49 protein-coding genes, 8 tRNA genes, 3 rRNA genes and 2 pseudogenes (2 of these 62 only partly in view) are annotated in these 57671 nt (G+C 36.9%); 12 read left to right on the forward strand and 50 right to left on the reverse strand.

Annotated features, from left to right (window positions below):
- The 5 genes from ruvA to QJV49_RS06970 form a co-directional block, all read right to left on the reverse strand.
- On the reverse strand, positions 1-532 hold the 5' portion of the coding sequence (gene ruvA, locus QJV49_RS06950; RefSeq protein WP_003131995.1) for a Holliday junction branch migration protein RuvA. The gene continues 62 nt to the left of window position 1, outside the view; 532 of the gene's 594 nt are visible here — the first part of the coding sequence; the start codon lies at positions 530-532; the stop codon falls past the left edge of the window.
- Positions 533-645: 113 nt separating this feature from the next.
- Positions 646-2616, reverse strand: coding sequence for a DNA mismatch repair endonuclease MutL (mutL, locus tag QJV49_RS06955; protein ID WP_225512956.1), 1971 nt, complete (start codon positions 2614-2616; stop codon positions 646-648).
- 128 nt (positions 2617-2744) lie between these two features.
- The gene (locus QJV49_RS06960) at positions 2745-3440 is read right to left on the reverse strand and encodes a hypothetical protein (RefSeq protein WP_225512955.1); all 696 of its coding nucleotides are present in this window, start codon (positions 3438-3440) and stop codon (positions 2745-2747) included.
- 113 nt (positions 3441-3553) lie between these two features.
- Entirely contained in the window at positions 3554-6076 is a 2523-nt protein-coding gene (gene mutS, locus QJV49_RS06965; protein WP_225512954.1) for a DNA mismatch repair protein MutS, read from the reverse strand.
- A 194-nt stretch (positions 6077-6270) separates the two neighbouring features.
- Positions 6271-6618 carry a RicAFT regulatory complex protein RicA family protein gene (locus QJV49_RS06970; RefSeq protein ID WP_225512953.1) on the reverse strand — a complete coding sequence of 116 codons (348 nt, stop codon included), beginning with the start codon at positions 6616-6618 and terminating at the stop codon, positions 6271-6273.
- A 246-nt stretch (positions 6619-6864) separates the two neighbouring features.
- Here QJV49_RS06970 and QJV49_RS06975 point away from each other — a divergent pair, with 246 nt between their 5' ends.
- Positions 6865-7311, forward strand: coding sequence for an Hsp20/alpha crystallin family protein (locus tag QJV49_RS06975; RefSeq protein WP_225512952.1), 447 nt, complete (start codon positions 6865-6867; stop codon positions 7309-7311).
- Between the two features lie 54 nt (positions 7312-7365).
- Here QJV49_RS06975 and QJV49_RS06980 read toward each other — a convergent pair whose 3' ends face one another.
- The 5 genes from QJV49_RS06980 to QJV49_RS07000 all read right to left on the reverse strand — a co-directional run bounded on the left by QJV49_RS06980 (position 7366) and on the right by QJV49_RS07000 (position 10015).
- Complete coding sequence (locus QJV49_RS06980; RefSeq protein WP_225512951.1) at positions 7366-8247, reverse strand: NAD(P)-dependent oxidoreductase; 882 nt, start codon at positions 8245-8247, stop codon at positions 7366-7368.
- A 41-nt stretch (positions 8248-8288) separates the two neighbouring features.
- Positions 8289-8495, reverse strand: a complete 207-nt coding sequence (locus tag QJV49_RS06985) for a hypothetical protein (RefSeq protein WP_003132002.1) — start codon at positions 8493-8495, stop codon at positions 8289-8291.
- Positions 8496-8564: 69 nt separating this feature from the next.
- Positions 8565-8647, reverse strand: a tRNA-Leu gene (locus tag QJV49_RS06990).
- A gap of 139 nt (positions 8648-8786) precedes the next feature.
- A complete protein-coding gene (locus tag QJV49_RS06995) occupies positions 8787-9164 on the reverse strand; it encodes a DUF1634 domain-containing protein (RefSeq protein ID WP_225512950.1) in 378 nt (125 codons plus the stop codon).
- Positions 9164-10015 (reverse strand): sulfite exporter TauE/SafE family protein, encoded by an 852-nt coding sequence (locus QJV49_RS07000; RefSeq protein ID WP_225512949.1) that lies wholly within the window; start codon positions 10013-10015, stop codon positions 9164-9166. Before QJV49_RS07000 ends, QJV49_RS06995 begins: the two co-directional genes overlap by 1 nt.
- Before the next feature lie 185 nt (positions 10016-10200).
- Here QJV49_RS07000 and QJV49_RS07005 point away from each other — a divergent pair, with 185 nt between their 5' ends.
- Both QJV49_RS07005 and zwf read left to right on the forward strand, forming a co-directional pair.
- Positions 10201-10380: a hypothetical protein gene (locus tag QJV49_RS07005; RefSeq protein ID WP_225512948.1), complete on the forward strand. Its 180-nt coding sequence runs from the start codon at positions 10201-10203 to the stop codon at positions 10378-10380.
- Between the two features lie 70 nt (positions 10381-10450).
- Positions 10451-11962: a glucose-6-phosphate dehydrogenase gene (gene zwf / locus QJV49_RS07010; RefSeq protein WP_225512947.1), complete on the forward strand. Its 1512-nt coding sequence runs from the start codon at positions 10451-10453 to the stop codon at positions 11960-11962.
- A 192-nt stretch (positions 11963-12154) separates the two neighbouring features.
- Here the strand turns inward: zwf and QJV49_RS07015 are convergent, their stop codons facing one another.
- The 9 genes from QJV49_RS07015 to mreC form a co-directional block, all read right to left on the reverse strand.
- On the reverse strand, positions 12155-12682 hold the full coding sequence (locus tag QJV49_RS07015) for a YqeG family HAD IIIA-type phosphatase (protein ID WP_003132009.1): 528 nt from the start codon (positions 12680-12682) through the stop codon (positions 12155-12157).
- Positions 12683-12819: 137 nt separating this feature from the next.
- The gene (gene dnaJ, locus QJV49_RS07020; protein WP_010906396.1) at positions 12820-13959 is read right to left on the reverse strand and encodes a molecular chaperone DnaJ; all 1140 of its coding nucleotides are present in this window, start codon (positions 13957-13959) and stop codon (positions 12820-12822) included.
- Positions 13960-14072: 113 nt separating this feature from the next.
- Complete coding sequence (locus QJV49_RS07025) at positions 14073-14759, reverse strand: C39 family peptidase (RefSeq protein ID WP_281449121.1); 687 nt, start codon at positions 14757-14759, stop codon at positions 14073-14075.
- A gap of 46 nt (positions 14760-14805) precedes the next feature.
- Complete coding sequence (locus QJV49_RS07030; protein ID WP_103055190.1) at positions 14806-15528, reverse strand: aspartate/glutamate racemase family protein; 723 nt, start codon at positions 15526-15528, stop codon at positions 14806-14808.
- A gap of 31 nt (positions 15529-15559) precedes the next feature.
- A complete protein-coding gene (locus QJV49_RS07035) occupies positions 15560-16786 on the reverse strand; it encodes a carboxylate--amine ligase (RefSeq protein ID WP_033899272.1) in 1227 nt (408 codons plus the stop codon).
- Between the two features lie 11 nt (positions 16787-16797).
- Complete coding sequence (gene asnB / locus QJV49_RS07040; protein WP_225512945.1) at positions 16798-18675, reverse strand: asparagine synthase (glutamine-hydrolyzing); 1878 nt, start codon at positions 18673-18675, stop codon at positions 16798-16800.
- 122 nt (positions 18676-18797) lie between these two features.
- Positions 18798-20162 (reverse strand): CHAP domain-containing protein, encoded by a 1365-nt coding sequence (locus tag QJV49_RS07045; RefSeq protein ID WP_225512944.1) that lies wholly within the window; start codon positions 20160-20162, stop codon positions 18798-18800.
- A gap of 103 nt (positions 20163-20265) precedes the next feature.
- Positions 20266-20793 carry a rod shape-determining protein MreD gene (gene mreD, locus QJV49_RS07050; protein ID WP_225512943.1) on the reverse strand — a complete coding sequence of 176 codons (528 nt, stop codon included), beginning with the start codon at positions 20791-20793 and terminating at the stop codon, positions 20266-20268.
- 91 nt (positions 20794-20884) lie between these two features.
- A complete protein-coding gene (mreC, locus tag QJV49_RS07055) occupies positions 20885-21760 on the reverse strand; it encodes a rod shape-determining protein MreC (protein ID WP_225512942.1) in 876 nt (291 codons plus the stop codon).
- A 293-nt stretch (positions 21761-22053) separates the two neighbouring features.
- Between mreC and QJV49_RS07060 the strand changes: the two genes are divergently transcribed.
- The gene (locus tag QJV49_RS07060) at positions 22054-22494 is read left to right on the forward strand and encodes an NUDIX hydrolase (RefSeq protein WP_225512941.1); all 441 of its coding nucleotides are present in this window, start codon (positions 22054-22056) and stop codon (positions 22492-22494) included.
- A 28-nt stretch (positions 22495-22522) separates the two neighbouring features.
- Here QJV49_RS07060 and rpiA read toward each other — a convergent pair whose 3' ends face one another.
- From rpiA to QJV49_RS07090, 6 genes are all read right to left on the reverse strand, one after another.
- The gene (rpiA, locus tag QJV49_RS07065) at positions 22523-23197 is read right to left on the reverse strand and encodes a ribose-5-phosphate isomerase RpiA (RefSeq protein WP_225512940.1); all 675 of its coding nucleotides are present in this window, start codon (positions 23195-23197) and stop codon (positions 22523-22525) included.
- An 83-nt stretch (positions 23198-23280) separates the two neighbouring features.
- Positions 23281-23967, reverse strand: coding sequence for a Crp/Fnr family transcriptional regulator (locus QJV49_RS07070; RefSeq protein ID WP_225512939.1), 687 nt, complete (start codon positions 23965-23967; stop codon positions 23281-23283).
- 85 nt (positions 23968-24052) lie between these two features.
- Complete coding sequence (locus QJV49_RS07075) at positions 24053-25273, reverse strand: MFS transporter (protein WP_225512938.1); 1221 nt, start codon at positions 25271-25273, stop codon at positions 24053-24055.
- A 59-nt stretch (positions 25274-25332) separates the two neighbouring features.
- Positions 25333-25770, reverse strand: a complete 438-nt coding sequence (locus QJV49_RS07080; protein ID WP_225512937.1) for a universal stress protein — start codon at positions 25768-25770, stop codon at positions 25333-25335.
- Positions 25771-25789: 19 nt separating this feature from the next.
- The gene (locus QJV49_RS07085; RefSeq protein WP_225512936.1) at positions 25790-25993 is read right to left on the reverse strand and encodes a hypothetical protein; all 204 of its coding nucleotides are present in this window, start codon (positions 25991-25993) and stop codon (positions 25790-25792) included.
- A gap of 222 nt (positions 25994-26215) precedes the next feature.
- Positions 26216-30517 (reverse strand): 2-hydroxyacyl-CoA dehydratase, encoded by a 4302-nt coding sequence (locus QJV49_RS07090; protein WP_225512959.1) that lies wholly within the window; start codon positions 30515-30517, stop codon positions 26216-26218.
- Between the two features lie 419 nt (positions 30518-30936).
- On the opposite strand from QJV49_RS07090, the gene QJV49_RS07095 reads away from it, so the two are divergent.
- Positions 30937-31551: a TetR/AcrR family transcriptional regulator gene (locus QJV49_RS07095; protein WP_225512935.1), complete on the forward strand. Its 615-nt coding sequence runs from the start codon at positions 30937-30939 to the stop codon at positions 31549-31551.
- 87 nt (positions 31552-31638) lie between these two features.
- On the opposite strand, the gene QJV49_RS07100 is transcribed toward QJV49_RS07095, so the two are convergent.
- Both QJV49_RS07100 and QJV49_RS07105 read right to left on the reverse strand, forming a co-directional pair.
- Positions 31639-32367 (reverse strand): pseudouridine synthase, encoded by a 729-nt coding sequence (locus QJV49_RS07100; RefSeq protein ID WP_025017062.1) that lies wholly within the window; start codon positions 32365-32367, stop codon positions 31639-31641.
- 95 nt (positions 32368-32462) lie between these two features.
- On the reverse strand, positions 32463-33098 hold the full coding sequence (locus QJV49_RS07105; protein ID WP_003132036.1) for a hypothetical protein: 636 nt from the start codon (positions 33096-33098) through the stop codon (positions 32463-32465).
- A gap of 211 nt (positions 33099-33309) precedes the next feature.
- Between QJV49_RS07105 and mnmE the strand changes: the two genes are divergently transcribed.
- Entirely contained in the window at positions 33310-34677 is a 1368-nt protein-coding gene (mnmE, locus tag QJV49_RS07110) for a tRNA uridine-5-carboxymethylaminomethyl(34) synthesis GTPase MnmE (RefSeq protein WP_003131240.1), read from the forward strand.
- Positions 34678-34725: 48 nt separating this feature from the next.
- Here mnmE and QJV49_RS07115 read toward each other — a convergent pair whose 3' ends face one another.
- The 6 genes from QJV49_RS07115 to QJV49_RS07140 all read right to left on the reverse strand — a co-directional run bounded on the left by QJV49_RS07115 (position 34726) and on the right by QJV49_RS07140 (position 39826).
- Complete coding sequence (locus QJV49_RS07115; protein WP_225513066.1) at positions 34726-35472, reverse strand: hypothetical protein; 747 nt, start codon at positions 35470-35472, stop codon at positions 34726-34728.
- Positions 35472-37472 carry an ATP-dependent DNA helicase RecG gene (recG, locus tag QJV49_RS07120; protein WP_225513065.1) on the reverse strand — a complete coding sequence of 667 codons (2001 nt, stop codon included), beginning with the start codon at positions 37470-37472 and terminating at the stop codon, positions 35472-35474. Before recG ends, QJV49_RS07115 begins: the two co-directional genes overlap by 1 nt.
- A gap of 137 nt (positions 37473-37609) precedes the next feature.
- Positions 37610-37954 carry a zinc ribbon domain-containing protein YjdM gene (locus tag QJV49_RS07125; protein WP_010906411.1) on the reverse strand — a complete coding sequence of 115 codons (345 nt, stop codon included), beginning with the start codon at positions 37952-37954 and terminating at the stop codon, positions 37610-37612.
- A gap of 69 nt (positions 37955-38023) precedes the next feature.
- Complete coding sequence (gap, locus tag QJV49_RS07130; protein WP_003131244.1) at positions 38024-39034, reverse strand: type I glyceraldehyde-3-phosphate dehydrogenase; 1011 nt, start codon at positions 39032-39034, stop codon at positions 38024-38026.
- Between the two features lie 75 nt (positions 39035-39109).
- Positions 39110-39256, reverse strand: coding sequence for a hypothetical protein (locus tag QJV49_RS07135; RefSeq protein WP_240336595.1), 147 nt, complete (start codon positions 39254-39256; stop codon positions 39110-39112).
- Positions 39257-39313: 57 nt separating this feature from the next.
- Positions 39314-39826 (reverse strand): DUF536 domain-containing protein, encoded by a 513-nt coding sequence (locus tag QJV49_RS07140; protein WP_255597872.1) that lies wholly within the window; start codon positions 39824-39826, stop codon positions 39314-39316.
- Positions 39827-39962: 136 nt separating this feature from the next.
- On the opposite strand from QJV49_RS07140, the gene QJV49_RS07145 reads away from it, so the two are divergent.
- Entirely contained in the window at positions 39963-42656 is a 2694-nt protein-coding gene (locus QJV49_RS07145) for a cation-translocating P-type ATPase (protein WP_225513064.1), read from the forward strand.
- Between the two features lie 363 nt (positions 42657-43019).
- On the opposite strand, the gene QJV49_RS07150 is transcribed toward QJV49_RS07145, so the two are convergent.
- The 5 genes and pseudogenes from QJV49_RS07150 to QJV49_RS07170 all read right to left on the reverse strand — a co-directional run bounded on the left by QJV49_RS07150 (position 43020) and on the right by QJV49_RS07170 (position 47593).
- Positions 43020-43688 carry a CPBP family intramembrane glutamic endopeptidase gene (locus QJV49_RS07150; RefSeq protein WP_225513063.1) on the reverse strand — a complete coding sequence of 223 codons (669 nt, stop codon included), beginning with the start codon at positions 43686-43688 and terminating at the stop codon, positions 43020-43022.
- 83 nt (positions 43689-43771) lie between these two features.
- Positions 43772-43909: a lactococcin family bacteriocin gene (locus tag QJV49_RS07155; protein WP_225513062.1), complete on the reverse strand. Its 138-nt coding sequence runs from the start codon at positions 43907-43909 to the stop codon at positions 43772-43774.
- A 101-nt stretch (positions 43910-44010) separates the two neighbouring features.
- Positions 44011-45000, reverse strand: a pseudogene (locus QJV49_RS07160) (bacteriocin secretion accessory protein); the annotation flags it as partial.
- A complete protein-coding gene (locus QJV49_RS07165; protein WP_225513061.1) occupies positions 44982-45431 on the reverse strand; it encodes a hypothetical protein in 450 nt (149 codons plus the stop codon). The pseudogene QJV49_RS07160 and the gene QJV49_RS07165, both read right to left, overlap by 19 nt.
- 14 nt (positions 45432-45445) lie before the next feature.
- Positions 45446-47593 (reverse strand): annotated as a pseudogene (locus QJV49_RS07170) (peptide cleavage/export ABC transporter).
- Between the two features lie 222 nt (positions 47594-47815).
- Here QJV49_RS07170 and QJV49_RS07175 point away from each other — a divergent pair.
- From QJV49_RS07175 to QJV49_RS07185, 3 genes are read left to right on the forward strand one after another with little or no spacing between them, the layout of a single operon-like run.
- The gene (locus tag QJV49_RS07175) at positions 47816-47968 is read left to right on the forward strand and encodes a ComC/BlpC family leader-containing pheromone/bacteriocin (protein ID WP_225513060.1); all 153 of its coding nucleotides are present in this window, start codon (positions 47816-47818) and stop codon (positions 47966-47968) included.
- Positions 47969-48025: 57 nt separating this feature from the next.
- On the forward strand, positions 48026-48730 hold the full coding sequence (locus tag QJV49_RS07180; protein WP_225513059.1) for a CPBP family intramembrane glutamic endopeptidase: 705 nt from the start codon (positions 48026-48028) through the stop codon (positions 48728-48730).
- 22 nt (positions 48731-48752) lie between these two features.
- Complete coding sequence (locus tag QJV49_RS07185) at positions 48753-49208, forward strand: transporter (protein WP_225513058.1); 456 nt, start codon at positions 48753-48755, stop codon at positions 49206-49208.
- Positions 49209-49338: 130 nt separating this feature from the next.
- Here the strand turns inward: QJV49_RS07185 and QJV49_RS07190 are convergent.
- The 12 genes from QJV49_RS07190 to rplM form a co-directional block, all read right to left on the reverse strand.
- Positions 49339-49422 (reverse strand) — tRNA-Leu (locus QJV49_RS07190).
- Between the two features lie 12 nt (positions 49423-49434).
- A tRNA-Gln gene (locus tag QJV49_RS07195) sits at positions 49435-49506 on the reverse strand.
- Positions 49507-49513: 7 nt separating this feature from the next.
- Positions 49514-49586: transfer RNA gene (locus QJV49_RS07200), tRNA-His, on the reverse strand.
- A 10-nt stretch (positions 49587-49596) separates the two neighbouring features.
- Positions 49597-49667 (reverse strand) — tRNA-Trp (locus QJV49_RS07205).
- 6 nt (positions 49668-49673) lie between these two features.
- Positions 49674-49754: transfer RNA gene (locus tag QJV49_RS07210), tRNA-Tyr, on the reverse strand.
- 35 nt (positions 49755-49789) lie between these two features.
- Positions 49790-49862, reverse strand: a tRNA-Val gene (locus QJV49_RS07215).
- Positions 49863-49865: 3 nt separating this feature from the next.
- Positions 49866-49981 (reverse strand): 5S ribosomal RNA (gene rrf / locus QJV49_RS07220).
- An 83-nt stretch (positions 49982-50064) separates the two neighbouring features.
- A 23S ribosomal RNA gene (locus QJV49_RS07225) occupies positions 50065-52965 on the reverse strand.
- A 138-nt stretch (positions 52966-53103) separates the two neighbouring features.
- Positions 53104-53176, reverse strand: a tRNA-Ala gene (locus QJV49_RS07230).
- Positions 53177-53269: 93 nt separating this feature from the next.
- Positions 53270-54816 (reverse strand): 16S ribosomal RNA (locus tag QJV49_RS07235).
- Together the 16S, 23S and 5S rRNA genes with 7 tRNA genes alongside form the textbook arrangement of a ribosomal RNA operon.
- 380 nt (positions 54817-55196) lie before the next feature.
- Positions 55197-55589 (reverse strand): 30S ribosomal protein S9, encoded by a 393-nt coding sequence (rpsI, locus tag QJV49_RS07240; protein WP_004254378.1) that lies wholly within the window; start codon positions 55587-55589, stop codon positions 55197-55199.
- Positions 55590-55608: 19 nt separating this feature from the next.
- Entirely contained in the window at positions 55609-56055 is a 447-nt protein-coding gene (gene rplM, locus QJV49_RS07245) for a 50S ribosomal protein L13 (protein WP_010906417.1), read from the reverse strand.
- Positions 56056-56441: 386 nt separating this feature from the next.
- Here rplM and QJV49_RS07250 point away from each other — a divergent pair, with 386 nt between their 5' ends.
- On the forward strand, positions 56442-57512 hold the full coding sequence (locus tag QJV49_RS07250; protein ID WP_225513087.1) for an ABC transporter permease: 1071 nt from the start codon (positions 56442-56444) through the stop codon (positions 57510-57512).
- A gap of 8 nt (positions 57513-57520) precedes the next feature.
- Positions 57521-57671, forward strand: partial view of an ABC transporter ATP-binding protein gene (locus QJV49_RS07255; RefSeq protein WP_225513086.1) — the start only. The gene runs 521 nt beyond the window's last position; the window shows 151 of its 672 coding nt (coding positions 1-151); the start codon lies at positions 57521-57523; its stop codon lies off the right edge, out of view.

Raw genomic sequence — 57671 nt, forward strand, 5'->3', positions numbered from 1 at the left:
GAGCTAATTTTTTCTCAATTTTCTTCAATTCTGTTGCTTTATAACCCAAAGCTTGCAACGCTTCAATCGCTTCTTCCAAAGCGAGATTTCCAGCAGGTCCAGCATCAAGAAGAGAAATACCTACAGTTCCTGTCGCATCAAATTTCCCAGCCAAATCAAGCACCATCTGCATGGCTGTTTTTTTACCAACTCCTGGGAATTTAGTTAAATACTTGATATCACTATTGTCAATAGCAGTGATTAAACCTTCGTTATCAGCCGCCGCAATGATGGCCAGAGCTGATTTTGGACCAATCCCAGAAACGCTGATCAGACGCAAGAATAAAGCTTTTTCGGCTTCATTAACAAAACCATAGAGACTGTGGGCATCTTCACGAATGACTTGATGAACATAAATTTTTACTTCTGTGTTCATCAAAGCAGACCAAGCGTAAGGATTAGCTACACTGATAAGATAACCAATTCCTGCTACATCAATTACAATATTTGTTGGGGAAATTTTTACTAATTTTCCATTAAGATATTCAAACATTTTTTACTTTTCTAATTTTTTTTGATTGACAAACTCCCTTATTTCAAGTCTGTCAGTAGTTTTTATCTGTTTTTTTACTGACCAACTTCATCATTACTCTGTTTAGTCACTTTTTACTCAAAATCTTTCCAAGAAGCTGCTTTTGAACGATGCGTTTCTTGGATTCTCCGGAACATCTTTTGAATGTCATCCCCTGAGAAATGAACAATCGTTGGCCGTCCGTGCGCACAACTATAAGGATTTTTACAAGTTGCTAATTCTGCGAGTAAAGCTCTAGCTGACTCGGCATCAAGGGGATGATTAGCTTTAATTGAACTTTTACAAGCAACCATTGCAGCTAAATCATGACGATATTTTTTGAGTGAAAATTCTTTTGATGAGAGAATAATATCAATCATTTCATTAATTGATTTTTCTATCTCGGTTTCTTTTAACCAGATCGGATGTTCTCTTAAAATGAATTGATTTTCTCCGTATTCTTCTAAGAAAACACCGGCTTCATGTAACAAATCTTTCTTCTCGGCTAAAACAATAAAATCATTTTTGGGTAAAGTGAACAAATATGGCGCAAGTAAAATTTGTTGCTCCATACTGACCTCACCAATTTTATCTTTCCAATACTCATATTTGATTCGCTCTTGAGCCGCATGTTGATCAACCAAGTAAAGTCCTTCTTTGGACTGACAAAGTAAATAAGTCGCATGCAATTGTGCCAAGTATTCCAGCTGCGGAAAAGTCGATGACTGACTCATCTTTGCTTCATTATCAAAATCAATGACAAAGTTGCTGACAGTATTTTCTAGACTGCTGTCAGTATTTTCAGTTGTACTTTCAACAGTTCTGTCAGTCATTTTTTCACTGACAGCATCTGTATTGAGTTGATTTGCTGTAAAATTATCAAAAGTTTGTTCAGACGAAGCATTTGAAGGCTGATTTTTATTGATTTTAAAAGTTGCCTCTTCTCTGACATAAAAATCTTGACGAACATTATCATAATATAAAGGATTATTTTGCAAAGGAAGTTCTGTTTGAACAGAAAGAATCTCCTTTTCTTTAGCTCTTCCTTGCAAATTTTCCAAAGCTTCCGGAATCAAAAAACCTTCTGATAAAGCCTCATCAATTGCTTTAGAAATTAAAGCCATCAATTCACGTTCTTTAGACAAACGCACTTCTTGTTTTGTCGGATGAACATTAACATCAGCAAGTGTTGGGTCAATTTTAATCGATAAAATAGCAAACGGGAACCGTCCCACCATCAATCGATTGCCATACCCTTCTAAAATTGCCCGATTCAATAAAAAGTTTTTGATAAATCGACCATTTATTAAAATCGTAATATAGTTACGATTAGCCCTCGTCAGCTCTGGTAAGCTGACATAACCTGTCAGTTCAAAATCTAAGTCTGAGCCTTTGATTTGACGCATTTTTTTCGCTGTCCCTATACCATAAATTGCAGCAATAACCTGGCGTAAATCACCATTTCCAGCCGTTTTCAAAAATTCTTTACCCTCATTAACTAGAGTAAAGGAAATCTCTGGATGAGCCAGGCTCAATCGGTTGATGATATCCGTGATATGAGAAAGTTCAGCCTGCAAGGATTTGATATATTTGAGTCTTGCTGGTGTATTATAAAAAAGATTAGCAACAGAAATTTTCGTCCCCACTCGCTTAGCAAGTGGTTCTAAAGTTTCGATATTTCCACCTTTAGCAATTAGTTTTGTTCCTGATTCTTCCTCAGCCGTACTTGTCTCAATGGTCATCTGGCTGACAGAAGCAATTGATGGCAGAGCCTCGCCCCGAAAACCGAGTGTTCTAATCCGAAATAAATCTGTTGAATCCTTAATTTTACTTGTTGCATGACGACGTAAAGCCAAAGCCACATCTTCTTTTTCCAAGCCTAAACCATTATCAATGACTTCAATTAATCGCAAACCTGCTTCTTCAACATTGACAATAATTTTACTGCTTCCAGCATCAATTGAGTTTTCGACTAATTCTTTAACAACACTAGCAGGCCGCTCAACCACCTCTCCAGCAGCAATTTGATTGGCGAGCGCTTCATTTAGTTCAATAATTTTTCCCACAATAATCTCGCTCTCTTGTCTTTTTAAATTAATTCTAATTATAACACAAAAAGCAAGGGCTCGCTTTTCATTTTTTACTGACAAAAAATGATAGACACGATAAAAATTGTCTATCATTTTTACATTAATTAGTAGTTTCCAAAATTTCGGTAACCATTATCAAAATTATTATAGCTGTTAAAAGCAAAGACTAGTACGAAAATAAGAATCAAAATTGCAATCACAAATAATACAATTCCAATAATGAAGGCAACGAAACCTGCTCGATTCCAACCGTCCATAACCTTACGGAACTCTTCCTCATCACGATATTTATTATCTCGATTTTCAAGTGCCCATTTTTCACCATGAAAACCAAAAACAATCATCCATACAATTCCAAAAATCCAACCTATCCATGGGATTAATCCAATCAAAATCAAGAGCCCCAAATAAGCGCGGTTGGCAATCCCAAACCACATCGGAAAAGAGAAAGCGCCCCAGTTCCATTTAGTTTTAATTTCCCCTTGATTTTCTAGTGAAGGATTCTGAGGAATATCTGCGTAAGCCGATTGTTCACTCGTTTTTTCTTCTATTTTTGGTTGAAGAGGTTCACTAGCAGCAATTACTGGTTCTGTAATCACTGGTTCACTTACAAAACCTTCTGAAACCTCCGCTTTAGCAACCACTGGCTCATCAAGTGCGGGCTCTGCGGCATCCCATTCACTAATATCACTCTTAGTTGTTTCTTCTTGCGAAGCAAGATTCTCAGAATTTAATTCTTCAGTCGGTTCCACTTGAGTCTCAGGGATTTCTTGCCCTTTAAGTTCTTTTTCATTTTCCATGTTTAGCTCCTTTTTATGTTAGCTTCTACTTAATTCATTTTTTAATGAATCTCTTTTAAGTAATTATAGCCTTTTTTCTTAGCTTATTTACAGAATAAGCTTCGCCATCAAGTTTAAAGTGAATCTTTAAGTTCCCACAAGAAATTTAAGGCCTCTCTTGCAGTCATATTATCAACATTTTTTCTTTTTATCTTTTCAATAATTTCTGAAGAATTTTCGGCAAAATCAAATAAACTGAGTTGTTCTTGTTCATCAGGAACTTTTTTAGCAGGCAAAGGTTTATTTTCTAACTTCTGCAAAATCAAATCTGCTCGCTCTAATAAAGGCTGTGGTAAACCTGCAATTTTCGCCACATGAATCCCATAGGATTTATCAGCTGGTCCCTCTGTTATTTTATGCAAAAATGTCACATTCCCATTTTGCTCCAAAGTTGCAACATGAACATTATCCAAATGGTCAAGTTCTTTTTCTAAATCAGTCAATTCATGGTAATGCGTAGCAAACAAGGTTTTTGCCCCAATATGGTCATGAACATATTCAATAATTGCTTGAGCTAGAGCCATCCCATCATAAGTTGCCGTTCCTCGCCCTAATTCATCAAAAATAATCAGGCTGCGACTGCTTGCCTTTTGAATGGCATGGTTGGCTTCAGACATTTCGACCATAAAGGTAGATTCCCCTGAAATCAAGTTATCACTGGCACCAATCCGTGTAAAGATGGCATCAAAAATTGGTAAATTGGCTGTTTCGGCTGGAACAAAAGATCCAATTTGAGCCATAATAACCGTCAAAGCAAATTGACGCATATAGGTTGATTTACCTGACATATTAGGTCCTGTGATGAGTTGAATATCTGTTTGTTCAGGCAGTTCAATGTCATTTGGCACGTATTCTTGAGCACCCATGACTGCTTCAACTACCGCATGACGACCGCCTTTAATTTCAACAATTCTTGAACCGTCTGTAAGCGTCGGACGGATATATCCTTGTTTTTCCGCAACGACAGATAGACTTTGTAAACAGTCAATTTCAGCAATTGTTTTGGCTAAAGCTTGTAGTCTGCCAATATATTGCTCAGTTTCAGTCCGAAGGCCCATGAATAAATCATATTCTAGAGAAGATGATTTTTCACGCGCTTCCAACATAATTTCTTCAATTTCAGTTAATTCCTGAGAACCAAAGCGTTCAGAATTTTTCAAAGTTGCCTTTCGATAAAAATGTTCAGGAACACTATTCAACTGACTTTGGGTGATATGAAAATAATAACCATCCTTACGATTATAATCAATTCGCAGTGTGGAAATTCCTGTCTTGGCTTTTTCATCTGCTTCCAATTTTGCAATCCAAGAAGTTCCATTTTCAAGAGCCTCCCGATATTTATCTAATTGAGCATTGTAGCCTTTTTTAATAATGCCCCCTTCAGTAATCGTTCTTGAAGCATTCTCGCTAATGGCTGAATTAATTAAACCAGATAATTCCGGAATTTCGTCTAATTGGCTCTCTAACTCTTTTAAAGGAGCTTCATTAAGCATTCCCAAAATATTTTTGATAGCAGGAACATTTGATAAAGAATTAGCTAACTGCAAAAAATCAACTGGAACAGCCTTACCAAAAGAAACACGTGAAGCTAAACGTTCTAAATCATAGACCCCTTTTAAGGCTTCTATCAAATCAGAACGCTCAAAGAAATGGTCTAAGAAAATTTGAACAATTTCCATTCGTTTTTGAATGGCTGAATTTGAAACCAAAGGACGGTCAATCCACGACCGTAGCATTCTGGTTCCCATCGCTGTTTTCGTCTCATCAAGCAACCAATAAAGTGTGCCATGTTTTTTATTTTCTCTTTTATTTGCCGTCAGCTCTAAAGATGATTTTGTCGCAAAGTCCATTTGCAAAAAGTCTTTAATTTCATAATGTTCAACTTCTTGTAAGTGACTCAAATCACGCATTTGTGTTTCTTTAACATAAGCCAACAATTTTGAAGCGACTTGATTCTCTAAGGCGGTCAATCCTGATAAATCCATCAGTAAATTTTCAGGAATTTCAATTTGTTCTGAAATCAAAAGATTCATTTGTCTTTCAAAAACTTTTGACTGACTTTCATCTAAAGTAAAACCAGCTACAATTTCCCGCGCCTTGAGCGAAGCAATTTCTCCTACCACCGCTGAAAATTCGCTGAGCTCTGTCACCTTGAATTCCCCAGTTGATAAGTCCATGTATGAAAGAGCATAATGTTTATCTTTGAAGTCAATTGCTACCAAGAAATTGTTATCAACTGAGTTTGAAGCATCGATTGTTGTCCCAGGTGTAATCACCTGCGTCACTGCACGTTTGACGATTCCGACTGCTTTTTTCGGGTCTTCCATTTGTTCAGCAACAGCCACTTTGTAGCCTAAATCAACCAACTTATCAATATATTCACTTGCTGCATGGTGAGGAACGCCAGCCATTGGAATTGGATTTTCTGAATTTTTATTTCTTGAAGTCAGGGTTAGTTCTAATATTTGGGCAGCATTCACCGCATCATCATAGAAGAGCTCATAAAAATCGCCCATCCTAAAGAGCAAGAAAGCATCAGGATAATCTTGTTTGATGTCTAAATATTGTTGCATTCCTGGTGAAATTTTTTCAGCCATTTTTTTCTTCCTATCCCATCTAAATTTTACTGACGAAAATCTTAACATATCCGCAAGCAAACTTAACACTAAATATCCTAAAACAGAAATTCTATCAGTATTTTTTTATTATATTTTTACTGACAAAAATTATAGAATCACCATAAGTAAGCTTACAAGGTCTATCCTATGCCAGAATTTCTTGTCAGTACTTTTTATTCACCAGTTTCCAACAAAAGATTTACTTTTTCTTCTAATTCACCAGTGATATATTGGACTAAATCATTGACATCCTCTAATTTCGTAGCATAATCTTCGACCAAAGGATGATGCTTAATCCTTTTTTCAATGACTTGAGCCGCCTGTGATGTTTTTTTGTAAGCCTGCATTTTATCAATTTTTTGATATAAAACAGCTTCTTTTTGCAGAGCCTTCATTTCTTCTTGAGCTTTAAAAAGTTCTTGATTAGCCATTAGTGCTGTTTCTGCTTGCTGAAAATCTTTAACATAATCAAGATTTCTAATTTTTTCAACAAGCATGTCCACTAACTCGTCGTAGTGCATCTCAAGTCCTCCTTAAATTTTGTTTAATGACTAATTATTTCTTTCATTAAAAACGCTTAGACTTTATAGAATAATTATAACATTTTTTTTAAGTAATTCGTAAGTAGCTTCTACCTCCCTCTATTAGCAGTCTTTTAAAAAGGCTGCTAATTCCGAGTTGAAATTTTTGACAGTCTGACCAATACTGACTATAATTATAAGTGTAGGGTAAAAAGATAATGAAACCCAATAGAGGAGGTAATTACAATGTCAAACGATTTGATGCACAGTCAAAACAATTGGATGGATTTTGGAGATGATTTCTTTAATCATTTTGGTCGGAATTTCTTCAAAGATGGCTTTGGTTTTCCTGCTTCTCCCCGTCAAATGACAATGAAAACAGATGTTTCCGAATCTGACACGGCTTATAGCTTGAAAATTGAATTGCCAGGAGTAAAAAAAGAAAATATCACTATTGATTATAATGATAATATCTTAACTGTCTCCGCCAAACAAGAACATTCCGATGATGAAAAAAATGATAAAGGTGAAGTGATTCACAGTGAACGTTATTACGGTACTTACAAGCGCTCATATCATTTGCCAAATATTGAAGCCAGCCAAGCAACTGCAAAATATGATGGCGGTCTTTTGAGTTTGGATTTACCAAAATTAAAAACAAATGAAAATAATCACCCTATTGAAATCCAATAAAAATTTAATGAAGATGAAAATCCCTAGCCAAATGGCTGGGGATTTTTTTCAGCTCTATTTCGGACGATGTCCATTTGGCCACCACAACTTAATTAAAGCCTGGGTTCCATCATTTTCAAAACCTTTATCAGCCAATTGCTCATAAAGCTCTTTTGCTCCCTTAGTGGCAGGAAGTTCAAGATTCATTTTTTCTGCCTCAGAAAGTGCAATCCCTAAGTCCTTGATAAAATGCTTAACAAAAAATCCTGCACTATAATCTTCACGAAGGATACGGGGGCCATAATTAGCTAAAGACCAAGTCGCACCTGAACCTCCCCCAACAGTGTTTAAAACTTTATCCAAATCTAGACCAGCCTTTTGAGCATAAGCTAAAAGCTCAGTCATTCCAGTCATTGTACCAGCAATACAAATTTGGTTAGCCATTTTGGTGTGTTGTCCACTTCCAGCTGCCCCTTGATGAGTAATAGTTTTTCCCATTTGTTCAAATAAAGGCAAAGCTTTCTCATAAGTTTCTGAATCTCCCCCAACCATAATGGTCAGCGTCGCATTTTTTGCACCCAAGTCTCCTCCAGAAACAGGGGCATCAAGTGCGAAAGCACCGACTTTTTTAGCTTCTTGATAAATTTCTTGTGCTAAAGTTGGCTCAGTCGTCGTCATATCAATAAGAACTTTTCCTGAACAATCATTTTTGAAAATTCCTTCTGCACCAAAATAAACTTCGCGGACGTCCTTAGGATAACCAACAATTGTAATCACAAACTCAGCTTGAGCCGCAGCCTTTTGTGGATTTTCAGCATAAGTTGCACCACGTGCCACAAGACCGTCCGTTTTTGATTTCGTCCGATTATAAACAATTAAATCATGACCAGCGTCCATAAGATGACCAGCCATTGCGGCTCCCATCACACCTGTACCAATAAATGCTATTTTTGACATTTTTTCTCCTTTATCTAGTTGATCTATAAAATCTGTTTTATCTAATTTTGGTAATCACGACGCTTACGGGCTTTATCTCCCCGCAACCGTTTGATTTTTCGGTTACGATATTCATCCAATTGATAAGTTTTCAGCCATTTTTCAATAGCTACTCGTGAATTTCCTGTTTCTTCGCCAATGCTTGATAAAGAGCGTAAAGGATTTTCATCAATAATTTTCTCTAGTTCTTCTCTTGTTAATCTAGTCATACTTCTCCCTCTCAAAAAGCTCAAAAGAGCAAAAAACGGCCAGCTTCCAGCCAACCGTCCACTTAATCATGGGGAAGAAGGGATTTGAACCCTCACGCGATTTCTCGCACATGCACCTGAAGCATGCGTGTCTGCCATTCCACCACTTCCCCGGGTGGTCATAACGTTGTCCTTTTCCTAAGCTGCTAAAAGCAGCTAGCGCAAAGGCACTTCCCAGCAGGTCATAACACTTTTCTATAATATCAGTTTAATAGAAAAAATGCAAGTTGAAAATCCGCTATGACGCCCTATTTAAGCACCTCCGTGCCCTACAAACATTGCAACAATTAATATAATCAAAACCAAAGTTGTAATTGCCACATAGAGTTTATCTCCTTCTTTTGCGAAGGCTACAATTGAAGCAACTACTCGTAAAACAGGAGTCAAAATTAAGAGGAATAAACCAGTCATCAACCAAGCCAATGCTTTAAATTCAACTAAACCACTTAAAATTTCATTAAATTTATCTGGCCAAACCCCTTCGGCATAGCCTGAATGCCCGCTTAGGAGAAACATCAAAATTCCAATAATAATGACTGTAGCACTAACAAAGACACCAGCACGAAGAATTTTTCCGATGTTTCGCTCTATTTTGAGTAACTCTTCTTTTGTCAATTCTTTACTTCCCATTAGAATGATACCCCCAATCCTTTAAGTAACATTTGCAATGCCATAATTAAAATAACTGGAATGAAAATCAATCGAATTGTTTTCGCTGGTAACTTAGGCATAATTTTTGAGCCCAAAGCTGCACCGCCAACAATCCCAATAGCAAGGGGCCCTGCTAAACTTGGATTAACATAGCCATTGAAAAAATAAACCGTTGCAGAAGCCGCTGCTGTTACTCCAATCATCAAATTTGAAGTCGCTGTTGAAGCTTTTAAAGGCATTTTCATCATTGAGTCCATTGCCATGACCTTAAAGACCCCAGAACCAATTCCCAAAAGACCTGACGCAACACCAGCACCAAGCATTACAGCAGCACCACCTGGAACCTTTTCTACTTGATAAGGAATTTCCTTACCAAGCTGCTTATCATAATAACTAGAATTTAATTTTAATTTCTCAGCTATCTTATCTGACTCAACTTTTTGAATCACTTCTTCACCTTTATGCATTTTCCGCCACATATTGTAGCCTTGGAAAATCAATAGGCAACCAAATAGAATATTTAAAATCGTCGCATCAAAAAATCCTGCTAAAATTGCACCAACTAAACCACCAATTGTGGTAAATATTTCCAAAAACATAGCAGTACGAACATTAATCATATCATCTTTCAAATAAGAAATGGCCGCACCAGAACTTGTAGCAATAACGGCAACAATACTTGCCCCAATGGCATATTTAATATCAACACCAAAAAATGTCGTAATAATGGGCGTGATAATAATTCCACCCCCAAGACCCAAAATTGAGCCAAATACCCCTGCGACGAAACCAAGAAGTAACATCAACAGAGTAAATACTAATAAAGACATGTGTTTCTCCAATCTAATAACCCTATTCTACCAAAAACTTTTTAAAGCTGCTTGTTCCTTTGATTAAGTTACTTTATCATGAACATTTAAATACTATTCTATTTTTTAGAACCCTAATTTATGATATAATTCTTATAAGATTAATGCTTCACAAGAGTTTTTGAGGCAACTTATTGGAGGTTAAAATGAATAGACAAGAACTTGAGACACGACTTCGTCAAGAGCTAGCAATTCCCTTTTATAATGCTAAAATAGCCGAGCGCAATTATAGCGAGTCCGAATTTCAAGAAATGAAAGCTGAACTTAAAGCCGATATTGAACAGTATGCTCATGATTACGTCAATGAAACTAATACAAATGGTTAAATTTTACTGACAGAAATTCTAAATCAGTCTGTCAGTAAATTAATTATTGTTTTTTAAAAAAGGAAAAAATATGACCGAACAAAAACAAGCACTTTTCACCATCTTCGGAGCAACTGGTGACCTCGCTAAAAGAAAGCTCTACCCTTCACTCTTTCGCCTTTTTAAAAAAGGAGAATTAGCTGACAATTTTGCAGTCATTGGTACCGCTCGCCGTCCATGGACAAACGAATATTATCGAGAAGTCGTCTTAGAGTCTATCAAAGATTTAATAAACTCAAAAACAGAAGCCGCAGACTTTGCCAGCCATTTCTATTATCAAAGTCACGATGTTAGCGACAGCTCACATTACGTTAACTTAAAAGATTTGGGTGAAAAATTGCGTAAACAGTATAAAACTGCTGACAATCAAGTCTTCTTTTTAGCAATGGCTCCTCAATTTTTTGGTACTATCGCTGAACACCTTAAATCAGAAAATATTTTGACAGGTGAGGGTTTTGAGAGAATCGTCATTGAAAAACCATTTGGGACAAGCTACGATACTGCAAAATCACTTAATGACAGCCTCGCAAAAGTATTTAGTGAAGAACAAATTTTCCGAATTGACCACTACCTTGGAAAAGAAATGATTCAAGCTGTTTCGGCTGTTCGTTTTGCTAACCCAATTTTTGAATCACTCTGGAATAATCAACACATTGATAACGTTCAGATTACCTTTGCCGAATTTATCGGCGTCGAAGACCGTGGCGGTTACTACGAAACTTCTGGTGCTTTAAAAGATATGATTCAAAACCATGTCTTACAAGTACTCAGCCTCATTGCCATGGAAAAACCTGAAAAATTTGATGAAGCTTATATTGTAAAAGAAAAAGTTAAAGCTCTTAACGCAATCCGTCAATATTCTTCTGAGGAAGCTTTAGAAAACTTCGTTCGTGGTCAATATATCGCAGGACGTTTTGACGGCGAAGATTACCTAGGTTATCGTGAAGAAGATTCTGTTGCACCAGACAGTCGAACTGAAACTTTCGCTGCCGGGAAATTCGTTATTGATAATGAGCGTTGGTCAGGCGTTCCTTTCTATGTTCGCTCAGGAAAACGTATGACTGAAAAAGGAACTCGTATTAATATTGTTTTCAAAAAAGATAAAGACAATCTCTTTGCAGAAAATTGCGATGACCAATCCGTTCAAAATGTTTTGACCATTTATATTCAACCAACTGAAGGGTTTTCACTTTCAGTAAATGGAAAAGCGGCTGGTCAAGGCTTCCATTTAGAGCCTTTGCGCTTAAATTTCCGACACGATAGTGAATTTCTTGGAAATTCTCCTGAAGCATATGAAAAACTTTTCCTAGATGTCCTTAATGGAGATGGAACAAATTTCTCACATTGGGAAGAAGCGGCTCGCGCCTGGGAACTTATTGATGTTATTCGAGAAGCTTGGGATAAAGAAACTTCTGAGCTTCCAACTTATGCGGCTCGCACAATGGGACCTAAGGCTGCATTTGACTTACTAGAAAAAAATGGTCACGAATGGGCTTGGCAACCTGATTTATGGTATCAAGAACGTGGTTACTACAATAAATAAAGAAAAAAACCTGTCTTAACGATAGGTTTTTTATCTTTTCCACAAACTTTTACACAGTTTTCCACATATTTGTGGAAAGACTTCACAATTCTGTGGAAAACTTTCTGTTTTTATCCGTAAAATAAGATAAAAAAAGGAATTTACTTGTGAATTTATTTTTCCACAGGTAAAATTATTTTTTGAAATCTATTTTTATAAACTTGTTTTCCACACAGGCTCACCATCTCGAGCAATCAATTTTTTCCAAACGCGTCGTTCACGCCAACGATTCACTTGTGTACTCCAAGAGTCTGATGCAACTAAAGGTTTGACTAAAATACTTCTGACGCCGGCACGATGAGCAGCTCTAATATCCGTCATCAATTGATCACCAACCATAATCACATTTTCAGGACGCTCATCAAGCAATCTCAAGGCTTTTTTTATCCCCCAAGCAAAAGGTTTCATTGCCCGCCAAATATATTGAACACCAAACTTTTCCACAGCACGAGCAACTCTTGCTTGTTTATTATTTGATACAACCACCACTTTTAAACCATTTTCTCGCATATCCAAAAGCCAAGCCAAAAGCTCTGGAGTTCCGTCAGGATTATCCCAGGCAATTAGAGTATTGTCCAAATCCACCATTACGGCACGAACATTCAAGGCTTGCAGACGTTTAGGGTCTAGTTGATAGACAGCTTCCACTAAATAATCAGGCTTATAATTATCAATTTTCATGCCCCTATTATATCAAAAACTTACAGAAATTCCTGTTTTCTTCCCTAAAAATACTGACAAACTTGTCAGAAAAAAAATAGAGAACAAAATTACTGATAGAACAAAAAAGCCGCCAAAAGCGACTTTTACTTTTATTTTTATTTAAACTTATCAAAGAAACCTTTTTTACCTGAACCAGAGACTTCAACACCACTTGCTTTAGCAAAAGCTTGGAGCGCTTCTTTTTGAGCTTGATTCAAATTCTTAGGAGTGACAATATTGATAATAACATATTGGTCACCATTACCAGAACCACGGAGTTTTGGCGCACCTTTACCTTTTAGACGGAAATTAGCCCCTGTTTGTGTTCCAGCAGGAATTTTCAACTTCACATTTCCATGAACAGTCGGAACTTCAATTTCATCACCTAAAGCAGCTTGAACAAAGTCCATTGGCATCTTGTAGTAAATTTCTGCACCATCACGCTCAAATTTGTCTGAAGCTTCCACTTGGAAAACAACATACAAATCACCATAAGGTCCACCATTTACACCAGCATCACCTTGTCCTTGCAAACGCATTTTTTGTCCAGTTTCAACACCAGCAGGTACAGTAACCTTAACAGTATGTGCCACTTTTTCATGACCTGAACCATGACAAGTTTCACATTTCTCTTTGATTTCTTTACCTGTTCCGTTACAAACATCACATGTTACTTGTGTTTGCATCCGTCCAAGTGGTGTATCACGAACAACATTAATTTGTCCACGACCACCACATTTATGACAAGTTTCTGGATGTGTGCCAGCTTTCGCTCCAGAACCTCCACAAGTGTGACAGAGTTCTTCACGATTATATTTGACTTGTTTTTCCACGCCAAAAATAGCTTCTTCAAATTTTAAGTTTATCCGATACTGTAAGTCATCTCCTTGACGGGGTGCATTAGGGTTAACTTGTGCACCACCTCCTCCAAAGAAACTTGAGAATATATCTTCAAAACCACCAAAGCCACCTGAGCCACCGCCGAAACCAGAGAAACCAGAAGCTCCGCCGAAGCCACCGCCACCAAAGCCGCCATTGGCTCCAGCTTCACCATATTGGTCATAAGCAGCACGCTTTTGTTCATCCGAAAGCGTTTCGTATGCTTCTTGAACTTCTTTATATTTTTCTTCAGCACCCTCTTCTTTATTTAAATCGGGGTGATATTTTTTGGACATTTTACGATAAGCTTTTTTTATTTCATCTTGACTGGCATTTTTATCAACACCTAGTCGTTCATAATATTCAGTATTATTCATTTCTAAATTACTCACTTCCTTTACTAAATCAATTTTTCAATAGCACTATTTTACCACGTTTTTTCATTTTTGGCAAAAAAATTAGCACTCTTTTTATACGAGTGCTAATTTTTTTATAAAAATTCTATCGCAAATTGATTTGTTCCACTATAAACCGAATCAATTGTAGATTCAGCTAACCAATATTTTCCTTTTATTGGATCAGTAACATGAAACTCATTTTTCTTTTCGTTATACCCATCTAAAATAACAGCATGCGTATTAGCTACAACCTTATAACCGTAATAATCATCGTAAGTGATATTAGGTTCATCAAAATCAATCGTCACCCACATTTCAACTAAATGTTCTGATAAAACAGCATCTTTAATCTCGCTAATACTTTTTCCAGATAAGTCAGCAACTTGGATATTATTTTCTTGAGCAAAACTCATCAAAGCTGTGGGCCAAATCGTTGGAAAACCACCATCCGGGATGTCTTCATCAGACGTCCAAGGATTCCCAGCATAACCACTTCCTGGATCACCTCCCCAACCCACATACGGCAAAGATTCAATCCAATCAGTGACCGTCCTACCCTGAGTTTTATCCAAATAGACCAATGCATTGTAAAAAGAAACAATTTCACATCCCTGGTAGGCTCCGATTGTCATTTGATTAACATCACCAGTTTTCATCAAAACATAATCGCACTTACCCTTACGATCAGTTTGGACAAAAGTTTTTGATGCAGATGTTAATTTTTTATCTTCTTGATTCTTAGGATTTACAATTAAAGTAAAAATAAGTAGACAGGCCACAAGAACAAATAAAATTACGACCTTTTTTTAAAAAAGTTTTTTCTTTTTAATAGTCATCTAATAAATCTTTTTTTCCCATCATAGATATTGTTCGATGTACAGTTTCAGCTTGTGCATCTATTATATTGTACTCTTTTGTCAAATCATAGGCTTCATATAAGACTGACAATTCTGTACAACCTAAAATGGTTACTTCACAATTCATTTCTGACGCGACATCAGACAAAATTTCCTTATAAAGTTCAAAATTAAGATTTCTATTTTCCTTAACTTCTTGATAAATCAAGCGATTTACCTTTTCTTGCAATTGATCATCTGGAATTACCGCTTCATATCCTTGTTGTTCCAAGGCCTCACGATAAACTCCTGTCAAAATTGTTCCTTCAGTCGCTAGCACGGCCACCCTCTTAGCTTTTGGAAAGTGATGGCTAATACTATCAACGGCTATGCGTGGCATATGTAGAATCGGAATTTCTGTTGCTTTTTGCATCTCATCAAAATAATAATGAGCCGTGTTACAAGGAACAACAAAAAATTTTGGTGAAAGTTGACTGTGAATCTTAATATCATCAATCAACTTTTCTTCTGGATTTTCCAATGAAGGATTCTTGATATAATCTGTTCGGTCAGGAATTGTCGCATGATTAACTACGATATAATTCAAATAATCTTGGTCACGATAAGCCTCTGTTCGTTCATTCAGCGTATGAATAAAACTTTCAGTCGCAAGAGTACCCATTCCCCCCAAGATTGTAAAGAAGTTTTCCATTATATCCCCCTGTCCTTCTTATTCTTAATTTTTATTTGTGAAAGTACGTTTTAAATGCCCCAATATAGCGATGGAATGCATATTTCATCAAAAGATAACGTTTTGGTGAGTTATCCTTAGAATAAAATAGAGTTGTCCCATAGTTTCCTGAATTAATAAAACGACGAATTTCTTCTTTAAAACTAGGATTTACATATTTGAGCAATACTTTTTTAGGAACCCCTAACCAAAGTTTTGATCCTTTTCCATAAATTGTCTCAGTAAAAGGTTCATTGTTAATACGGTCAGCAACTAAATAACGTGTCAAATTGTAACCATTTAAAGTAACATAAAAGGAGCTTCGTCCTTGACGTAAGTTAATTTCAAAAAGTTTATAAGAGCCATCACGTGGGTCATATTTCATATCAAAATTAGCAAAGCCTGTATATTCAATTTTTTCAAGAAAATCCTGAATTTGTTGATAAACTTGTTGATTATAATCAGGCAAAATCGCCACATAATTCCCAATCGCTTTTGGACTTGGATCCTCAAGTAAGGGATGACCCAAACACATCATGCGAACTTTATGATTTTTATCTACATAAGCGTTCAGAACACGCATATTTTCATCCCCTCCAGGAATGAAATCTTGAATAATCATCTCATCAGGATAACCAGCTTCATAGCAACGATGCAGCATCAACTTCATTTCTTCGTTAGATGCAATCGTGAACGCTTTTTTCTGTCCTTCAAAGTGCACATCTAAATAAGAAATAGAATTCCCTGGTTTTAAAATCATTGGATAAGGGAAAGTTAACTCATCTACTAAAGTATCTATTTCTGATTTTGGATTAACTAATACCGTTTTTGGATAAGGTAAATTATATTGTTCACAGATATTGTAAAAATCAGGCTTATTTTCTAATTGACGATAAAGCGCGTAGTCAATATAAGGCACTTCAAAAAATTTCGAAAGTTCCTCACGATATTTTGAAGCAAGTAGGGCATAACCGTCCCCACAAGCTACTAAAAGATATTTTTTCTTACTGTCTTTATGTTTACTTGCAAAATCACGAAGCACCTGAATAAAAGTTTCTTCATGGTCAAAATTTTCATGAGTTTGTACTTCAACAATTTTTGAATACTTTGTTGGAGCTAATCCAGAAGCACTTAAAGCCAGAGAAGTAATTCCAAATTCTTCATGAAATGAACGAGCCATTCCATAGACGTTGATATCAGAACCTAACAAGATAGGTTGAAATTTATTTGTTTGTGACACAAAAACCTCCCTTAAAAATTAACCACAGCAGGTTTTTCACCATTGTTGATGAAGTAAACATCATACCAAGTCAAGAATGAATAAATTGTCCAGAGTTTACGACGTGCATCATTTTTATCTGCAAAGTTATCATCCAACATCTTCAAGAGTTTTTCTTGATCGAAGAATTCAGCAACAAAATCTTGTTCAAATAATTGACGAACAACTTTATAATATTTTTCTTCTCGCAACCAGTCTTTAATTGGCACTGGGAAACCTAATTTTTTACGATTTGACCATTCTTCTGGTAAATGACGACGAGCTGCTTGGCGGAAAGCATACTTTGTATTATGTTCATTCAAAAGATATTTTGTAGGAATTTGTTCCGCTGTATGCATCAATTCAATATCAAGTAGTGGAACACGCAATTCAAGTGAGTGTGCCATTGCCATTTTATCAGCTTTAAGTAGGATATCTCCTGGCATCCATTGGTGCATATCAAGATATTGCATTTTACGAAGTTCAGAACCTTCTGGGGCCTTTTTGTAAGTTTTTCCAACAACATCTTTAACAGTTGGAGCTGCTTTAAATTCTTCTTTCAAAAGTTCTACTGATTCAGACTCATCAAATACTTTCGCTTGACCGATAAAGAAATCTTCAGCAGGCGCAAGTGATTCATAAAGATGTTTTTGACCTTTGAAATGTTTATTTTCAATACCACGAGCAATTGAGAAACGTAAAGATTTTGGTAATTTCTTCAAACCTTCTGCGAAAACACGAACCGCACGAGAATTTGTACTAAATCCATAAGACTCATAACCAGCAAAAAGCTCATCTGCACCTTCACCGCTCATTACAACACGTACATCACGTGCTGCTAATTCTGCGAGGAAAAAGAGTGGCACACAAGAAGGATTTGAATCTGGTTCATCCAAATAATATTGAATTTGTGGGAAATACTTGAACGCTTCATCTCCATGGATTTCACGAGAAGTATTGTTCAAACCAATCATATCAGTCAATTGTTTGGCTTGTTTAGATTCATTGAAAGTTCCTTGACCAAAACCAATAGAATAAGTATGTTCCGGACGAAGCGTTGAAGCAACATAACTAGAATCGACACCACTTGATACAAAAGCTCCAACTTCTACGTCAGCAAATTTATGAGCGTCAACAGAACCCAAAACAGTCTTGTCAATCAAATCAATTGATTCTTCCAAGCTCATATCTTTTTCATCAACTTTCATATCCCAATAAGGTTTGATATCCAAGACCCCATCTTTGTAAGTAAAGTAATGACCTTCTTTGATACGAAAAACATTTTTAAAGAAAGTTTCATCAAGAGCAGAGTATTGGAAAGTCATGTAAGGTTTTAAAGCTTCTTTATTTAATTCTTTTTTGAAGTTTGGATGTTTCAAAAAACTTTTAATTTCTGAACCATACATGAAAGTTCCACCCATTTGAGTATAGTAAAGTGGTTTGATACCAAAATGATCCCGAGCACCAAACAATTCTTGTTTTTCTCTATCCCAAATAACAAAAGCGAACATTCCACGAAGCTTTTGAAGAAGTTCTACACCATATTCTTCATAACCATGCAAAAGAACTTCTGTATCAGCATGAGTTGTAAAATCATGACCTTTAGAGATAAGGTCCTCACGTAATTCGCGGAAGTTATAAATTTCACCGTTAAAAGTAATCAATTTAGTTTTATCTTCATTGAAAATAGGTTGGTCTCCACCCTCAAGGTCAATAATACTCAAACGACGAAAGCCAATTGCAGCACCTTCATCAATAAATTCACCTGAACTACTTGGACCACGGTGAACAATAGTATTCATCATTTCTTCTAAAGTTTTTGATTTATCATTTTGATTCATCCGGTCAATAAAGCCGACAATTCCACACATTTGTATCTATCCCCTTATCATTTTTCCTTATTATTATACCACAATAATAAAAAATGATTTGACGGAAGGAAAATTATTCCCCACTATCAAATCACTATTTTTTTATTTATTAAGGCTTTTCCCTAGTTTGGCATCAAGAAAGTTACACCAGACGCACTTACAGTACGCTCATGTCCCCACCAAGTTGTACCATAGCCGCCCTCTTTAATAGTAATTGTACCATCTGAGTTAACTGATTTTACAATAGCTACGTGACCATAAGGTGAGTTCGCATATCCAACAAAATCAGCTGAGAAACTTGATGCAATAACTCCAGGAGCAGCTCCTACAACGTGAAGTACGCCTTGTGCAGGACCATTAGTAGCCCATTGTCCACCATTACCAGGCATGATGTTTCTGATGTAGATTCCTTGTGCAGCAAAGTATTGCCATACATAGTCAGTACATCCACCACCAGCATATGGATTAGCAATTGGTGTGCTATTAATACCTGATGAACTTGAACCGCCACCAGTACTTCCGCCAGTGTTATTACCAGTATTTGAATTTCCACCGCCAGTATTAGAACTGCTTGAACCTGATGATCCATTAGAACTTGATGAATTGCTACTTGAGCTATTTGAATTTGACGATGTGTTATTGCTACTTGTATTTGAACTTGGTTGTGAAGCTTGAGCTTGACTAGATGAAACAGTTGAAGTTGCTTCTTCTACCGCTTTAGTTGTTGCTGCTGTAGAAGCTGCTTGAGCCTTAGCGGCCTCTTTTTGTTGTGCTTCATAAGCTGCTTGCTTTTTAGCGGCTTCTTGAGCAGCTTTTTCTGCGGCTGCTTTTTCATCTAATAAAGATTGTTTTTTATCTTGTGCAGTTGCAATTGTTGCTTGATAGTTCAAAGTAGCAACTTTGAGTTCAGCTTGCTGTGAAGACAACTCTTGAGCTTGAGAATCTAAACTTTGTGAAAGAGAAACGAACTGGTTATAGTTCTTTTTAACAGTTTCTGATTTTTGACTAAGTTCTTTTTGCTCTTTTTCTTGTTGTTCCAACATTTGTTTGTTGGCACTAGAAACAGTAGCGATTGCTGTTACTTTTTGAATAACATCTGTCAAAGATTTTGAATTAACAACAGCATCCATATAGTTTGTTGCTGAGCTGTTAACTTGAGCACTACGTGCTTGAGCTTCCAATGTCTTTGTACGTTCTGCGATACTTTCATTCAATGCTGCAATTTGTGCATTAAGCGCTTTTGCTTCACTTTCGATTTTAGCAATTTGAGCTTTTGTGCTTGCTTGCTTTTGTTGTAAGCTATCAACTTTTGATTGCAAGCTATCAACTTGGGCTTGGGCTTGGGCCTTTGCAGATTGCGCACTTGAAATTGTGGCATCTTGTTTAGCAATATCTGAATTTGTGTCAGCGTAAACACCTGACAACGGGGCTGCAGCAGAAAGTACTACTGTAGACATTAAAATAGCTGAGATAATCTTTTTTTTCATAACTGTAATTTTTTAATTTTTCCTCCCATTAAGTTCGGTTGAATAAACATATTATACTATTCCTACCCCACCGTAATATTTCTTTATGGTTACAAAAGCCTTTCTAATTGTATCTTCCGTGACTTTTTTTTAATCTGTAGAAGATTTCTAAAGGAAATTGCAAGACTACAGCTAAGATAATATTAAGCAAAAGTGTAGGCGCTAACTGGTAAACAACAAATTTGATGAACTGAAGTTGGGCAAATCCGAAAGCTGTCATAATGATTGCACTAAAAACTTCAAAAGCCGTCACAATAATAATTGTTGTAAATAATCGTGTCCAGCGATTAGTAAATATGGTTGTCTGTATATTATAAATGAAAAGAGCAATAAGTGGGAACAATAGGGTCGCAATACCGTAAATTCCTAGATAATAACTATCATATATTGCCCCCAAAACTGCCGCCAAAATAATAATATAACTTGGTCTGTGTTGGGTTACACTATACATCAGAAAAATCAAAAATAGATGGCTCACCGGCACCCATGTCCCACTGCTATACCCTGTTAATATATGGGTAATTTGGCCGTCCAATATCATTAATAAAAAAAGAATAATTGGACTAAAAAATTGAAATGTAAATCGACTCACTACTTAATTCCTTATATTCTAGTTGGTTTTAACAAATTAATACTTTTATTTTCTATAAGTAAAATAATAATTAATACTTATCTAACAAAAACTACTGACCATCAATTTTGCTTTTAACTACAAAGACAAATCTAATATCATAAAGATTTGTTTCTGGCTTGATATAAACCATTTTACCAAGACCGTCACTGTCTTGCTTTTCACCAATAACCTTCCCGATAAGCAAACCACTTGGAGTTCCACCTTGACTACCAGAATTTGTTCCTAAGCCACTAGTAAACACAGAGTCTCCATTTTTAAATTTTCCTTCTGAGTCAATATTTTTAACCACATAAGCCTGTTGTTGAGAATCGTAACTACTTAAAATACCATAAATAGGTGATCCGTCACTTTCAATTCTTACAGGAATTTTGTTATCAATCCCTTTAGAAGAGCTCAAGAGTGCAACTTTTGAACTATTTTTATTTACTTGAGTCACTCGCCCAACAACGCCGCCATTTGCCATTACAATCATACCTGTTGTCAAACCATCTTTACTTCCACTGTCAATCACTAGTGTATCATTCCATGAAGAAGGCTCACGAGTAATTACATTTGCAGCGACAGTCTGATAATCAGTTAAAGTTTCTTGAAGTTTCAAAGCTTTCTTCAACTCTTTATTTTCTGACTCAAGTCCACTTAATTTATTATCATCATCTTTTGATTTTGCCAATTGTGTTTTCAAACTTTGATTTTGTTGATAGGTATCCATCAGATTGGACAATTCATTAGCTTTGTCTTGAACAAAATGGATAGGTGCAACAAGAACTCGGTCAACAAAACTTGTCCCATCATTAATGGTTTGAGTCATCGCTGACGGATTACGGCTAGACTTAAAATTCTTGGCAGATATAAAAATTGCTGACATCGCTGCAATAATGATAATGAGTGCAATAATAATAAGCTTACTTAAGTTAATTTTTTTCACTATTCTATGTTCCCTTCGGTAATATGTTTCAAACTCTCTGAATTAAATTTGAAAGCTCTGTGATTTCACATAGCCCTTTGCATAAGCAAAAGCAATTCTTATATCGTTTATCTCTTTTGAACTAATCTTTACTTTCAATCCGATAGTCGTATAAGTTCTTCTTACTCGTACCTTATTTTATCAAATTTGACAGAATTTTGATAGAATAGTAGTAATAAATTTCTGTAAGCGGTTTTTAACTATTTTAAAATAGTTATGTTTATCATAATAATCAGTATTGGGGAAAATTTTTTATGAATCATATTCCAGTTTTCGGTGAGAAAAATGAAGAGAAAAATTATCAGGCAAGATATGGTGTCTATTCCATTGTGGCAAGAGATAATAAAGAAATCTGTCTCGTCCAAGCACCAAATGGAGCTTATTTTCTTCCTGGGGGAGAAATTGAAGCGGGTGAAGATCAAGAAAAAGCACTCCATCGTGAGCTCATGGAAGAGTTAGGAGCTACTGCTGAAATTGGAGAATTTTTAGGGCAAGCAGATGAATATTTTTATAGTTCACATCGTGATAAATATTTTTATAATCCCGCCTATATTTATAATACTAAGAATGTCCGCTTTGATTCCAAACCTCTCGAAGATTTTAATCATATTAGTTGGTTTGACCCAGAAACGGCTATTAATAAACTCAAACGTGGCTCTCACAAATGGGGAGTTCAAGAGTGGCTAAAGAAATAAAAAATCGTCAATCAGACGATTTTTTTATTTACTTATTTATTATTCTTACACCTTCGCTGCCAGCAACAATCACTTTTTTAACCATATTATTAAAGAGGCCATGTTCAACAACTCCAACCATTAAATCAAGCTCTTCAGCAAGTTTTTCTGGTTCTTTAATTTGAGAAATATGAAGGTCAATAATAAAGTGATGCATATCTGTTATTAATCTTTTACCTTCTTCATTTAGACGCCATGTTGGAGCATAGCCAGCCACTTCAAATCTCTTAAAAACTTGTTGCGAGCCATAAGGAATAACTTCTACTGGAACTTTAAAAGAACCTAGATTTTCTGATAATTTACTTTCATCAACAATCCAAATGTAATCTTTTGAGTAAGTTGCAACAATTTTTTCCATTAGGAGTGCCGCTCCACCACCTTTAATACCATTTAGAGAAGAATCAATTTCATCTGCGCCATCAACTGTTAAATCAACATAATCTACTTCATCAATAGAGGTTAGAGGGATTCCAAGTGCTCTAGCCTGTGCACTTGTAACATTGGAAGTTGTTACGCCCATGATTTCTAATTGTTCTTCAGCAACTCTTCGACCTAGCTCTTCAACAAAAAAAGCCGCTGTTGAACCAGTTCCTAAGCCAACTACCATTCCAGATTTAACAAATTCAGCCGCTTTTATGCCCACTTGTTTTTTTAAATTTTCCATTTTACCTCCTTGAACATTTTGATATCATGCTGACCTAATTATAACAAAAAAAGCTACCTAAAGTAGCTTTTTATCTGTTTATATCAACTAATATATTCTTCCAAATACTGAGGATTATAGATCATAATTTTATTATCAATTACATCAATTACCTTCTCGTCCTTTAAGTCATGTAGAATACGATTAACACTGTTTCTTGTAGAAATACCACAAAATCCTGCAATATCTTCATTTGTAACCGTAAAATCAATTAGAATTCCATCCTTTTTTTGGATTCCAAAATCATCAATCAAACTATGAAGGCAAGCGCACACTGCCCCTTTTTTCCCATTAATAGTCATTTTTTGAAGAATTTCTAAATTAAGGGCTAATCTTCTTTTATAAAAATCATCAACCACTCTAAATAAATTTAAATCTTCACGTACCCAATCCCAAAAATCGCTTCGCGAAATTTTATAAAAATTAGCTGTTGAAGATTCAACTCTTACATTAAATAATGCTGAGATTCCATCATTTTGTTTTTCTTCCAATAAAGAAACAAAATCTGGCTGAGCAACATACGCAATATTAAATTCACGACCATCTCTTAAAATATTGCTAATCTTCGCTACACCATCTTTAAGGACATAGATATATTCTGACTCAATCCCTTGATACATTATATAGCTATGTTTTTTACGTGTTACGACACTGACTTTTTTTTGCTCCAGTGTATTGATTAGATATTCAATGTTTACGTTTGCCATTTCTTCCATCTTATTAAAACTCATCTACTCGCTAATTTTTTCATTTATTCGCCTATATAATAAGGCTGTAGCCATTTCATTATATCATTTTTTATGTAAATCATTAAAATCAAACTTTAGAACTTGATTTTTGATGTTTACCATGAATGAGATAGTATATAATCCAAACAATTACAACTGCGGGAGCACTGTAAAGATACAAATTTCTGAAACCAAGCATACCATTTCCAAGCATTGGAATAATTGCTCCAAGAACAATAGGTCCTCCACCAACACCTAAATCTAAAAATCCAAAGAAGGTAGAAGTTGCAACACCGATACGGTCTTTACTTGAATCACGAATAGCAATTGCTTGACCAAATGGTGCAACACCTCCGTAACCAAGACCGAAGGCTCCACCAGCAATTAATAAGACAACAAAGCCAATTGCTGGACTGAAGAAACCGGCTAAGCCAACAAGAAGCATTGCCACTGCAAAGAAAATAAATGTTGGATTGAAAATCCAGTTATCCCCTTTTGTATCGAACAAACGACCTGTAAATGGACGTGAAACAAAGATTAACACGGCATACATAGTGAAGAATAATGATCCCGCAAGTGGAATTTTAAGATCCGTTGAAAATGAACCCATTCCTGTTAAAATAGCTGAGTCAATAAATCCGGCTAAAAAGGCGATAATTGAAATCGGAAGGGCTGATTTTTCAATATATCTTTCAATACCTTTAGGTTCATGCTCAAGGGCATATGCACGCTCTTCTGCAGAAAATTCTTTGACACGAACAAAGAAAATTAAAATGAAGGTAACCACCAGCAAACCAAGAGCGATTCCAAGTAAAGAACCAAAACCAAGTGAAGAATAAATCATGATTGAAAGGGCTGGGCCTACAGCTGCTGCCAAGGTAACAGATAAAGCGTAGTAGCCGATTCCTTCACCACGACGTGAAGCTGGAACAACGTGACCTGCAATTGTTCCTGATGCTGTTGCACCAATCCCAAAACCAGCTCCTTGGATTACTCTAATCAAAAAGAGTAAAGGAATATTAGTTGTTAAATAATAACCAAAAGTTAAGACAAGAAAAATAAGTCCACCAATATAGAGCAATCGCTTCATTCCGATACGTGTGATATTAATACCCGTCCAAACCCGACCAATAAGGGCTCCAATAACAAAAACGCTTGATAAAGAAAGACTAACAACTGTTGATTGATGAAGTTGTTGAAGCGCATAAGTCCCTATTGAGGAGGTTAAGACGTAAAAAACAATATAAAATAAAAAACTAATAAGCGTGTTAATAACGAAAGTAGGAGTAAAAATACTTTCTTTTTTCATGATTTTTTCCATTTCTAAGTAAAAGAGTCTCTGCTCTTTTTATGAGTGACTAAGTAAGATTATTTTCTAACGATGAGTGTATTACATGTGGCATGATTAACAATATAAGATGCAACTGAACCAACAACTACACGCTCTATATAACTAATCCCTGTTGCGCCAATTACAATCAAATCTACATTTTCTTGCTTGGGAATTTTTGTTGCCATTGCTACTTTAGGTGAACCATATTCCAAAAGTGTTCTAACATTAGTTAGTCCTTCATCCAATGCTTCCTTAGCAAATTGTTGCAATAAAAGTTTTGTTCCATTTTCATGCTGTTCTTCGGCAATTGTGTCGTAAGTATTCACGGCAAGAAATGAACGTTTTTCAATAACGTTGGCTAAGATGAGTTCAGCGTCATTGCGTTTAGCAATTCTGACTGCTTCATCAAATGCTTTAAGTGATTCTGCTGAACCATCCATACCAACTAAAATTCTTGAATATTTTTGTTCCATGCTAACTGTCCTTATCTAATTAACCGATAGCTGAGATATTTCTTACTTCAAAAGCAAATTTCCCATCTTCAGTTTTTATAAAACCGTGGTGATTTGAAACATATTCAATTGCTTCATCCATGTTAACGAAGTCTTGAATGACACTGCGTACTTTAGTATCGCCTACATAGTTTGGTGTTGAATTTTCTTCATATGAAGAAAGTCCTTTAAATTCAAATTTCATTTCGAAATTCCTTTCTTAAATAACAATAATTTCTATTTTTGAGAAACGGGAAACTTGTTGTTCTCAAATGTTTTTAAGTTACTCAATCATTTTAAACAAAAGTAGTGCGGAGCGCGATCACAAATTTTGATATCAAGTATTGATATCCGGTATTGATAACATTTGTTACTCGTTTAGACAAAAAAAATACTGACAGGTTTGTCAGTATTTAATCTATATTTTTTAATAAGCTTGAGCAGTTTCCATTTCTGACGCTCTTTCTGATTCTTCGACTAAATTGGAAGTAGTATTCATTCTCTTTTTAGCCGTAGTCATCATTAAGCGAATTCTATTCAATTGATTCACGGCAGATACCCCTGGGTCATAATCAATGGGAGCTAAATTAGCACCCGGATACTGGCGGCGTAGTTCTTTCATCATTCCTTTACCAACAATATGGTTAGGAAGACAACCAAATGGTTGAAGACAAATGATATTGTTCACCCCTTTTTGTAAGAGTTCAATCATTTCGCCAGTGAGGAACCAACCTTCTCCAGTATGATTCCCAATTGAAATCACTTCTTCAGTTGAAGCTGCAATATCATAGATTGATTCAATAGAATCAAAGCGTTTTGAGGATTTCAAGGCTTTATTCATTGGTTTTTCTAACATATTGATAATACCAATAAAAGTTTTAGCCATGAGTTTATTTTTCTTACTAAAGGCAATCTCATCTGCTTTCCAGATTTGATTATATAAACTATAGTTCATGAAGCCAATTAAATCAAGAACAACTGCTTCGCCGCCCTCTTCTTCAATTATTGACACAATATCATCATTTGCTGTTTTACTATATTTAACCAAAATTTCACCGACAACACCCACTCGTGGTTTTTGAATATCCAAAAGTTCAATTTGGTCAAATTCAGCAACAATTTTTTTCATGTTACGATTAAATTCAAAAATTGATCCAGATTCTACATTTTTCCGAGCTTTTTCTAACCATTTCGCATGTAATTCATTGACAGAACCTTCAGTGGCTTCATATGGTCGAGTACGATAAACGACTCTTTCAAATAAATCTCCATAAAGAACTGCAATCATAAAGCGTGTTAAAAGTGGAACTGTAAATTTAAATCCTTTTTCTGTTCCTTGATTCCCCATTGATAGGGAAACGACAGGTACTTGTGGGAAACCTGCATCAATTAGAGCTTTACGCAATAAAGGAATATAGTTTGTTGCGCGACATCCCCCACCTGTTTGAGTCATCATGACCGAAGTATTATCAAGGTCATACTCTCCTGACTGGAGAGCTTCAATGAGCTGACCTATTGTAATAATCGCTGGATAACATGAGTCATTATTAACAAATTTCAACCCATTATTGACAGAAGTATTGCTTTCTGGTAGAGAAACGACATTATATCCCGCAGCGGCAAAAGCTGTATCTAATAGCCCTTCTTGGTGAATTGGTGACAACATTGGTAAAAGAAGAGTGTGTTTTTTTGCCATTTCTTTTGTGAAAGCTGGTGTTTCTTGTACTAATTCGTGAACTTCGGTGCTTGCTTCAATATTATGACGCACGCGCTCTGAAACTGCTGCTTTCAGACTACGTAAACGGATCCGAACAGCTCCCATGTTTGATCCTTCGTCAATTTTCAAGACGGTATAAAGCTTATTGTGTCCACGCATGATTTCTTCTACTTGGTCTGTCGTTACGGCATCAAGACCACAACCAAAGGAATTAAGTTGAACAAGTTCTAGATTTTTATTTTTACAAACAACATTTGCAGCTGCATAAAGGCGGCTATGGTAAACCCATTGATTGACCACACGCAGACCAGAAACTTCGGCTAAATGACTAATAGAATCCTCAGTCAAAACGTGGAAACCTTCTTGAGTGATGATGTCAGCAATTCCATGATTGATTTCTGGGTCCAAATGATAAGGACGTCCAGCGAGAACAATGGCCTTTTCGTTATTTAAATTAATTTGCATGAGCAAATCTTCGGCTTTAAGACGCAAATCTTCTTTGAATTTATCCATTTCTTCAAAGCCATGTTGAACGGCAGCTTGTACTTCCGTAAGATGGATAAAAATCCCTTGGCCGGCTAAAGCCTTATGAACATTAACAGCTACTCCTTCTGGATTGGCTAAATTAATGAAAGGATGAAGATAATTAACTTGCCCTTCGCGAATTTCATCGATATTATTTTTAAGAACCTCAGGGTAAGATTGAACAATCGGACAGTTGAAATGGTTTTGAGCATTTTTTTGTTCTTCTTGTTCAAAAAGGACAGATGGATAGAAGATATTTGGCACACCTTGCTTAATCAAAGCCATAATATGTCCATGACTCATTTTGGCTGGATAGCATACCGTATCTGAAGGAATGGTTTCAATTCCCTCTTCAAAAAGTTCTTTATCAGAGCGGGGACTTAAAACAACACGGAATCCAAGGTCTGTCAGCATCGTGTGCCAAAGCGGATAGTTTTCATACATATTGAGTACACGTGGTATCCCAATTTCTCCTCTGGTTTGTTTTTTCTTGCTTAAGCTATGGTAACGGAAAAGTTTTTTATACTTGTAATCAACTAAGTTAACTTTTTTATCTTTTTTAGCGACTTTAACTTTTGTAGCTTTTTCGGCACCACGTTCGCAACGGTTCCCAGTTACAAACTTATTCCCGTCATTGAAGACTGTTAGGGTCATTTTACAGTTATTTTCGCAAAGGCCACAGACCATAAATTCTTTATGAGTTGTAAATTTTTCTAATTCATCAAGTTTTAGAATTTCTGATTCTTTATTTGCTTCTTGGTTATCTAGGGAAATCAAAGCGCAACCATAAGCTCCCATTAGCCCAGCGATACTTGGACGAACCACTTCGCGCTCAGAAATTTTTTCAAACGCACGTAGAACGGCTTCATTGTAAAAAGTCCCCCCTTGAACAACGATTTTCTTACCAAGTTCTTCTGGACGTTTTACTTTTATAACTTTATAGAGAGCATTTTTAATGACACTGTATGAAAGGCCTGCGGATATATCTCCGACAGTAGCTCCTTCTTTTTGAACTTGTTTTACTTTTGAGTTCATAAAGACGGTACAACGTGAACCCAGGTTAACTGGATGTTCAGCCAAAAGCGCTTTTTGTGAAAATTCACGGACATCATGTTTTAGTGAATGGGCAAAGGTTTCAATGAATGAACCACAACCTGATGAACAAGCTTCATTAAGTTGAATACTTGATAGAGCACCATCACGAATTCGCATAGCTTTCATATCTTGTCCACCGATATCAAGAATGAAATCTACTCCTGGATTGAAATAATCAGCTGCCTTATAATGAGCCATTGTCTCAACTTCACCATAATCAACATGAAGACCTGCTTTAATCAAGTGTTCTCCATAACCGGTCACAGTTGATTTTGCAATATAGACATCTGCTGGAAGTTTAGCATAGACATCTTTTAAAATATTAATGACAGATTCAAGCGGTTCTCCATTGTTGGAACCATAATGGTCATAAAGAATATTTCCTTCATCATCAATAAGAACGACTTTTGTTGTGGTTGATCCGGCATCAATTCCTAAGAAGACAGCTCCATGATGTTCAGATAGTTTCTTATAGTTAGCTGTTGCTTTGGCATGACGCTTCCGGAATTCATCAAGCTCTGCTTGATTTTGAAAAAGTTTATCCATTGTATCTTGAGGAATTAAGCTGTCTGAATCATCATTTTCTAAACTATGAATTAAATCAGTTGCTGTTTTCTGACTTGTTTCTTCATAGAGCGCAGCTCCCATTGCCACAAAAAGTTGTGGATTTTCTGGGAAGATAATATTTTCTTCTTTTAAATCCAAGGTTTCAATGAAACGCTTGCGTAATTCACTCATAAAGAAAAGGGGCCCGCCAAGAAAGGCTACATTTCCTTTGATTTTTCGCCCACTCGCTAAACCAGCAATGGTTTGATTGACAACGGCTTGAAAAATACTAGCAGCGATATCTTCACGGCGCACTCCTTCATTTAACAGAGGTTGAACGTCGGTCTTAGCAAAAACACCACAGCGTGATGCTATCGGATAGAGTTTTTCGTAGTTTTTAGCTAACTCATTGACACCATTGGCATCAACTTTCAAAAGGGCTGCCATTTGGTCAATGAAGGCGCCTGTCCCACCGGCACATGTTCCGTTCATGCGTAATTCTTGAGTCCCGTTATCAAAAAAGGTCATCTTGGCGTCTTCACCACCAAGCTCAATCATCACGTCTGTTTGGGGAATGAATTTTTCAATTGTAATTGATGAAGCGATAACTTCTTGAACAAAAGGAACATCAATGACTTCTGCAAGTCCCATTCCTCCCGAACCGGTAATGGCTAGTTCTAGATTTAAATCCCCATGTTCTTCAATAAAATCTTTGAATACTTTGATAGTTGCTGCTTTAACATCTGAAAAATGGCGCTCATAGCGTGAGAAAATGAGCTTAAAATTTTCGTCAAAAACGACGAGTTTTACTGTGGTTGATCCAACATCAATCCCTGTTTTATAAATTTGTGTCAAGATGGTCTCCTAGTTATGTGAGAAATATCACTTGAACAAGTCCGCTAAGTCCTTAATATTCTTTTTTCGGCAAGTTAAATTTAAAATCTAACTTATCTTTTGGGCGCAGAATTTTGGTAAAAAGTAATTTAGACGGTCTGTTGCTTATCTTATTATATGTTCATTTTATCATTTGTCATAAGAAAAGCAACCAGCAAAAAGGGCGTGGTTGTCACATAAACGACAATTCAAAACAAGCTGTTGATTATGTTAAAAGACTTTGACATCGAATGACAAAATGTTTTGACTAAATTCTTTAATGACTTTAATCTATTTTTTGATTATAATGGAGTTAAATAGTACAATGTGAAAAATTAGACAAAACGGTCTATCGAGACTGGGTCTTTTTGAAACTGGAAAGATGGTTTTTTATGGTTAAATCAGATGATTTACGTGTGAAACGAACAAGAAAATTGATCAGTCAAGCTTTTTTTGGTTTGTTACGCAAGAAAAAATTTGAAAAAATTTCAATTCAAGAAATTGCCGATTCAGCCATGATTAATCGGGCAACTTTTTATGCTCATTACGCTGATAAACAGGATTTATATGATAGTTTGATTGACCAATTTTTAGCGAGTTTCACTGGAATTTTAGATGAACAAAATTTGGTTGACGGTAACAATGTTCATGTCAAAGAAATTGAAACTGTTCTGAGTCGTTTCTATGAATTTGTTCGAGATAATCCTGAAATTGCACAAATGATTACTGACAGAGCGCATGATCAACGGTTAAAAAATCGATTTCTGGAGATTTTATCTGAACGTTATACTGAATTATTTGAAAAATTGGAAGTTAGAGAAAAAGATGTTGTGGTTCCAAATGATTTTGTAATTTCTTATATCAGCTCAATTTTGGTGGGAACTCTAGACTGGTGGGTCAACACTTCTACACAAATGTCTGCTCGTGATTTTGCACATTTGATTATCAAATTAATTTCTAATGGTCATTTGACTGTGCTTGGGGTCAATATTAATCGTGAAAATTAAAAAAGTTACTGACGAAAAATTCTGTCAGGAGGTAGCCGTTGCGCTTTAGCACTTTACGGATACCTTCGAATTTTCATCAGTAACTTTTTATTTTTTCAAATTTTCTATTTCTTCGGTTGTTAAAGGACGATAGGCTCCTAGCGCTAAATCTGAATCCAATGCTAAATTGCCCATCCGAATGCGTTTGAGATAGAGAACGTACATTTCAACAGCTTCAAACATCCGTTTGACTTGATGAAATTTTCCTTCATGAATTATCACACGAATTTCACTAATCCAGCCAGATTGACTCTCCCCTTTGTAAATATTTTCGATGAATAATTCTCCTGGTCGTGCTTTTTCTCCATTTTTTAGAGTCAAGCCCTCAGCAAATTTATTGACAATTTCGTCAGTAACTTTTCCATCAATTCGCGCAAAGTATTCTTTTTCAACATGCTTTTTGGGTTGAGTTAAATCATGTCCCAATGCTCCGTCATTCGTTAAAATTAAAAGTCCCTCAGTATTTTTATCTAAACGTCCGACTGGAAAAATATCCTCACGAAAATCTTTTTCCGATAATAATTGAACAACTGTCTTAAAAAGATTATCTTTTGTTGCAGAAACAAGACCTTGCGGTTTATTTAATAAGTAATAATAATATTCTTGGTAATCTAAAATCTCACCATCAAAGGCGACTTGTCTAGAATTCTTGTCTACTTGAAACCTGCCGTCTCGCTGAACTTCCCCAGCAACTGTCACGCGCCCTTTTTTCAATAGAATTTTGACTTCACTACGGCTTCCGAGGCCACTTTCTGCTAAAAATTTATCTAGTCTCATGTCTTTTATTATATCAGATTTTGCTGACAGGTCTGTCAGTAAAATAATGGAAAAAAAGTTACTGACAGAATTTCTGTCAGTAATTTTTCTCATTCTTATTCTCCATAAATATCTGCATCTGTCAGCTTAAAAATAATCATTGTTTCTGGTGGATATGCTGCCAATTGATTGGCAAAACTGTCATCATCATCTTTTTTGACTTTTGCTTTGATATTAATGGTCACTTTTTGATGTTCTTCAACAAGTGCGTCATAAAGTGTTTTTAAATCGGCAATATCTTGGCTGCTGGCTTTGGGTAAAATCGTATATTTGGTGTAATCTTTATCAAACCAAGAACCTTCTTTTTCAAAATCAACTGATGAATTTTCACGAATTTGCAATTTAGCTGAGATATCATAATCATAATCTTGCTGTTCAATCATTTTAGCAATTTTTACCATTGATTCATAATCACCACTTGCTTTTAATTTCAAAGTGGCTTTATAAGGAATCCCAGCAAGCTCTAAGCGACCCGCAATCATAAATGGGTCTGGCTCAGTTCCCTTGTCATCAAGTTGAGGTGGAGCAAAATTGACTGAGATTGAATAACCTTTTGTCAGTAATTGCTCATATTGCGTGATGACTTCTTCTAATTCGAGTCCATCAATAAACTCATTAAATGTACGCTCAGTGAGTTTGTTATTTTCAGCGGCTTCTTCTTTTGGATAGATAATTTTTACTTGATAGGTCATATCTACTATTATATCAAGATGTGAGCATAAATTGGGAAAATGCGAAGAAAAAATAGAAAATTTTTTGTTTCTATTTTTAGTCAGCATCAAAATTTATTTTTTTTATCACTTTTTATTGGTGCAAACTCAATTATTATAGATTTTTATTTTTTATAAAAAAATAAATTAAATAGGCTAGGAAATTCAGCCTTTTTGCGTTAAAATAGTCTTTATGACATTAACACAAGAATTTGATACGATTGCGGCGATTTCGACACCGCTTGGTGAAGGAGCAATTGCCATTGTTCGTTTATCAGGGACAGATGCCCTAAAAATTGCTCAATCTGTCTATAAAGGAAAAAATTTAACTCAAGTTGCTAGCCATACGATTAATTATGGCCATATTTTTGAAGAAAAACGTCTCGTTGACGAAGTCATGGTTTCAGTCATGCGTGCGCCTAAAACATTTACACGCGAGGATATTGTTGAAATAAATACGCATGGTGGAATTGCAGTCACACAAGAAATTTTGCAATTACTTTTACGTAATGGCGCAAGACTCGCTGAACCTGGCGAATTTACCAAACGTGCCTTTTTAAATGGACGAATTGACTTGGCTCAGGCTGAGTCTGTCATGGATTTAATCCGGGCCAAAACCGATAAAGCTGCCAACATTGCCGTAAAACAACTTGACGGTAGTCTTTCAAAAATGATTAATAACATTCGTCAAGAGATTCTCGAAAGTTTGGCACAAGTCGAGGTCAATATTGACTATCCAGAGTATGATGATGTGGAAACAATGACTTCACAAATGCTCCTTGAAAAAACGGCTCATTTTGAACAGCTTTTGGAAAATCTTTTATCAACAGCTAAACGCGGAAAAATTTTAAGAGAAGGTTTAAAAACGGCGATTATTGGTCGGCCAAACGTTGGAAAATCAAGTTTACTTAATCAATTGCTTCGTGAAGAAAAAGCCATTGTCACTGATATTGCTGGAACAACACGCGATGTCATTACTGAATTTGCCAATATTGGCGGTGTTCCTCTTGAACTAGTGGATACTGCTGGTATTCGTGAAACAGATGATTTAGTTGAAGCGATTGGGGTTGAACGTTCTAAAAAAGCTTTGGCTGAAGCTGATTTAGTTTTACTCGTTTTAGATGCCTCAAATGAATTGACTGACAAAGATTTAGAGCTCTTAGAACTGTCTAAAAATTCAAATCGTATTGTTCTACTCAACAAAACCGACCTGCCAGAAAAAATTGATAGCACTCAAATTTCTGGTGATTTTATCCGAATTTCAGCCCTTAAAAATGAAAACTTAAATGCTGTTGAAGAAAAAATAAATCAAATTTTCTTTGCCGGTGAAATTGAAGCCAAAGATGCAACAGTATTATCTAATGCCCGCCATATTTCAATTGTTGAAGAAGCTTTGAAGGCTCTTAAAGAAGCAAACTCTGGGCTTGCTCTTGGCTTACCTGTTGATTTAATTCAAGTGGATGTCACACGTTGTTGGCAATTACTTGGTGAAATCACAGGGGAAGCTGCCCCAGATGAATTAATTACACAACTTTTTTCACAATTTTGTTTGGGAAAATAAAAAGAGTTCAACTGAACTCTTTTTTTACTGACAGAAATTGGTCAATCATCAAATTATCCCTTTAATTTCTGTCAGACATTTTCTAACAAACTGGTCAGTCATTCCCCCAAAATAAGTTCCTTGAAAGTTTCGACCGTTAATAACGATTAATTTTTTATCGACACGATAAGCTCGAACGTATTTGGCAGCTTTTCCTGTTTCTTCTTTATCAAATATTTCTTCGATTTCAGTCCCAGCATTTTTAAGTAAAATTTTTAAATTACCTACTGACAGACTTGTTAGTAAAATATCTGGTTCTAAAAGTTGCAAAAGTTGCGGAAATTTCATCTTAAATTGTTCTTGTTGGCTCTTAGTTAAACCTGGCCAAACTGGATGTGTCGCAATTGGGGTGAACAAATCAATATGCAAAGTTCGATTAATTTGATTTTCAGATTCTTTATAAGCTGAACCAAAAACAGGTAAAAATTTTGCTAACTGATTGAACCAAGGACTAGGATTGTATTCAAAATACCGATTGAGATTTGACTTGTAAGTTTCCAAATTTACTGACGAAAATTCTGTCAGTAATTTTTCATAACGTTGATTTTCACCAAATTCTGCATAAGAAGCATTTTTACTGACCGTCAGTATTTTTAAGTCTGATTTTTCATATTTAGCTAAGTCACCAAACCACAACAGAGGCATACTATTTGGAATCAAAACTTTTGACAGCTCAGCCTTATTTTTTAAGTCAATAAAATCTGTCCACATTTCTAAAATCAAGTGGTCTAATTTTTCATTATCCATTTTACTCATCAATCAAAGCCCCCGTCAACATTAACTTGAGCAATCAAATCAGGAAATTCATCTGCATTTTTAAAAATTTCAACTGCTTCTTTTCTAGCCACTTCTAAAATATTATAATCATTGACTAAATCAGCCGCAATAAATTCTGGAATTCCTGACTGACGAAGTCCAAAAATCTCTCCAGAACCACGCATTTTCAAATCTTCTTCGGCTAAAATAAAACCATTTTGTGTTTCTGTCATAATTTTCATCCGTTGTTTTCCTGAATCGGACTTAGGATTTGCTACTAAAATGGCATAAGATTTTTTTGTTCCCCGACCAACACGACCACGCAATTGGTGAAGCTGCGAAAGTCCAAAGCGGTCAGCATCCATAATCACCATAATGGTAGCATTAGGAACATCAACTCCCACTTCAATCACTGTTGTTGAAACCAAAATATCTAATTTTTTAGCCTTAAATTCTTGCATGATTTGGTCTTTTTCATCATTTTTCATTTTTCCATGTAAAAGACCAATTTTGGCAAATAATCCAAAGTATTCATTTAATTCCGCAAAAAGAGCTTCTGCGTTTTTCAGGTCCAACGTTTCACTTTCCTCAATTAAAGGTGAAATAAAATAAACCTGTGAATCTTTAGCAACCTCTGCTTTTATCCAACTTAAAACTTCGGAAAATTGTTCATGTTTGACCCACCTTGTAGTAATGGGTTGACGTCCCTTTGGTAGTTCATCAATAATTGAAACATCCATATCCCCAAAAGCCGTAATCGCAAGCGTTCTTGGAATGGGTGTAGCTGTCATCATTAGAACATCTGGATTTTGCCCTTTTTCTCGTAAAATTTTTCGCTGATTAACTCCGAAACGGTGTTGTTCATCTGTAATCACAAGACCCAAATTATAAAAATCGACCCCTTCTTGAATCAGCGCATGAGTTCCAACTACCATATGTGTATGACCACTAACTAAATCAGCCAAAATCTCGCGGCGCTCTGCCACTTTCAAACCCGAAACCAAAAGTGAAATTTGCAATTCTGGAAAAAGAGCTTTCAAGTTTGCAAAATGCTGACGGGCAAGAATTTCTGTTGGTACCATAATTGCTGCTTGAAAATTTGCCAAACAAGCCGCGTACATGGCAAGGGAAGCAACAACTGTTTTACCAGAACCCACATCACCTTGCAAAAGTCGATTCATATGATAGGGAGATTTCATATCCGTCAGAATCTCGCGCAAAGCGCTTAATTGAGCACCTGTCAGTTCAAAAGGTAATTCAGAAATCTTCTGATCAATTTCTCCTTGCTCAAAAACTACTTCTAATCCTGCTCGTCCTGATTTTTCTTTATTTTTTAGCGCCTGTAATTTCAACTGAAACATGAATAATTCTTCAAATTTTACACGACGTAAGGCCTGCTTATGAGCTTCCATATCTTCAGGAAAATGCATAGCCAAAACGGCTTCTTGCCGGTTCATTAGACGATATTTTTTAATCAAAAATTCTGGTAAATTCTCAGGTAATTCTGACAAAAGGTCTGATTCAAAAACCTGATGAATCACTTTGACCAATTGACTTTGTTTCATCCCCGCTGTCAAATGATAAACAGGTTCTAATCCATCATCCACTTGAGCCACAACTTTCATTCCCATCAGTTGTTGCTTTGCCTGCTCCCATTTTCCGTAAACTGCAATTTCCTTACCAACTTCCACTTTGTCAGCCAAATAAGGTTGATTAAAAAAGCTGACAGCAACCACGGCCTCACCTTCTTTAATTTTAAATGAAAGTCGATTACGTTTAAATCCATAATACTGGACATTAGCTGGTGTCACTACCGTTCCAATAATTGTTGCTTTTTCTCCATCAACAAGTTCAAAAACCGAACGACTTGCGAAATCTTCATAACGAAAAGGGAAATAAAGCAATAAGTCTTGAACCGTGAAAATTCCTAACTTATGGAAATTTTCCACAGACTTCGGTCCCACACCTTTTAAAAATTGCACTGAATCTGTTAATTTCATACTTTTATTATACCAATATATAAGGTTAAATGCTTCAAAAATCAAATATAATTTGCTGACAGAGAATTTACCAACAAAATTTACTGACAGAAAACTCTGTCAGCAAAAAAATAATCAGAAATTACTCTGATTATTTTTTATGCTTTCTTAACAACTGAACCCTTCAATGCAATCGCTCCAAATCCCGGAATTTTTGAATCAATAAAATGTTCATTTTTTCCTTCTGGATTAATGCGAATGTTTTTCACTTTTGTTCCCTGTTTAATTGGTTTCGGCATTCCCTTAACTGGCAAATCTTGCACAATAACAAGGTCATCCCCAGTTTCTAACTCATTTCCTAGACTATCAAGGACAATAAATTTCCCAGCTGCCTCAATTTCCTCAAGTGTAAATTCGTTTCCACATTCAGAACAGCCAAAGCTCGTATCTGATAATTCATAAGTATATTCACTTGAACAATGAATACATTTTGGTGTTTCCATTTTCTCTCCTTTATTAAATCAAAAAAAACCAGCCCGAAGACTGGTTTTTATACCGTTAAAATCGGAAAATTATTTAGCGATTTTAGCGAAGTATGCAAGTGTACGAACAAGGTTTGAAGTGTATGACATTTCGTTATCGTACCAAGATACAGTTTTAACAAGTTGAGCTCCATCAGCTGAAGTAACTTCAGTTTGAGTAGCATCAAAGAGTGAAGAGTTTGAGATACCAACGATATCAGATGAAACGATTTGGTCTTCGTTGTAACCAAATGATTCATTTGAAGCAGCTTTCATAGCTGCGTTGATTTCGTCAACTGTAACTTCTTTGTTAAGGATAGTAACAAGTTCAGTCAATGAACCAGTTGGAACTGGTACACGTTGAGCATGTCCTTGAAGTTTACCTTGAAGTTCTGGCAATACAAGACCGATAGCTTTAGCAGCACCTGTTGAGTTAGGTACGATGTTTTCAGCTGCAGCACGTGCGCGACGGAAGTCTCCACCACGGTGTGGGCCATCAAGAGTCATTTGGTCACCAGTGTAACCGTGAACTGTAGTCATTGTACCAACTTTGATACCGAATTGTTTGTTCAAAGTATCAGCCATTGGAGCAAGACAGTTAGTTGTACATGAACCAGCTGAAATTACTGTTTCAGTTCCATCAAGTACTTCGTGGTTAGTGTTGAAAACGATTGTTTTAACATCAGATCCACCAGGTGCAGTGATAACAACTTTTTTAGCACCATTAGCGTGCAAGTGTTGTTCAGCTTTTTCTTTAGTTGCGAAGAAACCAGTTGCTTCAAGAACGATTTCTGCACCAACTTCAGCCCAGTTGATGTTAGCTGGGTTAGATTCAGCAGTAACTTTAACGAATTTACCGTTAACTTCAAAACCACCATCTTTAACTTCAACTTTACCATCAAAACGACCTTGAGTTGTATCGTATTTAAGCAAGTGAGCAAGCATTGCTGGATCTGTCAAGTCGTTGATTGCAACAACTTCAACACCTTCAACATTTTGAATACGACGGAAAGCAAGACGACCGATACGACCGAAACCGTTAATACCAACTTTAACTACCATTAGTAGTTTCCTCCTTATAGGGATTAGATTTTATAAAAGGCTTACCTTTTAAATTGACTAAGTTAACAATTTAACTTACTCTTTTATTTTAACACTTTTTTTGAAATTTGCAAACATAAACTCCCTTAGAAAGCGCTCTACAAAAGCAAAAGAAGTCCACTTTTCTTGAAAGCGTTTAACATTAAAAAAGCTCGCACTTTTAAGAATAGTTTCTTCTTCCACTTCTATAAAAAAGCAATAAAAAAAATTTACTGATGAAACGCTCAGCAAATTTATGATTTATTTCTTACCAAATAAACGCCCAAAAAAGCCCTTATTGTCAGTGGTTTTAAGTTGCTCTTGCAAATCCGTAAAAAATTGTTTTTGGTCTGTCAAAGCTTTTTCCATTAACTCTTGCTGTTTTTTAATCTGTACATCTTTTTCAGCAATTTGAGCATCTTTTACATTTAATTGTTGATCTTTAGAGATGAGTTGGCTATTCAAACGTTCAATCTCAGCGTTTTTATCTTTCATCAAAGCGCTAATCATTTCGTAAGCTGCGGATGTTGCATCATCTGTCTTAAGCGCAACCTCAGAACCTTTGTCAGCATTTTCTTCCAAAACCTCTGCCTTGGCGGTCACCACTTTTCCGTATAATCCCTCAAGTTCATGAATTCCCTCAGCATTAACGACTGTTACATTCTTCTCATTTTTTTCAACAAATTTAGTATCTAGCGACTTAACCCTTTTATTCATCGCTTGGCGAGTCACTCCAAAAAGCTCTGCCAATTCACTTACTGTTTTAGTTTTCATATCATCAATAATACCATATTTTTGGCTAATTATACAGACTTTTGTAAAAATTTTATTTGCATATCGTTCCAGGAATTATTAAAAATATATTATAATTATATTATAATGTAAATTTCCAAAAGAAAGGGCTAAAAATATGAAATATAAAACAGAATCCATTGATAATATAAAAAAATTCTATGATATTGATAGTAAAACTGGACTTAGTCCAACCCAAGTCACAAATTCCCGAATCAAATATGGCCATAATAATTTTGAAGAGCAAAGTGGTCCAAATATTTTTCAAAAAATTCTCCATCACCTCTTAGAAGTTATGAATATCATTCTTATTCTCGTCGGTATTCTCTCAGCCTATTTGGCTTATATCAGTAACGGAAACTATACAAAAACAATTGTTGTTTTACTTATCGTTGTCATCAACGTTTTTGTTTCAATATTCCAAGAAAATAGGGCAGAAAATGCACTTGCTGCACTCAAAGAGCTTTCCTCACCAACATCAACTGTTCTTCGTTCTGGAAAACGCCAAACTATTGCCTCAAGTGAATTAGTTTGCGGTGACCTCATTGAGCTGACAGCCGGCGTACAAGTTGGAGCTGATATTCGCTTACTCACAAGTAATAGCCTGCAAGTTGATGAATCTTCACTGACAGGTGAATCAGAACCCATTGACAAGAATGCTGACCTTGATATTACTGACGAAGTTCCTCTTGGAGATCAACTGAATATGGTTTTCTCAGGAACTAATATTCTTAACGGAACAGCCGAAGGAATCGTTGTCGCAGTTGGTCCCGAATCTCAAATGGGACAAATTGCCACACTTATTGGCGAACAAATAAAAGGAAAAACTCCTCTTCAAAAAAGAATCGATAAACTTGCCAAACGCTTAGCAGTCATTGCCTTTGCCGCTGGAATCTTAATCTTTGTCATTAACCTTTTGTATGGAAACGTTCCTTTTGTTGATAATTTAATGACCGCCGTTGTTTTAGGGGTCGCTGCCGTTCCAGAAACACTTCCAGTTATTGTTACCCTCAGTCTGATTTACGGTGTAGAAAATATGGCTCAGAAAAAAGCCATTATCCGAAATGTCCCTGCCGTTGAAACTCTTGGAAACGCAACAGTCATTGCTTCTGACAAAACCGGAACACTCACACAAAATCAGATGACCATTCAAAAACTTTGGCTATCTGGACAAGATAGTTGGTCAGGAGGTCAATTATCAAGCTCTGAAGTTTCCTTAATACAAAATTTTGCTTATGCCTCAAACGCCAGTGCACAACTCATTGACGGTGATTGGGAAATCCATGGTGACCCAACCGAAGCAGCAATCATTCGCTTTTTAATCACTCATAATCTTTATGAACCCGAAAAAAATCCAAAACGACTTGCTGAACTTCCTTTTGATAGTTCACGCAAAAAAATGACCGTTGTCATTCCCCATCCGCAAGATAATGAAAAGTATCTCGTATTGACTAAAGGTGCTTTTGATAGACTTGCACCAAGCAGTCAACATCAAGTGCAGCATCCACAGCTCCTTTCTTCAAATAACGAGGAAACTTCCACTCACTTATCAAATGATTTATTGAGCCAAGTCCAAAAAATACATGATATTTTTGCTGACCAAGCCCTACGTGTTCTTGCTCTTTCTTACAAAATCATCGATAAACTCCCAGAAGATTTAACTGAATTAGAAAATAATCTTACCTTTCTTGGAATCGTGGGAATGATTGACCCTCCACGCTTAGAATCAAAAGCCGCTGTTCAAGAAGCAAGGGCTGCTGGTATTAAACCAATTATGATTACAGGGGACCACGCGCTTACAGCAAAAGCAATCGCTCAACAAATTGACATCTATCGTGACGGAGATAAAGTTATTGATGGTTTAACACTCAAATCAATGACAGATGAAGAACTTAGCCAAACAATTGAACAAATTTCGGTCTATGCCCGAGTAAGTCCTGAAGACAAACTTCGTATTGTAAAAATCTGGCAAGAAAAAGAACAAATCGTCGCCATGACAGGGGATGGTGTCAACGATGCACCCAGCTTAAGAGCAGCCGATGTCGGAACTGCAATGGGAATAGCTGGAACAGAGGTTGCAAAATCCGCTTCTGATATCATTCTTGCTGACGACAATTTTGCGACCATCGTCGCTGCCATTCGCGAAGGCCGTCGCGTTTACACCAATATCAAAAAAACAATTTATTACCTTCTCTCAGCAAACGTAGCTGAAATTCTAACAATGCTCATTGGAGCAATTGTCGGTTGGGGAATGCCTTTTACAGGAATTCAACTCCTTTACATCAATGTCCTTGCTGATGGAATTCCCGGATTTGGACTCTCACGTGAAAAAGCCGACAGTCATATCATGGAACAACCACCTGTTGGCGTCAAAGAAAGTATCTTCTCAAGAGGAGTCAGCTGGCGTATCGCCATTTGTTCCACAGCATTCATCATCACTGCTCTAATCGGTTTCTATCTTGGAAGATTCGTTGAAATCGCCGGATTGACACCTAACCATCAACTCGGCCAAACAATGGCCTTTGTGATATTAACTCTCGCTTCTACGATTAATGTCTATAACGCTAGAAGTAATGAATCTCTCTTCACAAGAGGAATTACCACCAATAAAATGATTTTTGGTACCACCTTATTATCACTAGGAATAACCGTTCTCTTTACAAATGTTCCTATTTTGATGAACATCTTAGAAGTTGCTCCTTTATCAATGACACACTGGCTAATAGCTATCATCTTAGCTTTAATCCCAACCCTTGTCATTGAAATTACAAAAGTGATTCTTAATAAACAAGGGAAAAAATTTATTGGCTAAAAGAAAGGCTCAAAATAACTTGAGCCTTTTTATCTGTTCACTTATCCATGGAATTCTACAACCATCTTCACCACTTCATCATAAGACTCTTAACAGCGATTTTTCACCCAATTTCCTAAAACATAAAATAAACCAGCAACCATAAAATCGTTCCAAAATTTTTCTTTGTCCCCAATTAAAAAAAGCAAAATTAATATTTTAGAAATTTTATTTTTTCTTTTATTAAATACTCTTTATCAATACCCTATTGTTTTAGTTTTTACATATTTCTTTACCGATTTTTTATATACTCATTCTTCTTGGAGCTTTCCATTATAAACACCTCTATCTAAAGATGCTTTTATACAAAAATTAAACAATAAGTCACCTTATATTTATTAATATAAAATTTAAATATATAACTAATAAATTAAATATTGAATGAATCAAAATGGAATCTGTTAAAATTTTCCTACGATGATAGATAAAAGTAATTCCTAAACTAACTGGTAAATAGGCTAAAAAAACCCAACTATAACCACTATGTACAAAAGCAAATAGTAGACTTGAAACAGCAAAAGAAATTTTAGTATTTTCAAATAGCTGATAAATAGATGCCCTAAAAATACTTTCTTCAAGTATAGGTGCCAATATCGCAACGCCAAATATTTTGCTAAACCACAACAAAGAACCTAATATATTATCAATTACATCCTGATTATACATTGTCCCTAGATGATGAACTCTTATAAACAAATTAATTATTATATTTAATATCACACATAATATCGCCAACACAAAAATGAGTACTATATTTCGCAATTCCAAAGTTTTTGCTATCTGCTTATAAAAACCTCTCTTTTTACCTAAAAATATAGCTATTATAACAACTAATAAAGCTATTATAATAAAATTTACGGATATTTTATTAGCAACTCCATATATATTATTTTTGTTATTCTCATAATTTACATAATACATAGGTAATTGTGAAAGAACTAATAAAAAGATTGCGACTAAAATAATAGTCACTTTCTCCAAAATTTTTTGCATTTTATCTCCTAAGCAATAATATAAAAATAGAAGAAAGAATAACCCCTTCTCCTATATTTAAAGTAACATTCCAGATATTCAGATTATAAAGCCCAATACCAAGTGTTATCAGCAGGTGAACCATACCCACTTCCGCCTTCACCCATTTGCAAGTTTTGCCCTCCAACAATGGATGAAAGTTCTTCATCTGAAACAACTTCAAAATTCAATTGATTTTCCACTTGTGATTCTCCTTTATATTTAATAACGTCATTATACTCTGACCCAATCAGAAATGCAACAATTTTCTTACAATTCAAAATCATCAAAAAATACATAATACTTAGTTTCCCTTTCCCATAATTTTGTCTAAAAAGTAATTGAAATAAGTTTTCTTTCCTATAATGGTTACTGTTTTCCCTTGAAGACCATATCGGATATTTGGGAGGTCTTTTGCATTGATAGTGGTTGTCGCAGAAACTTTATAAGTATTTCCCTCTTTAAAAGCTGTGGGAGCACTATCTATTTGGTTGATTATTCCAGTTAAAATTTCAGGTTGAGGTAAATTTTGCTGTACTGTAAATCTCACTTTTTGACCGACTTTCATTCCAGAAATTTGAGTACTTGGGATATAACTTGTCAGATTAACTTGTGTTTCTGACTTTAATAAAGGATAGATTTCTGCGATAGGTGTTCCAATCGGAATCTTTTTCATTCCTAAAATATCTGGGAGCACATGCAGGACTCCAGCCTGTTCCGCAAAAACTTGACTGTACTGGTCATCTTGTTTTTGCAAGCTAATTTTTGTTTCTAAATCAGTAAGGGTACTATTTAGGTCTGTCATTTCTTTATTTGAAGCTGAAAGTGCCTGTGTTTTTAAAGTTAAGATTTCACTAGATTGGCTATTATCATAAGCATTACTTCCTGTTAAGCTACTTTCTTGAACATTAAAAGATTGAATTTGGCTTTTTAAGCTGTCTTTACTCGAAGCTAAACCTGATAAAAATTGACTTTTTAAAGACTCCTCTTGACTTTTAGTCGCTTGCTTAGTAGTTTCATCGGGTGTTTTCTCGGTTTTTAAAGTTGCTTCTAAAGTCGCTTGTTGGGCTTGGTAACTGTTATATTGAGCAAGATAGGGATTGTTTTGAGAAACAGCTCCACCACTCGATACCGCATTTTCAATTTCAGAGTAATTCTGTATGGCTTGCTGGAGTGTTTCAATTTGATTTTCAATAGCTTGCTTTTGGCTCTCGGTACTTTTATTTTGGTCTTCTACCGCTTGATTCGATTTTTGAATGGTTGCTTCAAGACTTTTTACTTGTGATTCATAATTTTCAAAACTTTTCTCATAGCCAAAACTATCGGTAGTGGAAAACTCATTTTTTCGTTGGTTAAACTCTTTTGAAGGAGGTCAAGCTGTGCTTTTTTGTCTAGCACTTGTTTCTTTTGAGTCAGTAGCTCACTGAGTTGGGTCTGTTCTAGTGTGCCATTATATTTAAGAAGTAGGCTATTTTCTTTAACTGCTTTGCCTTCTTTGAGGTTGTTTTCAATGATTGGATTGGCATTCGTTGATTGAATTTTAGCAACTATTTTTGTGGGTTCAATACTTCCTGTACTGATGACGGTCAACTCCTTATGTGCAAAGAAAGTAAAAATTACCCCTCCAACAAGAAGGATAAAAAGTGGAAGAATAATTAAGGTTGAGAAATTTCGATAGCGTTTATCATAAAGCTCTGAACTTTCCAGTAATTTTTTATCAAACATCTTTTTCTCCTGACTTAGTTATGGTAAAGTTGTGCGTAAAAGCCATTTTGAGCAAGCAGTTCTGAATGTGAACCACTTTCTATCACTTTTCCTTGTTCAATGACAATGATACGATGGCTCATTTCCGCTACAGAGAGGCGGTGAGCAATGAAAATAATTGTCTTATCTAGTGCCAACAAATTCTTTAATATTTTCTTTTCAGTAATCATATCAAGGTTACTGGTGGCTTCATCTAAGATGAGTATTTTGGCAGAAGAAAGGAGGGCACGAGCGAGCGCAATTCTCTGTTTTTGTCCTCCCGATAAACTACTTGCATCACTTGAGAGTTCAGTTTGATAACCTAATTGCATTTGTTCAATATCTGCACGGATTTCTGCCAATTCCACCGCTCTAATAATCTCTTCTTGTGAAGTAGCTTCACTAGCGCCTAAAAGTAAATTTTCCATAATTGAACCTGTGAAAATATAAGGTTGTTGGGGAAGATAGTTGATTAATCGTCGAAGTTGATGTTTATCAAACTGTTGAAGATCAATTCCACCTAAAGTGATGGTACCAGAAGTGGGTTGAAAGAAGTTGACCAATAATTTAACAAGAGTACTCTTCCCTGAACCGCTCATACCAACAATGGTCAACTTTTCATTTTCTTTAATAGATAGTTTTATCTCAGATAAGACTTTTCTGCCAAAACCATATTGATATGAAATCTCAGACATGTTTAAATTAAAATGTGAGAGGGACAGTTCTGTTTTCTTTTCTTCAAATTCACTGGGTACAAGATAGACCTCATTTAATCGTTCATTGGCTACCCTTGCCTTTTGTAGTTTTGTTTGAAGGTTAATGATATTAGTAATTGGATTTGTAAAGTAAGAAAGCAAGGCATTAAAAGTAATGAGTTGTCCGAGGGTAATTTTTTGATGCAGGACTAAAGTTGCACCAAACTATAAAATAAGAACATTTAGTACAAGTTGTACTGTCGTTTTTATTGCCGGCTGAATGGCTTCTGACTGTTGTAAAGTGAAAGCCTCCTTTAGATAACTTGCAAATTCGTAGTCAATTTTTTGATATCTCTCTTGTTCACTTGCAAGTGCCTTAATGGTTTCAATTCCATTGATATCTTCAATAATTGAGGAATTTAAGATGGCATTGGTTTGCATAACTTCATGATTTTGTCTTTCAAAAAGCGGAGTAAAAATAATAATAACAACAATATAAAGTGGGATTGCCAAAAGAACGAGAAGAAAGAGTTGTATATTTTGAAGCCCTAAAATCAGTCCTGTCATAAGAACAATGGTTAAATCTAAAAAGAGCGAAAGAATCGTTGAAGCAATAGCATCCAAAATAGAACTGGCATCGGAAAACCGACTGGTAATTTCCCCTGTTCTTCTAGTCGAAAAGAAAGACATCGGAAGTTGGAAAATGTGTCTAATATAGGAAAGGATGACATCAATGGCTAATCTTTGAGAAAGAACGTTTAGTAAGAAAGTCTTAGCAAACTCTAAGACTTGTTGGATAATATAAGTTAACAATAGCCCTACTGAGATAATCCCTAAAGTTCCCATTAAGGCATTTGGGATATAACTATCAATCATACTTTGGAGGTAGTAAGACCCTAGAATATTAATCAGCGTTACAATGAATGAGGCAATAACAATATTGAGAATGACTTTCCTTTGACGGGTGATAATTGGGATAAAAGATAATAATGAAGAAGCTTTTTCTTTAGTGGGCTGATAAGCTGGTGTAGTCGAAAGAAATAAACTAATCCCAGTCCATTCCGATAAAAAAACTTCTTTTGATAATTTTGTCATTTTAACGGTTGGGTCGGGGTCTGCGATGAATACCGAATTTTTGTTTGCGCCAGTTATCACATAATAATGTGGGTATTTTTGATTCTTAATGACATGAGCGATAAAAGGATAAGGGATATCCTTCATTTCAAAAAGACTTGCGTCTGCTCTTAATACTTGAACTGCGAAACCTAGCCCTTCTCCTGCTTTTTTTATTCCTAAAGCGGAAGTTCCTTCGATTGTTGTGCCAGCAAGTAAACGCAATGAAGCGAGTGACTTTTCTGTGCCATAAGACTTTAAAATCATCGATAAAGCAGCACAGCCACAGTCCATTTCATCCACTTGTGGAGTATAATTTTTCTTTTTAAATTTCATTTCACCCTTCAAAACATTCAGATTTATTAATTTTAGGTTAAAGTATATCACTTGATTCTGATTTATTCAACAATTTAATTATTGTTTTTTGTATTATTTTGAAAATAAATTTTATTCTGAATTGTGCAATAATTATTGACTTTATCTTTAACGAGTGCTAAAATTTCATTATATATTTGGAATAGTGCAAATATATAATGAAACCATAACTGAAAGAATACTATGGATAAAAACTTAAATCAATTTCAGCAATTATCTGATGAAGAACTTACAAATGTTACCGGTGGAGTTGCATTGATGCAAACTTATTCTGGAAATATCAATCAGTATGATGGTCCTACCCTATGGGGAAGACAACTCCAACCATATTTGTAAAACATCTTGCTGAAGAATCTCTGACTCTTCAGCATTTTTAATTAGCAGGAATTCATCATGATTTTAAAAAAATACAAAATTAATATTTTAGGAATTCTATTTTTTCTTTTATTAAACATTCTTTATCAATATCCTCTTGTTTTAGTTTTTGCCTATTTCTTTAATAAAAGAATCTTTTTCTTTACCGATTTTTTATATACTAATTCCTCTTGGACCTTACCACTATTAATGACTTTGGTATTAATACTCATTTTTATAATTGCTTGGAAACTTGGATATCTAAAAAATACACTTAAGAACTGGAATCTAAAGCGTATCTTTTGGCTAATGGGGATTGTGTCTTTCACTTTAGCAATTAATTATCTAGTAACAGTACTTGTCCTAAAAACACAAATTATTTCTTCCGTGACGAGTGATACTGGCATGTCGGATATTTTAGGCCAACTACCAACCATTTGTCAAAAATATATACTAGGAATTATTGTTCCACTTTCGGAAGAGCTATTGTTTAGAAGTTATATTTTTGGTTCAATAACTAATAAAAAGGTTGCCTTTCTAATCTCTTCTGTACTTTTCGCTCTTGTCCATACAGGATTTTCTTGGTACTTACTTCCATATCTCATCCTTTCTTTTATTATTACTTGGGTTTATTCAAAAAGAAACAATTTCATCGAGAGCGCGATTGTCCATAGCTCAGTGAATCTTTTTAGTGGATCTGCAATCAAACTACTAGACACATTTTTTAAACTATTACCTTATTAAAAATAATGTAAAAAGGAGAACTATGAAAAATTTTATAAACAAACCAAATAATATTAAAAGATGGATTTTATTTTTATATTCTATTCTTTCGCTACTTATTACTGTCAGTTATATTGCCTTAAACCATACTTTTTTTAAAGTAGATTGGCAACGGTATGATATTGATGGGACTTACAGAGGAAAGGTGGATGAGATACTAAAACATGGCGTCTTCTGGATAAATGGTAATCTAACAGCAATCAACTCTACACTACTGATTTTAATTCTAGCTGTGGGAGCAATTCTTTCACTATTAATTTTCTATTTAGCCTGGCATAATCTAGCAACTAGAACCTGGACCCCAATTCTGTGCTTAGCAGGATTTTTGATTCCTCTAATCGTTCATGGCGACGGAAATATTCTCAAATCCTTGATTATTGGCTATATTTTTATCATTGCTGGAGCAAGCTTCTCAGTTCAGGCTTTACGCTTTTCCTGATTTTAAAAACGCATTAAATATAACAAAAAACTACTGAATTCAATAATTTTCAGTAGTTTTTTGTTAACTATAAAATAATCCAATTAATTATATAAAAAAGCTAACAATAGGCATGTTAGCTTTTATGTTATGCCGAAGGCCGGGGTCGAACCGGCACTCCCGTGAAGGAACCAGATTTTGAGTCTGGCGCGTCTGCCTATTCCGCCACTTCGGCGAAACATAACAACTGGGGTAGCTGGATTCGAACCAACGCATGAGGGAGTCAAAGTCCCTTGCCTTACCGCTTGGCTATACCCCATTAAAAAGGCGGATGACGAGGATCGAACTCGCGAGTGCCGGCGCCACAAGCCGGTGTGTTAACCACTTCACCACATCCGCCATAATGAAACACGGGCAGCAGGAATTGAACCCACACTAAAGGTTTTGGAGACCTTTGTACTACCTTTATACGATGCCCGTTTTCTATGGAAGGGGAGGGATTCGAACCCCCGAACCCGAAGGAGCGGATTTACAGTCCGCCGCGTTTAGCCTCTTCGCTACCCTTCCAAACTCTTTATTCACTTAATGGCTGAAACAACCAATGGGAGTTAACGGGATCGAACCGCTGACCCTCTGCTTGTAAGGCAGATGCTCTCCCAGCTGAGCTAAACTCCCAAAACTTGGCCACTTGCCTATCTCCCAGGGGGCAACCCCCAAGTACTTCCGCCGTAGATGGACTTAACTTCTGTGTTCGACATGGGAACAGGTGTATCTCCATCGCAATGATGACCAAATCATTAAATGTTACCTTGAACATTCAAAACTAAATAACAATTCTTCTAACTTCTAAACCTTAAGCTTTTTATATTTGACTCTTTTGGTAAAGTCCTCGAGCGATTAGTACTGGTCCGCTCCAAGTCTCGCAACTCTTCCACTTCCAGCCTATCTACCAGATCATCTCTCTGGGCTCTTAATTCTTACGAATGGGTAATCTCATCTTGAGGTGGGCTTCGCACTTAGATGCTTTCAGCGCTTATCCCTTCCCTACATAGCTATCCAGCCGTGCTCCTGGCGGAACAACTGGTACACCAGCGGTAAGTCCATCCCGGTCCTCTCGTACTAAGGACAGATCCTCTCAAATTACCTACGCCCGCGACGGATAGGGACCGAACTGTCTCACGACGTTCTGAACCCAGCTCGCGTGCCGCTTTAATGGGCGAACAGCCCAACCCTTGGGACCGACTACAGCCCCAGGATGCGACGAGCCGACATCGAGGTGCCAAACCTCCCCGTCGATGTGAACTCTTGGGGGAGATAAGCCTGTTATCCCCAGGGTAGCTTTTATCCGTTGAGCGATGGCCCTTCCATGCGGTACCACCGGATCACTAAGTCCTAGTTTCCTACCTGCTCGAGTTGTAGCTCTCGCAGTCAAGCTGGCTTTTACCTTTACACTCTACGATTGATTTCCAACCAATCTGAGCCAACCTTTGAGCGCCTCCGTTACTCTTTAGGAGGCGACCGCCCCAGTCAAACTGTCCGTCAGACACTGTCTCCCTGGCCGATTATGCCAGCGGGTTAGAGTAACCATAAGTCAAGGGTAGTATCCCAACAACGCCTCAATAGAAACTAGCGTCCCTATTTCAATGGCTCCTACCTATCCTGTACATGACTTACAGGTACTCAATATCAAACTACAGTAAAGCTCCATGGGGTCTTTCCGTCCTGTCGCGGGTAACCTGCATCTTCACAGGTACTAAAATTTCACCGAGTCTCTCGTTGAGACAGTGCCCAAATCATTACGCCTTTCGTGCGGGTCGGAACTTACCCGACAAGGAATTTCGCTACCTTAGGACCGTTATAGTTACGGCCGCCGTTTACTGGGGCTTCAATTCATACCTTCGACTTACGTCTAAGCACTCCTCTTAACCTTCCAGCACCGGGCAGGCGTCACCCCCTATACATCACCTTGCGGTTTAGCAGAGAGCTGTGTTTTTGATAAACAGTTGCTTGGGCCTATTCACTGCGGCTGGCTTTTACACCAGCACCCCTTCTCCCGAAGTTACGGGGCTATTTTGCCGAGTTCCTTAACGAGAGTTCTCTCGATCACCTGAGGCTACTCGCCTCGACTACCTGTGTCGGTTTGCGGTACGGGTAGATATGACTTTACGCTAGAAGCTTTTCTTGGCAGTGTGACATCAGAGAGTTCGCAACCGTAGTTGCTTCCCCATCACAGCTCAATGTTAGAGAGAAATGCATTTGACACATCTCACACCTCACTGCTTAGACCAGAATCCATTAACTGGCATCTCTTAGCCTACTGCGTCCCTCCATCACGATCATATCTAGTACTGGAATATCAACCAGTTGTCCATCGACTACGCCTTTCGGCCTCGCCTTAGGTCCCGACTAACCCAGGGCGGACGAGCCTTCCCCTGGAAACCTTAGTCTTACGGTGGATAAGATTCTCACTTATCTTGCGCTACTCATACCGGCATTCTCACTTCTTAACGCTCCAGCACTCCTCACGGTATACCTTCTTCGCGGTTAAGAACGCTCTCCTACCATTGATAAAATATCAATCCAAAGCTTCGGTAATATGTTTAGCCCCGGTACATTTTCGGCGCAGGGTCACTCGACTAGTGAGCTATTACGCACTCTTTGAATGATAGCTGCTTCTGAGCTAACATCCTAGTTGTCTGTGCAACCCCACATCCTTTTCCACTTAACATATATTTTGGGACCTTAGCTGTTGGTCTGGGCTGTTTCCCTTTCGACTACGGATCTTAGCACTCGCAGTCTGACTGCCGAACATGTGTATTAGCATTCGGAGTTTATCTGAGATTGGTAATCCTAGACGGACCCCTCACCCAAACAGTGCTCTACCTCCAATACACTTACATTTCGACGCTAGCCCTAAAGCTATTTCGGAGAGAACCAGCTATCTCCCAGTTCGTTTGGAATTTCTCCGCTATCCACAAGTCATCCAAACACTTTTCAACGTGTCCTGGTTCGGGCCTCCAGTGCGTCTTACCACACCTTCACCCTGCTCATGGATAGGTCACTAGGTTTCGGGTCTACATCATGATACTAAGTCGCCCTATTCAGACTCGGTTTCCCTACGGCTCCGTCTCTTCAACTTAACCTCGCATCATAACGTAACTCGCCGGTTCATTCTACAAAAGGCACGCTCTCACCCATTAACGGGCTCGAACTTCTTGTAGGCACACGGTTTCAGGTGCTATTTCACTCCCCTCTCGGGGTTCTTTTCACCTTTCCCTCACGGTACTGGTTCACTATCGGTCACTAAGGAGTATTTAGGGTTGGGAGATGGTCCTCCCGGATTCAAACTGGATTTCGCGTGTCCAGCCCTACTCAGGATACTGCTAGGTATAAGCGCTATTTCGTCTACGGGATTATTACCCTCTTTGATTAACCTTCCCAGGTTATTCGACTATAATGCTTAAGTCCACGTTGCAGTCCTACAACCCCAAGAAGCAAGCTTCTTGGTTTGCCCTTCTTCGCGTTCGCTCGCCGCTACTTACGAAATCGTTTTTACTTTCTCTTCCTGCAGGTACTTAGATGTTTCAGTTCTCTGCGTTACCTTTACATGAGCTATGTATTCACTCATGAATAACTGCTAGTAGCAGCTGGGTTTCCCCATTCGGAGACCTAGGGATCAATGCGTACTTACTGCTCCCCCTAGAATATCGTCGTTAGTCACGTCCTTCTTCGGCTCTTAGTGCCAAGGCATCCACCGTGCGCCCTTATTAACTTTGCCATGATGATTTAAAATCATCGTTTTTCAAGTATAAGTTTGTAAATTCTTTAAAATTCACAGCTTTTGGTTTATTTATCGTTATTAGATATTGTTATTTAGTTTTCAATGTTCAAGTGATTTTAACGTCTTGTCTGACAATGGAGCCTAGCGGGATCGAACCGCTGACCTCCTGCGTGCAAAGCAGGCGCTCTCCCAGCTGAGCTAAGGCCCCACAATCAAGAAGTTGATTCTTGCTTAGGTTTATGACTAAACCCCTCAAAACTGAATAAAGTTGAATGCTCACGTCTTTGTATATATTCCTTAGAAAGGAGGTGATCCAGCCGCACCTTCCGATACGGCTACCTTGTTACGACTTCACCCCAGTCATCGGTCTTACCTTAGGAAGCGCCCTCCTTGCGGTTAGGCAACCTACTTCGGGTACTCCCAACTCCCGTGGTGTGACGGGCGGTGTGTACAAGGCCCGGGAACGTATTCACCGCGGCGTGCTGATCCGCGATTACTAGCGATTCCGACTTCATGTAGGCGAGTTGCAGCCTACAATCCGAACTGAGAATGGTTTTAAGAGATTAGCTAAACATCACTGTCTCGCGACTCGTTGTACCATCCATTGTAGCACGTGTGTAGCCCAGGTCATAAGGGGCATGATGATTTGACGTCATCCCCACCTTCCTCCGGTTTATCACCGGCAGTCTCGTTAGAGTGCCCAACTTAATGATGGCAACTAACAATAGGGGTTGCGCTCGTTGCGGGACTTAACCCAACATCTCACGACACGAGCTGACGACAACCATGCACCACCTGTATCCCGTGTCCCGAAGGAACTTCCTATCTCTAGGAATAGCACGAGTATGTCAAGACCTGGTAAGGTTCTTCGCGTTGCTTCGAATTAAACCACATGCTCCACCGCTTGTGCGGGCCCCCGTCAATTCCTTTGAGTTTCAACCTTGCGGTCGTACTCCCCAGGCGGAGTGCTTATTGCGTTAGCTGCGATACAGAGAACTTATAGCTCCCTACATCTAGCACTCATCGTTTACGGCGTGGACTACCAGGGTATCTAATCCTGTTTGCTCCCCACGCTTTCGAGCCTCAGTGTCAGTTACAGGCCAGAGAGCCGCTTTCGCCACCGGTGTTCCTCCATATATCTACGCATTTCACCGCTACACATGGAATTCCACTCTCCTCTCCTGCACTCAAGTCTACCAGTTTCCAATGCATACAATGGTTGAGCCACTGCCTTTTACACCAGACTTAATAAACCACCTGCGCTCGCTTTACGCCCAATAAATCCGGACAACGCTCGGGACCTACGTATTACCGCGGCTGCTGGCACGTAGTTAGCCGTCCCTTTCTGGGTAGTTACCGTCACTTGATGAGCTTTCCACTCTCACCAACGTTCTTCTCTACCAACAGAGTTTTACGATCCGAAAACCTTCTTCACTCACGCGGCGTTGCTCGGTCAGACTTTCGTCCATTGCCGAAGATTCCCTACTGCTGCCTCCCGTAGGAGTTTGGGCCGTGTCTCAGTCCCAATGTGGCCGATCACCCTCTCAGGTCGGCTATGTATCATCGCCTTGGTGAGCCTTTACCTCACCAACTAGCTAATACAACGCGGGATCATCTCTGAGTGATGCAATTGCATCTTTCAAACTTAAAACTTGTGTTTAAAGTTTTTATGCGGTATTAGCATTCGTTTCCAAATGTTGTCCCCCGCTCAAAGGCAGATTCCCCACGCGTTACTCACCCGTTCGCTGCTCATCCAGTCGGTACAAGTACCTTCCTTCAGCGCTCAACTTGCATGTATTAGGCACGCCGCCAGCGTTCGTCCTGAGCCAGGATCAAACTCTCAAATAAAGTATTTAAGTCACCGTAGTGACTGGCTTGTCTTTCATTATTGATTGACAGATTTTTGATGTCCTTAGACATCACATGAGTCATTCTTCTTTATTCAGTTTTCAATGGTCTAGCTTGTCGCTCTTCGACTCACGTCTCTCGCGACAACTATTATATTCTATCAAACCTACTCCGACTTGTCAACAATTAACTGTCCCTTTTACGGTTTTTTTTAGCTTACATCCGTTAAACCCCGCTGTTATCATGTTTTTTAATGTACAATTTTTTATAGAAAATGTAATTTATTGGTTTATTATTTGCCATGTAGATATTGTAAGAGAAAATTTAATAAAAAAACACTTCCATACGGAAGTGTTTTAAACATTGATATATGAATAATATTAACGTTTTGAAAATTGTGATGCTTTGCGGGCTTTTTTGAGACCTGGTTTTTTACGTTCAACCATACGGGCATCACGTGTAAGAAGTCCAGCGCGTTTCAAAGCACTACGGAAGTCTGGGTCTACTTGGAGCAATGCACGAGCGATTCCGTGACGGATAGCTCCTGCTTGACCTGATACACCACCACCGTTTACGTTTACGAGTGTATCGTAGCTACCTTCTGTTTGTGTAGCTGCAAATGGTTGGTTGATAACGAGACGCATGTCTGCGTGTGGGATGTAGCTTTCTACTTCACGTCCGTTAACTGTGATTTTACCAGTACCAGGTACGAGACGTACGCGTGCTACTGCATTTTTACGACGGCCTGTGCCGGCATATTGTACTTGTGCCATTATGTTCGTTCCTTCCTGATTAAATCAAACCTGTGATGTCAAGGACTTCAGGTTTTTGAGCTGTATGTGTGTGTTCTGCGCCAACAAACACTTTAAGTTTCATGCCTTGAGCACGTCCAAGTGTGTTGTGTGGAAGCATACCTTTTACTGATTTTTCAATCAAACGTACAGCATTTTTTTCACGGAGTTCACCAGCAGTAACTGATTTCAATCCACCTGGGTGAAGTGAGTGTGAGTAATATACTTTATCAGTTGCTTTTTTACCAGTCAATTTGATTTTTTCAGCGTTAACAACGATTACGAAATCACCTGTATCAGTGTGTGGTGTGTATGTTGGTTTGTTTTTTCCGCGAAGTACGCTTGCGACAACTGCAGAAAGACGTCCAAGAGGAACATCAGTTGCATCGACGACGTACCATTTACGGTCAACGTTTTGAGCGTTAGCCATGAATGTAGTTTTCATCATTTTGGTTATTTTCCTTTTACTAGAATTTGTTTACAGCAGGTGTAAGAGTCCTGCAAAGTATTTTTGGGTTTCCGGGGCCACAAAAATGGGGTAAACAATACCGTTTATCATCATATCATATTATTCCTAATTTTGTCAAGACATTTTAGGCATTATATTCCCTCTATTGACTTCTTTTCGTGGATTCTGTATTTTTTAACTCTATATTTTTTGAGATATAGCCTTGTGGTTTTTGCTACAAGCGTTATGATAGCAGTTTCATTTGAAGTGTGATAGACTTTTTAAAGATAGTTTATATATTACAAATTGCAGCTACCTTTTTTAGGAACTTATGTAAATTACCCTTAGGAATTTTGGAATTTATTTTAGAAAATAGGAGTTTGATGATGTTTTTAGCGATTAATGAAATTAAGCATTCCAAATTAAGATATGCTCTCGTAATTGGTGTCATGTTTTTGATTTCCTATCTTGTGTTTTTCTTATCTGGTTTAGCCTATGGTTTAGCTCAAGAAAATAGGATGGCAGTTGATAAATGGAAAGCAACAGATATTTTTTTATCTGAGAAAGCCAATGATTCTCTCAATATGTCAATGATTGATTCAGATCTTGCCAGTCAGGTGAAGGCGAAAGAAAAGGCCGTTCTCGCTCAGGCTGCTGGTATTATTTATGATGCCAATGATGAAAGTAAAAAAAATAATGTCAGTTTTTTTGGAATTAATTCAAATGAATTTTTAAATCCCAATATCATTGAGGGGAGGGATTTTAAAAATAGGGGTGAGGTGGTAGCTGATATTAGTTTTAAAAATCAATATGATTATAAAATTGATGATAAAATTAAATTAGCAACCAATAATGAAGTATTGACTATTGTTGGTTTTACAGATAATGCTAAATTCAATATTTCACCTGTGCTTTATACTTCTTTAGATACTTTCCAACAAATACGTTATGGTTCAAATTCCAATTTTCAACCTAAAACTACTTACAACGCTATTGTCACGCGCGGAAAAATTAGCCAACAGCCTAAAGGTCTCCAAAAATTATCTATCAGTAAATTTATAGATAAACTTCCTGGTTATAGTGCACAAGTTTTGACCTTTGGTTTCATGATTGGCTTTCTAGTGGTTATTGCTGCGGTAGTCATTGGAATCTTTATTTATGTTCTGACAATGCAAAAAATAGCAATTTTTGGTGTAATGAAAGCTCAGGGAATTTCCAGTCGCTTTATTAGTAATTCGGTCATTGCTCAAACTTTTATTTTAGCTTTTAGTGGTGTATTAATTGGTTTGTTAGCCACTTTAGGTTCTGCGTTAATTTTACCAGAAGCTGTTCCTTTTCAAACAAATCTCATCTTCTTTGGAGTGATTACTCTTTTAATGATTGTGGTTGCAATTGTGGGTGCTTTATTCTCTGTCAGAGCAATTGTCAAAATTGATCCACTAAAAGCGATTGGATAGGAGAAATAATGAAAGCTATTGAATTAAAAAATGTCAAAAAATCTTTTAAGGATGGGGATGAAACAATAGAGGCTTTAAAAGAGACTAACTTCTCCGTTGATAAGGGTGAGTTTGTGGCAATCATTGGCCCTTCAGGTTCTGGGAAAAGTACCTTACTTA

The sequence above is a fragment of the Lactococcus sp. NH2-7C genome (genome assembly GCF_029953655.1).
Lineage (GTDB): Bacteria > Bacillota > Bacilli > Lactobacillales > Streptococcaceae > Lactococcus > Lactococcus lactis.

Excerpts from the sequence above, each read along its gene's own strand:
- QJV49_RS06960 (WP_225512955.1), bottom strand. The coding sequence starts at position 3,440 with ATGGAAAATGAAAAAGAACTTAAAGGGCAAGAAATCCCTGAGACTCAA.
- mutS (WP_225512954.1), bottom strand. The coding sequence starts at position 6,076 with ATGGCTGAAAAAATTTCACCAGGAATGCAACAATATTTAGACATCAAA.
- QJV49_RS06970 (WP_225512953.1), bottom strand. The coding sequence starts at position 6,618 with ATGCACTACGACGAGTTAGTGGACATGCTTGTTGAAAAAATTAGAAAT.
- QJV49_RS06975 (WP_225512952.1), top strand. The coding sequence starts at position 6,865 with ATGTCAAACGATTTGATGCACAGTCAAAACAATTGGATGGATTTTGGA.
- QJV49_RS06980 (WP_225512951.1), bottom strand. The coding sequence starts at position 8,247 with ATGTCAAAAATAGCATTTATTGGTACAGGTGTGATGGGAGCCGCAATG.
- QJV49_RS06985 (WP_003132002.1), bottom strand. The coding sequence starts at position 8,495 with ATGACTAGATTAACAAGAGAAGAACTAGAGAAAATTATTGATGAAAAT.
- QJV49_RS06995 (WP_225512950.1), bottom strand. The coding sequence starts at position 9,164 with ATGGGAAGTAAAGAATTGACAAAAGAAGAGTTACTCAAAATAGAGCGA.
- QJV49_RS07000 (WP_225512949.1), bottom strand. The coding sequence starts at position 10,015 with ATGTCTTTATTAGTATTTACTCTGTTGATGTTACTTCTTGGTTTCGTC.
- QJV49_RS07005 (WP_225512948.1), top strand. The coding sequence starts at position 10,201 with ATGAATAGACAAGAACTTGAGACACGACTTCGTCAAGAGCTAGCAATT.
- zwf (WP_225512947.1), top strand. The coding sequence starts at position 10,451 with ATGACCGAACAAAAACAAGCACTTTTCACCATCTTCGGAGCAACTGGT.
- QJV49_RS07015 (WP_003132009.1), bottom strand. The coding sequence starts at position 12,682 with ATGAAAATTGATAATTATAAGCCTGATTATTTAGTGGAAGCTGTCTAT.
- dnaJ (WP_010906396.1), bottom strand. The coding sequence starts at position 13,959 with ATGAATAATACTGAATATTATGAACGACTAGGTGTTGATAAAAATGCC.
- QJV49_RS07030 (WP_103055190.1), bottom strand. The coding sequence starts at position 15,528 with ATGGAAAACTTCTTTACAATCTTGGGGGGAATGGGTACTCTTGCGACT.
- asnB (WP_225512945.1), bottom strand. The coding sequence starts at position 18,675 with ATGTGTGGAATTGTCGGCTTTATTGACCGGATGAATCAAAATGATAAA.
- QJV49_RS07045 (WP_225512944.1), bottom strand. The coding sequence starts at position 20,162 with ATGAAAAAAAAGATTATCTCAGCTATTTTAATGTCTACAGTAGTACTT.
- QJV49_RS07060 (WP_225512941.1), top strand. The coding sequence starts at position 22,054 with ATGAATCATATTCCAGTTTTCGGTGAGAAAAATGAAGAGAAAAATTAT.
- rpiA (WP_225512940.1), bottom strand. The coding sequence starts at position 23,197 with ATGGAAAATTTAAAAAAACAAGTGGGCATAAAAGCGGCTGAATTTGTT.
- QJV49_RS07070 (WP_225512939.1), bottom strand. The coding sequence starts at position 23,967 with ATGAGTTTTAATAAGATGGAAGAAATGGCAAACGTAAACATTGAATAT.
- QJV49_RS07075 (WP_225512938.1), bottom strand. The coding sequence starts at position 25,273 with ATGAAAAAAGAAAGTATTTTTACTCCTACTTTCGTTATTAACACGCTT.
- QJV49_RS07080 (WP_225512937.1), bottom strand. The coding sequence starts at position 25,770 with ATGGAACAAAAATATTCAAGAATTTTAGTTGGTATGGATGGTTCAGCA.
- QJV49_RS07085 (WP_225512936.1), bottom strand. The coding sequence starts at position 25,993 with ATGAAATTTGAATTTAAAGGACTTTCTTCATATGAAGAAAATTCAACA.
- QJV49_RS07095 (WP_225512935.1), top strand. The coding sequence starts at position 30,937 with ATGGTTAAATCAGATGATTTACGTGTGAAACGAACAAGAAAATTGATC.
- QJV49_RS07100 (WP_025017062.1), bottom strand. The coding sequence starts at position 32,367 with ATGAGACTAGATAAATTTTTAGCAGAAAGTGGCCTCGGAAGCCGTAGT.
- QJV49_RS07105 (WP_003132036.1), bottom strand. The coding sequence starts at position 33,098 with ATGACCTATCAAGTAAAAATTATCTATCCAAAAGAAGAAGCCGCTGAA.
- mnmE (WP_003131240.1), top strand. The coding sequence starts at position 33,310 with ATGACATTAACACAAGAATTTGATACGATTGCGGCGATTTCGACACCG.
- QJV49_RS07115 (WP_225513066.1), bottom strand. The coding sequence starts at position 35,472 with ATGAGTAAAATGGATAATGAAAAATTAGACCACTTGATTTTAGAAATG.
- recG (WP_225513065.1), bottom strand. The coding sequence starts at position 37,472 with ATGAAATTAACAGATTCAGTGCAATTTTTAAAAGGTGTGGGACCGAAG.
- QJV49_RS07125 (WP_010906411.1), bottom strand. The coding sequence starts at position 37,954 with ATGGAAACACCAAAATGTATTCATTGTTCAAGTGAATATACTTATGAA.
- gap (WP_003131244.1), bottom strand. The coding sequence starts at position 39,034 with ATGGTAGTTAAAGTTGGTATTAACGGTTTCGGTCGTATCGGTCGTCTT.
- QJV49_RS07140 (WP_255597872.1), bottom strand. The coding sequence starts at position 39,826 with ATGAAAACTAAAACAGTAAGTGAATTGGCAGAGCTTTTTGGAGTGACT.
- QJV49_RS07145 (WP_225513064.1), top strand. The coding sequence starts at position 39,963 with ATGAAATATAAAACAGAATCCATTGATAATATAAAAAAATTCTATGAT.
- QJV49_RS07150 (WP_225513063.1), bottom strand. The coding sequence starts at position 43,688 with ATGCAAAAAATTTTGGAGAAAGTGACTATTATTTTAGTCGCAATCTTT.
- QJV49_RS07165 (WP_225513061.1), bottom strand. The coding sequence starts at position 45,431 with ATGTTTGATAAAAAATTACTGGAAAGTTCAGAGCTTTATGATAAACGC.
- QJV49_RS07175 (WP_225513060.1), top strand. The coding sequence starts at position 47,816 with ATGGATAAAAACTTAAATCAATTTCAGCAATTATCTGATGAAGAACTT.
- QJV49_RS07180 (WP_225513059.1), top strand. The coding sequence starts at position 48,026 with ATGATTTTAAAAAAATACAAAATTAATATTTTAGGAATTCTATTTTTT.
- QJV49_RS07185 (WP_225513058.1), top strand. The coding sequence starts at position 48,753 with ATGAAAAATTTTATAAACAAACCAAATAATATTAAAAGATGGATTTTA.
- rpsI (WP_004254378.1), bottom strand. The coding sequence starts at position 55,589 with ATGGCACAAGTACAATATGCCGGCACAGGCCGTCGTAAAAATGCAGTA.
- rplM (WP_010906417.1), bottom strand. The coding sequence starts at position 56,055 with ATGATGAAAACTACATTCATGGCTAACGCTCAAAACGTTGACCGTAAA.
- QJV49_RS07250 (WP_225513087.1), top strand. The coding sequence starts at position 56,442 with ATGTTTTTAGCGATTAATGAAATTAAGCATTCCAAATTAAGATATGCT.